47 protein-coding genes and 1 other RNA gene (2 of these 48 running past the window's edge) are annotated in these 57,671 nt (G+C 66.1%); 38 read left to right on the top strand and 10 right to left on the bottom strand.

The window, feature by feature from the left end:
• Positions 1 to 562: the 3' portion of a DUF2147 domain-containing protein gene (locus tag I6F36_RS28985; RefSeq protein WP_036028423.1), read on the top strand. 338 nt of this gene lie to the left of the window's left edge; 562 of the gene's 900 nt are visible here — the last part of the coding sequence; its start codon lies beyond the left edge, outside the window; it ends in the stop codon at positions 560 to 562.
• Between the two features lie 198 nt (positions 563 to 760).
• Here the strand turns inward: I6F36_RS28985 and I6F36_RS28980 are convergent, their stop codons facing one another.
• Positions 761 to 937 carry a hypothetical protein gene (locus I6F36_RS28980; RefSeq protein WP_157783985.1) on the bottom strand — a complete coding sequence of 59 codons (177 nt, stop codon included), beginning with the start codon at positions 935 to 937 and terminating at the stop codon, positions 761 to 763.
• A 95-nt stretch (positions 938 to 1,032) separates the two neighbouring features.
• Here I6F36_RS28980 and I6F36_RS28975 point away from each other — a divergent pair, with 95 nt between their 5' ends.
• Together I6F36_RS28975 and I6F36_RS28970 are read left to right on the top strand one after the other, a co-directional pair.
• On the top strand, positions 1,033 to 2,235 hold the full coding sequence (locus I6F36_RS28975; protein WP_036028419.1) for an extensin family protein: 1,203 nt from the start codon (positions 1,033 to 1,035) through the stop codon (positions 2,233 to 2,235).
• A 100-nt stretch (positions 2,236 to 2,335) separates the two neighbouring features.
• A complete protein-coding gene (locus I6F36_RS28970; protein WP_225172664.1) occupies positions 2,336 to 2,917 on the top strand; it encodes a histidine phosphatase family protein in 582 nt (193 codons plus the stop codon).
• Positions 2,918 to 2,935: 18 nt separating this feature from the next.
• On the opposite strand, the gene I6F36_RS28965 is transcribed toward I6F36_RS28970, so the two are convergent.
• Positions 2,936 to 3,277 carry a DUF6665 family protein gene (locus tag I6F36_RS28965; RefSeq protein WP_225139092.1) on the bottom strand — a complete coding sequence of 114 codons (342 nt, stop codon included), beginning with the start codon at positions 3,275 to 3,277 and terminating at the stop codon, positions 2,936 to 2,938.
• Between the two features lie 41 nt (positions 3,278 to 3,318).
• Positions 3,319 to 3,954, bottom strand: a complete 636-nt coding sequence (locus I6F36_RS28960; protein WP_057026938.1) for a TetR/AcrR family transcriptional regulator — start codon at positions 3,952 to 3,954, stop codon at positions 3,319 to 3,321.
• Between the two features lie 191 nt (positions 3,955 to 4,145).
• On the opposite strand from I6F36_RS28960, the gene I6F36_RS28955 reads away from it, so the two are divergent.
• The 4 genes from I6F36_RS28955 (at position 4,146) to I6F36_RS28940 (ending at position 10,741) form a co-directional block, all read left to right on the top strand.
• On the top strand, positions 4,146 to 5,459 hold the full coding sequence (locus I6F36_RS28955; protein ID WP_225172663.1) for an HlyD family secretion protein: 1,314 nt from the start codon (positions 4,146 to 4,148) through the stop codon (positions 5,457 to 5,459).
• A gap of 90 nt (positions 5,460 to 5,549) precedes the next feature.
• Positions 5,550 to 7,136: a DHA2 family efflux MFS transporter permease subunit gene (locus I6F36_RS28950; protein WP_225155362.1), complete on the top strand. Its 1,587-nt coding sequence runs from the start codon at positions 5,550 to 5,552 to the stop codon at positions 7,134 to 7,136.
• A 349-nt stretch (positions 7,137 to 7,485) separates the two neighbouring features.
• Positions 7,486 to 9,285, top strand: coding sequence for an ABC transporter ATP-binding protein (locus I6F36_RS28945; RefSeq protein WP_225172662.1), 1,800 nt, complete (start codon positions 7,486 to 7,488; stop codon positions 9,283 to 9,285).
• A 55-nt stretch (positions 9,286 to 9,340) separates the two neighbouring features.
• Entirely contained in the window at positions 9,341 to 10,741 is a 1,401-nt protein-coding gene (locus tag I6F36_RS28940) for an MATE family efflux transporter (RefSeq protein WP_225172661.1), read from the top strand.
• Positions 10,742 to 10,772: 31 nt separating this feature from the next.
• Here the strand turns inward: I6F36_RS28940 and I6F36_RS28935 are convergent, their stop codons facing one another.
• Together I6F36_RS28935 and I6F36_RS28930 are read right to left on the bottom strand one after the other, a co-directional pair.
• Complete coding sequence (locus tag I6F36_RS28935; protein ID WP_036038352.1) at positions 10,773 to 11,516, bottom strand: sulfite exporter TauE/SafE family protein; 744 nt, start codon at positions 11,514 to 11,516, stop codon at positions 10,773 to 10,775.
• Positions 11,517 to 11,879: 363 nt separating this feature from the next.
• On the bottom strand, positions 11,880 to 13,250 hold the full coding sequence (locus I6F36_RS28930) for a PLP-dependent aminotransferase family protein (RefSeq protein WP_225128338.1): 1,371 nt from the start codon (positions 13,248 to 13,250) through the stop codon (positions 11,880 to 11,882).
• Positions 13,251 to 13,299: 49 nt separating this feature from the next.
• On the opposite strand from I6F36_RS28930, the gene I6F36_RS28925 reads away from it, so the two are divergent.
• Positions 13,300 to 13,770, top strand: coding sequence for a DUF983 domain-containing protein (locus I6F36_RS28925; protein WP_225128389.1), 471 nt, complete (start codon positions 13,300 to 13,302; stop codon positions 13,768 to 13,770).
• A gap of 67 nt (positions 13,771 to 13,837) precedes the next feature.
• Entirely contained in the window at positions 13,838 to 14,551 is a 714-nt protein-coding gene (locus I6F36_RS28920) for an alpha/beta fold hydrolase (RefSeq protein WP_036028380.1), read from the top strand.
• A 202-nt stretch (positions 14,552 to 14,753) separates the two neighbouring features.
• Here I6F36_RS28920 and rnpB read toward each other — a convergent pair.
• Positions 14,754 to 15,184: RNase P RNA component class A (gene rnpB / locus I6F36_RS28915), an RNA gene on the bottom strand.
• Between the two features lie 149 nt (positions 15,185 to 15,333).
• Here rnpB and I6F36_RS28910 point away from each other — a divergent pair.
• Both I6F36_RS28910 and I6F36_RS28905 read left to right on the top strand, forming a co-directional pair.
• Entirely contained in the window at positions 15,334 to 15,687 is a 354-nt protein-coding gene (locus I6F36_RS28910) for a YciI family protein (protein WP_225128336.1), read from the top strand.
• Positions 15,688 to 15,826: 139 nt separating this feature from the next.
• On the top strand, positions 15,827 to 17,056 hold the full coding sequence (locus tag I6F36_RS28905; protein ID WP_225172660.1) for an RNA polymerase sigma factor: 1,230 nt from the start codon (positions 15,827 to 15,829) through the stop codon (positions 17,054 to 17,056).
• A 123-nt stretch (positions 17,057 to 17,179) separates the two neighbouring features.
• On the opposite strand, the gene I6F36_RS28900 is transcribed toward I6F36_RS28905, so the two are convergent.
• The gene (locus tag I6F36_RS28900) at positions 17,180 to 18,040 is read right to left on the bottom strand and encodes an N-acetylmuramoyl-L-alanine amidase (RefSeq protein ID WP_225128331.1); all 861 of its coding nucleotides are present in this window, start codon (positions 18,038 to 18,040) and stop codon (positions 17,180 to 17,182) included.
• Positions 18,041 to 18,479: 439 nt separating this feature from the next.
• On the opposite strand from I6F36_RS28900, the gene rsmH reads away from it, so the two are divergent.
• The 21 genes from rsmH to I6F36_RS28795 all read left to right on the top strand — a co-directional run bounded on the left by rsmH (position 18,480) and on the right by I6F36_RS28795 (position 46,419).
• A complete protein-coding gene (rsmH, locus tag I6F36_RS28895) occupies positions 18,480 to 19,469 on the top strand; it encodes a 16S rRNA (cytosine(1402)-N(4))-methyltransferase RsmH (RefSeq protein ID WP_225128329.1) in 990 nt (329 codons plus the stop codon).
• A 3-nt stretch (positions 19,470 to 19,472) separates the two neighbouring features.
• A complete protein-coding gene (locus I6F36_RS28890) occupies positions 19,473 to 19,865 on the top strand; it encodes a hypothetical protein (protein WP_036028375.1) in 393 nt (130 codons plus the stop codon).
• Complete coding sequence (locus I6F36_RS28885) at positions 19,862 to 21,628, top strand: penicillin-binding protein 2 (protein WP_225128327.1); 1,767 nt, start codon at positions 19,862 to 19,864, stop codon at positions 21,626 to 21,628. The genes I6F36_RS28890 and I6F36_RS28885 overlap by 4 nt, the downstream gene beginning before the upstream one ends.
• A gap of 86 nt (positions 21,629 to 21,714) precedes the next feature.
• Entirely contained in the window at positions 21,715 to 23,187 is a 1,473-nt protein-coding gene (locus I6F36_RS28880; protein ID WP_225172659.1) for a UDP-N-acetylmuramoyl-L-alanyl-D-glutamate--2,6-diaminopimelate ligase, read from the top strand.
• On the top strand, positions 23,184 to 24,566 hold the full coding sequence (gene murF / locus I6F36_RS28875) for a UDP-N-acetylmuramoyl-tripeptide--D-alanyl-D-alanine ligase (RefSeq protein ID WP_225139085.1): 1,383 nt from the start codon (positions 23,184 to 23,186) through the stop codon (positions 24,564 to 24,566). Before I6F36_RS28880 ends, murF begins: the two co-directional genes overlap by 4 nt.
• Positions 24,567 to 24,705: 139 nt before the next feature.
• Positions 24,706 to 25,809 (top strand): phospho-N-acetylmuramoyl-pentapeptide-transferase, encoded by a 1,104-nt coding sequence (gene mraY / locus I6F36_RS28870; RefSeq protein ID WP_036003524.1) that lies wholly within the window; start codon positions 24,706 to 24,708, stop codon positions 25,807 to 25,809.
• 7 nt (positions 25,810 to 25,816) lie between these two features.
• Entirely contained in the window at positions 25,817 to 27,217 is a 1,401-nt protein-coding gene (murD, locus tag I6F36_RS28865) for a UDP-N-acetylmuramoyl-L-alanine--D-glutamate ligase (protein ID WP_057026926.1), read from the top strand.
• Positions 27,218 to 27,247: 30 nt separating this feature from the next.
• Positions 27,248 to 27,541 carry a hypothetical protein gene (locus I6F36_RS28860; protein ID WP_036003531.1) on the top strand — a complete coding sequence of 98 codons (294 nt, stop codon included), beginning with the start codon at positions 27,248 to 27,250 and terminating at the stop codon, positions 27,539 to 27,541.
• Between the two features lie 101 nt (positions 27,542 to 27,642).
• Positions 27,643 to 28,794 carry a putative lipid II flippase FtsW gene (gene ftsW, locus I6F36_RS28855; protein WP_036003534.1) on the top strand — a complete coding sequence of 384 codons (1,152 nt, stop codon included), beginning with the start codon at positions 27,643 to 27,645 and terminating at the stop codon, positions 28,792 to 28,794.
• A gap of 113 nt (positions 28,795 to 28,907) precedes the next feature.
• Positions 28,908 to 30,011, top strand: a complete 1,104-nt coding sequence (gene murG / locus I6F36_RS28850; RefSeq protein ID WP_225172672.1) for an undecaprenyldiphospho-muramoylpentapeptide beta-N-acetylglucosaminyltransferase — start codon at positions 28,908 to 28,910, stop codon at positions 30,009 to 30,011.
• Positions 30,012 to 30,160: 149 nt separating this feature from the next.
• Positions 30,161 to 31,564, top strand: coding sequence for a UDP-N-acetylmuramate--L-alanine ligase (gene murC / locus I6F36_RS28845; RefSeq protein ID WP_225172658.1), 1,404 nt, complete (start codon positions 30,161 to 30,163; stop codon positions 31,562 to 31,564).
• Between the two features lie 4 nt (positions 31,565 to 31,568).
• Complete coding sequence (murB, locus tag I6F36_RS28840; RefSeq protein ID WP_225112586.1) at positions 31,569 to 32,486, top strand: UDP-N-acetylmuramate dehydrogenase; 918 nt, start codon at positions 31,569 to 31,571, stop codon at positions 32,484 to 32,486.
• 150 nt (positions 32,487 to 32,636) lie between these two features.
• On the top strand, positions 32,637 to 33,623 hold the full coding sequence (locus tag I6F36_RS28835) for a D-alanine--D-alanine ligase (RefSeq protein WP_225155735.1): 987 nt from the start codon (positions 32,637 to 32,639) through the stop codon (positions 33,621 to 33,623).
• A gap of 350 nt (positions 33,624 to 33,973) precedes the next feature.
• Positions 33,974 to 35,002 (top strand): cell division protein FtsQ/DivIB, encoded by a 1,029-nt coding sequence (locus I6F36_RS28830; protein WP_225172657.1) that lies wholly within the window; start codon positions 33,974 to 33,976, stop codon positions 35,000 to 35,002.
• Entirely contained in the window at positions 34,999 to 36,321 is a 1,323-nt protein-coding gene (ftsA, locus tag I6F36_RS28825) for a cell division protein FtsA (RefSeq protein ID WP_225172656.1), read from the top strand. Before I6F36_RS28830 ends, ftsA begins: the two co-directional genes overlap by 4 nt.
• Positions 36,322 to 36,408: 87 nt before the next feature.
• Positions 36,409 to 38,196: a cell division protein FtsZ gene (gene ftsZ / locus I6F36_RS28820; protein ID WP_074447532.1), complete on the top strand. Its 1,788-nt coding sequence runs from the start codon at positions 36,409 to 36,411 to the stop codon at positions 38,194 to 38,196.
• Positions 38,197 to 38,560: 364 nt separating this feature from the next.
• Positions 38,561 to 39,523: a UDP-3-O-acyl-N-acetylglucosamine deacetylase gene (lpxC, locus tag I6F36_RS28815; protein ID WP_109144668.1), complete on the top strand. Its 963-nt coding sequence runs from the start codon at positions 38,561 to 38,563 to the stop codon at positions 39,521 to 39,523.
• Positions 39,524 to 39,764: 241 nt separating this feature from the next.
• Positions 39,765 to 40,655, top strand: a complete 891-nt coding sequence (locus I6F36_RS28810; protein ID WP_036003576.1) for an outer membrane protein assembly factor BamD — start codon at positions 39,765 to 39,767, stop codon at positions 40,653 to 40,655.
• Between the two features lie 13 nt (positions 40,656 to 40,668).
• Entirely contained in the window at positions 40,669 to 42,342 is a 1,674-nt protein-coding gene (gene recN / locus I6F36_RS28805) for a DNA repair protein RecN (protein ID WP_036003579.1), read from the top strand.
• 164 nt (positions 42,343 to 42,506) lie between these two features.
• Complete coding sequence (ligA, locus tag I6F36_RS28800) at positions 42,507 to 44,660, top strand: NAD-dependent DNA ligase LigA (protein ID WP_225172655.1); 2,154 nt, start codon at positions 42,507 to 42,509, stop codon at positions 44,658 to 44,660.
• Between the two features lie 310 nt (positions 44,661 to 44,970).
• Positions 44,971 to 46,419 (top strand): cell wall hydrolase, encoded by a 1,449-nt coding sequence (locus tag I6F36_RS28795; protein ID WP_225172654.1) that lies wholly within the window; start codon positions 44,971 to 44,973, stop codon positions 46,417 to 46,419.
• Between the two features lie 91 nt (positions 46,420 to 46,510).
• On the opposite strand, the gene nadC is transcribed toward I6F36_RS28795, so the two are convergent.
• The 3 genes from nadC to nadA are packed head-to-tail and all read right to left on the bottom strand — an operon-like array spanning position 46,511 to position 50,122.
• Positions 46,511 to 47,389: a carboxylating nicotinate-nucleotide diphosphorylase gene (gene nadC / locus I6F36_RS28790; RefSeq protein ID WP_225172653.1), complete on the bottom strand. Its 879-nt coding sequence runs from the start codon at positions 47,387 to 47,389 to the stop codon at positions 46,511 to 46,513.
• Between the two features lie 10 nt (positions 47,390 to 47,399).
• On the bottom strand, positions 47,400 to 49,004 hold the full coding sequence (locus I6F36_RS28785) for an L-aspartate oxidase (RefSeq protein ID WP_225172652.1): 1,605 nt from the start codon (positions 49,002 to 49,004) through the stop codon (positions 47,400 to 47,402).
• An 11-nt stretch (positions 49,005 to 49,015) separates the two neighbouring features.
• Positions 49,016 to 50,122 carry a quinolinate synthase NadA gene (nadA, locus tag I6F36_RS28780; protein ID WP_225172651.1) on the bottom strand — a complete coding sequence of 369 codons (1,107 nt, stop codon included), beginning with the start codon at positions 50,120 to 50,122 and terminating at the stop codon, positions 49,016 to 49,018.
• A gap of 339 nt (positions 50,123 to 50,461) precedes the next feature.
• On the opposite strand from nadA, the gene I6F36_RS28775 reads away from it, so the two are divergent.
• The 6 genes from I6F36_RS28775 to I6F36_RS28750 form a co-directional block, all read left to right on the top strand.
• Positions 50,462 to 51,715 carry an MFS transporter gene (locus I6F36_RS28775; RefSeq protein ID WP_057026913.1) on the top strand — a complete coding sequence of 418 codons (1,254 nt, stop codon included), beginning with the start codon at positions 50,462 to 50,464 and terminating at the stop codon, positions 51,713 to 51,715.
• A 42-nt stretch (positions 51,716 to 51,757) separates the two neighbouring features.
• Positions 51,758 to 52,744 carry an MDR family oxidoreductase gene (locus I6F36_RS28770; RefSeq protein ID WP_225172650.1) on the top strand — a complete coding sequence of 329 codons (987 nt, stop codon included), beginning with the start codon at positions 51,758 to 51,760 and terminating at the stop codon, positions 52,742 to 52,744.
• 114 nt (positions 52,745 to 52,858) lie between these two features.
• On the top strand, positions 52,859 to 53,446 hold the full coding sequence (locus I6F36_RS28765; RefSeq protein WP_036028315.1) for a hypothetical protein: 588 nt from the start codon (positions 52,859 to 52,861) through the stop codon (positions 53,444 to 53,446).
• A gap of 162 nt (positions 53,447 to 53,608) precedes the next feature.
• Positions 53,609 to 53,854 (top strand): hypothetical protein, encoded by a 246-nt coding sequence (locus I6F36_RS28760; protein WP_036003604.1) that lies wholly within the window; start codon positions 53,609 to 53,611, stop codon positions 53,852 to 53,854.
• A gap of 200 nt (positions 53,855 to 54,054) precedes the next feature.
• Entirely contained in the window at positions 54,055 to 55,791 is a 1,737-nt protein-coding gene (locus I6F36_RS28755) for a methyl-accepting chemotaxis protein (RefSeq protein ID WP_109145903.1), read from the top strand.
• Positions 55,792 to 56,048: 257 nt separating this feature from the next.
• Positions 56,049 to 57,671 carry the 5' portion of a methyl-accepting chemotaxis protein gene (locus I6F36_RS28750; protein ID WP_225172649.1) on the top strand. It continues 66 nt past the right edge of the window, so only the first 1,623 of its 1,689 coding nucleotides appear in the window; its start codon is at positions 56,049 to 56,051; its stop codon lies off the right edge, out of view.

The raw sequence follows: 57,671 nt of genomic DNA, 5'->3' as shown, positions 1-57,671 counted from the left end.
GACGTCGCAGCCCGTTGCACCGCCGCCGGCGCCAAGCTTGGAGATTTCGAGAATGGAGGCGCTGAGCGACGGTCCGCCGCGGGTTGATCTGGAGCGCATCGATCAGCCGAAGACCGCCGCGCTCGAACCGCCGCGCATCGAGCCGCCGGTCATCGTCCCGGGCGCCGAGATCAATCAGACCGCAGCGGTGGCGCAGATCGGCGCTGACGAAGGCCATGCGCCGCTCGGCGAATGGGAGAGCGCCGGCGCCAAGGGCACGGTCCGCATAGAGCGCTGTGGAGCTACGCTGTGCGGCTACGCGCTCAGCGAAGCGACGAGCCGGGGCGAGAGCGTGCTCGTCAACATGAAGCCGAAGAAGCACAATGTCTGGACCGGCAGCATCTACAGCCGCTCCAGCGGCAACACCTACTACGCCACGATGACGCTGAAGAGCTCCGGCAAGCTGCACGTCGAAGCCTGCGCGCTCGGCCGCTTCTGGTGCTCCGGCAACGACTGGACGCGGGTCGAAGCGCCGCGGGAGGAGCTGATCACGACGTCACCTCAATGGAGCGCGCGGTCGTAGCTCGCGGCGATGCGCATTGTTGTGCCCTCGCCCCTTGTGGGAGAGGGCAGCTCCGCTGGTCGACACGAATTCACTTGGGTGAGGGGTTGTCTCCACAAGCACTGTGCCGCGAGGATAGAACCCCTCATCCGTCGCGCTTTCGCGCGCCACCTTCTCCCACAAGGGGAGAAGGGAAGAGAGTCACTGTGTGCTTTGAGTCTAAATCATCCCGAGCACGATGGCGCCGACGAAGGCCATGGCGAGGTAGGCGGTGATAACGCTCAGTCTGCCGGCGAACGTCATGAGGTCGCTCCCGCGGTCGCGCGCATTGCCGCGGCCGTCATGGTTAACAGAAAGTCTCTTTTCGAAAAAGTCAGGCTCGCTGTCGCTCGTCATCGGCAGCAACCGGTGCCGCCGCGCCCGGTAGGGTTAAAGAACACTGAAATCAACACGTTGAAGAGTCTTTAAGTAAATTCACCGAACGTGCGTTCATGACGCGCGGAGTTCGTTTGTATCTCGTCGGCTCCATCGTCCTTGTTTCGCTAGCGGGTTGCGGTCGCGGCTTCTTCCAGGCCGAACGCGAACCGTGGCGGGCCGAGGCAGAAGCCGCATGCCTGAAATCGGGCGCAGTCAAGGAAAGTGCGGACATCGTCCGCATCGACCCGATCTCCGGGCCTGGCAGCTGCGGCGCCGAGTTTCCGCTCAAGGTAGCCGCCATCGGCGAAGCCTCCGGCACCTATGGCTTTGCCGACGAGGCGCTGCGCCCGCCCGGCAGCATCGGCAACCAGCCGCGTTGGCCGGTGCAGCCGCAGTCGAATTATCCGCAGAGCCGGGGATATCCCGCATCGTCCTATCCGCAGCCCTCGAACTATCCCGAGAGCGCGGTGCGCCAGCCCACCGGCTACGGCACCTCGACCGGACCGATGTCGCTCAACGCCCCCGGCGTGGCCGCGCAGGAAGACGAGATCGACCTGCCGCCCGAGGGCACCGATGCCGCGGGGGCGGCGCGCTACATGAACACACCGAGCTATCCGGCTCGTCCGGCGCCTTACTCGCAGGCGCCGGCGCAGCAGCCGCTGCCGCGTCTTGGTCCTGCGCAGGGTAATCCCGTCACGAGCGTCGGTCCCGTCGCGATCAAGCCGACCGCGACGCTCGCCTGTCCGATCGTGTCCGAGCTCGACCGCTGGCTCGCCGACACGGTGCAGCCGTCGGCGATGCGCTGGTTCGGCGTGCGCGTCGCCGAGATCAAGCAGATCTCCGCCTATTCCTGCCGCGGCATGAACGGCAATTCGCGGGCCCATATTTCGGAGCACGCCTTCGGCAACGCCCTCGACATTTCCGCCTTCGTGCTCGCCGACGGCCGCCGCATCACCATCAAGGACGGCTGGCGCGGCATGCCGGAAGAGCAGGGCTTCCTGCGCGACGTGCAGGCTGGGGCCTGCGCGCATTTCACGACCGTGCTGGCGCCGGGCTCCAACGTCTTTCACTACGATCACATCCATGTCGATCTGATGCGCCGCGCCAGCCGCCGCCTGATCTGCCAGCCGGCCGCGGTGTCGGGCGAAGAGGTCGCCTCGCGCGCGCAATCGCGCAGGCCCTATGCGAGCGGGCGCGAGCCGTCGGTGACCGGTTCGCTCGGTGCTCGCAAGAGCACGATGCACAAGCGGGAAGACGACGAGTACATCGACGAATAGCCCGATTTGCCAGTAGCCCGGATGGAGCGAAGCGCAATCCGGGAAAAACTGTCCCCGCATTCCGCTTCGCTCCATGCGGGCTACGATCGCGTCAAAGGCAATGTCTATCGTCCGCTATCTCACCCACCCGCAGGTGCAAATCGATCCCGATGTGCCGGTGCCGCAATGGGGCCTGAGCCCGGTGGGTCGCGCGCGCACCGAAGCCTTGGCGAATGCAGGCTGGCTCGCAAGCACGACGCAGATCGTCTCCAGCGGCGAGCGGAAGGCGATCGAGACCGCCGAGATCGTTGCCGCTCGGCTCGGACTCATGATCGAGATCCGCGAGGCCATGCACGAGAACGACCGTTCGGCGACCGGCTTCCTGAAGCCGGCCGAGTTCGAAGCCGTCGCCGACCAGTTCTTCGCCGCGCCTCATCTCAGCGTGCGCGGCTGGGAGCGTGCCGCGGATGCACAGGCGCGGATCGTGCGCGAGGCTGAGGCGGTGCTGGCGCGACATCGTCCCGGCGACGTGTTGTTCGTCGGCCACGGCGCGGTCGGCACGCTGCTGTTCTGCCACATGGCGGGCCATGCGATCGCCCGCATCCACGATCAGCCCGCCGGCGGCGGCAACTGCTTTGCGTTCGCGCGGGAGGGGCGGCGCGTCCTGCACGGGTGGCGCGCAATGGAAGAAGTCGGGACTTGAGCTCAGCGGAGCCGGAGTTCATCCGGCGGTCGGCTTCCGCGGCGCGGGTGCCAATCCCATGCAGCGCTGCACTTCACCCGGGACGTTGTAGGTGCGCATGATGTGGCGGCTGTCGCGCAATCCGGACGCCTCGCGTTGCACCACGAACATCCAAAGCGCCTGGCCGGCTTCCAGCACCAGCTTGCGCCTGGCCGGTTGCATCGCTTCCGGCACATCGGTCGCTGCGTGGGCGGCGTCGAACTCGCGCAAGCGCGACAGGCTCTGTTCGAGGGCGCGGCCCATCCGTCCAAGCGCGGAAGCCTGTTCCTGGACGATCTCGTAGTGGAGGATGTCGACCGGCGGGCGAAGATCACGAGACATGGCCGCAATATAGCCGCCCGGCCCGCAGGCGCAACGCGCGGCTACTTCGCCTTATACGCCGCCAGGAACATCCGCGTTGCGCTCTCGACCACCGCACTCATGCGCTGTTCCGACGGCGCGGGCGCCGCCTGGAACACGAAGGGCAGGAACAGCGAGGCCTTGCTGAGCTCCATGAACTGCGAGGCGGCGAGATCGCAATCGTCGATCGCGAGATCGCCCGAGGCGACACGGGCCTTCAGATAAGCGGAGAGGCTTTTGATGCTCTTGTCCAGCACGCGCGCATAGTAACGGCGGCCGACATCAGGCATGCGCTCGGCGATCGCCATCACGGTGCGGATCGCGGATCCGCCACCGGGGCGGCAGACCAGGTGAAGATAGGCGAGGCCGAACTCCTTCAGCGTGGTCTCGGCCTCGCGCTCGGGATCGAAACTGAACACGACCTGGCCATGCTGGAGCGCCTCCTGTTCGACGATGGCTTCGAACAGCGCGAATTTGTCGGCGAAATAGACGTAGAGCGTGCCCTTGGAGACCTGCGCGGCGCGGGCGATCTCGCCCATGCTGGCGCCGTCGAAGCCAAGATCCATGAACACCTTGCGGGCACCGTCCAGAATCTGGCGGCGCTTGGAATTGTCCTCGTCCGGGACGACGTGCAATTGTTCGCCGGCAGCTACAACCATTGGTTTAGGGTCTCGGAAGCTTTTTGGTTCGGATCAGGGCCATGAAACGCCAACGAAGGATTCGCGGCAGTAAGGTCTGCAGGACATAATCTCTATATTGACCGAACCGTTCGGTCAATGGTATTTGAGATCCAGCGAGGAGATCGCCCGCAACAGAGGGCGCCCTCGGTTGCGTTTGTGGGGAGGCCTGGATGGCCGCATCGAGAGACCAGACGGCTCGCGTCCTTCGCCAGGAAGCGGTGGAGGGCCAGGCGGGCGGCGATCCTGGCTCCGAGGCATCCGCACTCCCTGCCGAGCAACTGCGCCCTCATGTCGCCGAGGAGGCGAAGCGTCCGGCCCGCGAGGCGCCGGAGAGTCCGGTGACCGACAAGCCGCCGGCACCCGGGGCGGAAGCGCCCGCCGCCGCTGCGCCCAAATCCGGCAAGCGCAAATTCGTCCTGACCGGCCTCGGCCTCGCGCTCGCGTTCGCCGTTGCGGGCTATGCCGGCTATTACACGCTGGTCGGCCGCTTCTACATCTCGACCGACGATGCCTATGTCCGCGCCAACAACACCATGCTCGGCGCGCGCGTTGCCGGCCATATCTCCGCGATCCTCGCCGGCGACAACACGCCCGTCCAGGCCGGCGACATCATCTTCCGCATCGACGACGGCGATTACAGGATCGCGGTCCAAGCCGCCGCGACCAAGATCGCGACCCAGCAGACCACCATCGATCGCATCGGCCGCCAGGTCGCCGCACTCGATAGCCAGGTCGCCCAGGCCAAGGCGCAGCTCGTCTCCGCGGAAGCGGGCCTCAAGCGCGCCGACCTCGATTACGAGCGCCAGCAGGCGCTGAGCAGCAAGGGCTTTGCCTCGCGCGCCACCTTCGAAAGCTCGGAGGCCGGACGCGACCAGGGCGCCGCCGCGGTCAAGGCTGCAAAGGCCGCCTTTGAGGTTGCCGTCAGCAATGTCGACGTCGCCAGGGCGCAGCAGGCCGAAGCGCAGGCCCAGCTTGCCGAGCTCAAGACCACGCTGGCCAAGGCCGAGCGCGACCTCGGCTTCACCGCGGTGCGCGCGCCGGTCAACGGCACGTTCTCGAACCGCCTGGTCAACACCGGCGACTTCGTCGCGGTTGGCCAGCGCCTCGGCAACATCGTGCCGCTGGACGAGGTCTATATCGACGCGAATTTCAAGGAGACGCAGCTCAAGCGCATCCGCCCGGGACAGCCGGTGACGATCAAGGTCGATGCCTATGGCATGCGCAAGTTTTCCGGCGTGGTCGACAGCATCGCGGCCGGCGCGGGTTCGGTATTCACGCTGCTGCCGCCTGACAACGCCACCGGCAATTTCACCAAGATCGTGCAGCGCGTGCCGGTCCGCATTCGCGTGCCCAAATCGGTGGCGAAGCAGAACCTGCTCCGCGCCGGCATGTCGGTCTACGCCACCGTCGACACCAACAAGGGCGCCGCCGACGCCGACAGCGAGGTCGACCTCGACCATCCCACCGCGGTTCATCCGCAGTAGGGACGATGACATGAGCCGCGCCGCTGCCCCGAATGCAGGTGCGCTCCCTCTCCCGCTTGCGGGAGAGGTGAGATGAGTCCGAGCTGACACATGGCCACCGCCACCACCGCTTCACCTGCCATGATGGCGGATCCCGCTTCGGAGCGCATTGCGCCGAAGCGGCTGTTCGCGTTCATCATCATGGTGTTCGGGATGTTCATGTCGATCCTGGACATCCAGATCGTCTCGGCCTCGTTGAACGAAATCCAGGCCGGACTGTCGGCGAGCTCCAGCGAGGTGTCCTGGGTTCAGACCGCCTATCTGATCGCCGAGGTGATCGCGATCCCGCTGTCGGGCTTCCTGTCGCGCGCCTTCGGCACGCGGCTGCTGTTCGCGATCTCGGCGGCAGGCTTCACGGCCGCAAGCCTGCTTTGCGGCTTCGCCACGACGATCGAGGAGATGATCCTCTGGCGTGCGCTGCAGGGCTTTCTCGGCGCCGGCATGATCCCGACCGTGTTCGCCTCGGCCTACACCGTCTTTCCGCGCACGAAATTCCACATCGTCGGCCCTATCATCGGGCTCGTCGCGACGCTGGCCCCGACCATCGGGCCGACGGTCGGCGGCTACATCACCGACCTGATGTCGTGGAACTGGCTGTTCTTCATCAACGTCGTGCCCGGCATCGGCATTACATTGGGTGTGCTGGCGCTGGTCGATTTCGACGAGCCGCATTTCGAATTGCTCGACCGCTTCGACTGGTGGGGCCTGCTGTTCATGGCGAGCTTCCTCGGCACGCTGGAATACGTGCTGGAGGAAGGATCCCAACATCAATGGATGCAGGACACGTCGGTCGCGATCTGCGCCTGGATCAGCGGTCTCTCGGCCATCGCCTTCTTCTGGCGCGTGTTCACGGCGGCCGAGCCGATCGTCAATCTGCGTACCTTCTCCGACCGCAATTTCGCCGTCGGATGCACGCTGCAATTCTGCATCGGCATCGGCCTCTACGGCCTGACCTACATCTACCCGCGCTATCTCGCCGAAGTGCGCGGCTACAGCGCGCTGATGATCGGCGAGACCATGTTCGTCTCCGGCATCACCATGTTCCTGGTCGCGCCGCTGGTCGGCCGGCTCATGGCGAAGGTCGACATGCGCTACATGATCGCATTCGGCCTCATCGTGTTCGCGATCGGCTCCTACCAGATGACCTTTATCACGCGCGAATACGATTTCTACGAGCTGCTGGTACCGCAGATCCTGCGCGGCATCGGCATGATGTTCGCGATGGTGCCGACCAACAACATCGCGCTCGGCACGCTCGCGCCCGAGAAGGTGAAGAACGCGAGCGGCCTGTTCAACCTGATGCGCAATCTCGGCGGCGCGGTCGGCCTCGCCGTCATCAACACCGTGCTCAACGAACGCACCGACCTGCACATCGTCCGCCTGCAGGAGCGGGTGACCTGGGGCAACGCGACCGCGACTGAAACCCTGACCATGTTGATGCAGAAGTTCCAGGGGCTCGGCGATTCCGCGCTGATGGCGATGAAGCAGCTCAGCCAGATCGTGCATCGTCAGGCCGTGGTGATGAGCTTCGGCGATGTCTTCCTCATGCTGGCGCTGTTCTATCTCGGTCTCAGCCTGCTGGTCGCGCTGCTGAACAAGCCGGCTTCCCCGTTCGGCGCGGCCGGCGACGCGCACTAATTTGCAACACTCGTGCGTGATCTCGCGCGAGCCCCGTTGCAATCGGCTGGCGACACATCTATAAAGCGCACCTCATTCATTCGAACCGGGGAGAGATTTGCATGATGTCGTCGCAATCGCAGATCGTACGCCCGCGCTCGATGATGACCTCGATCACGTTCTGGCTCGGTATGTACGCGGCCTGTTAGAGGCCTCTTCCGCCAGCTTCGATTGGGCCAAGGTTTTGGCCAAGCGTCCCGATCGCTTCGTTTCCCAAGTCAAAGTCAGTCTTACGTGACGCCGTCGCGGCCTTTGGGCCGACTCGCGTCCATCGATGGAGCCGGCCCGCGCGAAGCGGCCGGATGATGCCATGACCGCTCTGTCAAAGAAGCCCGCCGCCATTCGCGTGGTGCTGCCCTTCGTCTTCCGGCACTGGCTGAAGCAGCCGGTGCGCGGCCTCGTCGTGGCCGGCGGCCTGTTGGGCGCAACCGTCGCCGACCTGTTCATGCCGGTCTTCTCCGGACATCTGGTCGATGCGTTGACCCGCGGACCGTCCGATCCCGATGCGCGCCATGCCGCGCTGGTCGCGTTCGGCGCCATCGTGGCGCTGGGCGCGGCCTCGGTGGTGCTGCGGCTCGCAGGGTTGCAGGCGATCGTGCCGTTCACGCTCAAAACCATGTCGGACGTCGCACAAGAGGCATTCACCCGCGTGCAGCGCTTCTCGACCGACTGGCATGCGAACTCCTTTGCCGGCTCCACGGTGCGGAAGATCACTCGCGGCATGTGGGCGCTCGACCTGCTCAACGACACCATCCTGATGGCGCTGGCGCCCTCGCTGCTGGTGCTGGTGGGCTCGGTGATCCTGATCGGGATGCACTGGGCCTCGCTCGGCGTGGTGATCGCGATCGGGGCGATCTTCTACGTCACGATCACGGTGGTGCTCTCGACCCGCTACATCGCGCCGGCGGCCCGCGTCTCCAATGCCTGGGACACCAAGGTCGGCGGCACGTTGGCGGATGCGCTGACCTGCAATGCCGTGGTGAAATCCTTCGGCGCGGAGTCGCGCGAGGACACGCGGCTCGCCGGTGTCATCAACCGCTGGCGCGTGCGCGTGCGGCGGACCTGGTACCGCTATAATTACACGGCGATGTCGCAGCTCTCGCTGCTGCTGTGCCTGCGCGCGTCCGTGATCGGCGGATCGGTGCTGCTGTGGATGTCAGGTCACGCCTCGCCCGGCGACGTCACTTATGTGCTGACCAGCTACTACATCATCCACGCCTATTTGCGCGACGTCGGCATGCACATCAACAACCTCCAGCGCTCGGTCAACGACATGGACGAGCTGGTGGCGATCCATGACGAGCCGATCGGCATTGCCGATGCGGCCGACGCGCGGCCGATCGCGATCGAGGGCGGCGAGATCGTGTTCGACGACGTCACGTTCCACTATGGCGGCCATCGCGTGCCGCTGTACGACGGCTTGTCGGTCAGGATCCGCGCCGGCGAGCGGGTCGGCCTGGTCGGCCGCTCCGGCTCCGGCAAGACCACCTTCGTCAAGCTGGTGCAGCGGCTCTACGACGTCACCGGCGGCCGCGTGCTGATCGACGGGCAGGATATCGCGCTCGCCACGCAGCAATCGCTGCGCAGCCAGATCGCGATCGTGCAGCAGGAGCCGATCCTGTTTCACCGCACGCTCGCCGAGAACATCGCCTATGGCCGGCCCGGTGCCAGCCTTGACGCGATCGAGCAGGCGGCCCGCCTCGCCAACGCGCATGACTTCATCCTGCGCCTGCCGAAGGGCTACGGCACGCTGGTCGGCGAGCGCGGCGTCAAGCTGTCGGGTGGCGAGCGGCAGCGCGTCGCGCTGGCGCGCGCCTTCCTGGCGGATGCGCCGGTGCTGATCCTGGACGAGGCGACCTCGAGCCTCGATTCGGAATCGGAGGCGCTGATCCAGGAGGCGATGGAGCGACTGATGAAGGGGCGCACCTCGATCGTGATCGCGCACCGGCTGTCGACGGTGAGGAGCCTCGATCGCATCCTGGTGTTCGACCGCGGCGAGATCGTCGAGCAGGGCACGCATACGGTGCTCGCAGCCAAGCAAGGGGGCATCTATCGCGGCCTGTTCGAGCGTCAGGTGGTGGAGCTCGGACAGATCGCAGCAGCGGAGTGAGGCGCGCGGCGGCGGGGCGAAGTCCCGCCGTCACGGCGTCGAGGGATGGAATGAGATGAAAGACCTGACGCGCGGCTCCATCGCTAGCCACATCCTGAGCATGGCGCCGCCGATCATGGCCGGCATGATCTCGATCATGATCTGCCAGCTGGTCGATCTCTACTTTGTGTCGGGGCTGGGCGATGCCGCAGTGGCAGGCGTGGCCGCGGCGGGCAATGCCGGCTTTCTCGTCAACGGCCTGATACAGGTGCTCGGCGTTGGGACGGTGGCGCTGATTGCGCATGCGGTGGGACGCAAGGACCGGCGGGACGCCAATCTGATCTTCAATCAGGCGGTCGCGCTGTCGGTGCTGTTCGGCCTGCTGACCCTGGTCACGGGAGCGGTGCTGTCGCGTCTTTACATGCGTTCGATCGCCGCTGACCAGGCCACGATCGAGGCGGGGACCACTTATCTGGTGTGGTTCATGCCGGCGCTCGCGCTGGAATTCGTCATGCAAGTCATTGCCTCCGCGCTCAGCGCGACCGGCATCGTGCGCCCCGCCATGTTGGTGCGGGTCCTTGCCGTCATCATCAACATTGCACTGGCGCCGGTCCTGATCTCCGGCTGGGGCACCGGTTATCCGCTCGGTGTCGCCGGCGCCGGACTGGCGAGCACGATCGCGGTGGGCGCCGGCGTCCTGATGCTGCTGGCGTATTTTCGCAAGGTCGAGCGCTACGTTGCATTCAATCCGGTGCAGTGGCGTCCGCAACCACGCCACTTCAAGCGCATCCTCAATGTCGGTCTGCCGGCCGGCGGCGAGTTCGCAATGATGTTCATCTTCATGGCGGTAGTCTACTACGTGCTGCGCGACTTCGGCGCGGCGGCACAGGCAGGATTCGGTATCGGTCAGCGCGTCCTCGCCCTCATCCAGATGCCGGCGCTCGCGGTTGCACTGGCGGCCGGGCCGATCGCCGGCCAGAATTTCGGCGCTGGCGACGCCGCGCGCGTGCGAGAGACTTTCGTCAAATCGGTGCTGATCACCTCCATCGTGGCGGTCGGCTTCATGATCCTCGCGCAGCTGAAGCCGGAGCTGCTGCTGGCCGGATTCTCGAACGATCGGGCGACGATGGAGGTCGCCTTCCTGTTCCTGCGGATCATCTCGCTCAACATGGTGGCGCAGGGCCTCATCTTCACCTGCTCCAGCATGTTCCAGGGCCTCGGCAACACCAAGCCTGTGCTGCTGAGCTCGCTCACGCGCGTGTTCACCTATTCGGTGCCGGTGCTCTGGCTGTCGACGCGGCCCGGATTCCGCATCGAGCACGTCTGGTATCTTTCGATCGCGGCGACGACGCTGCAGGCCGGCTTGAGCTTGTGGCTGCTGCGCCGCGAGTTCGGCAAGCGCTTCGCGCCGCGGGACCAGGCCGCGGAGACGGTGGAAGCCAAGCCGGTCGCGCCTTCCGCCCGTGCTCCCGCGTAGCGAAAGTGACCTCCCGCGAGTTCGCGGCGCTTTAATGCGCGCCAAGGCTGTTCCAGACGAGCGTGAGGCCCGACAGAAACAAGAGGCCGAGCACGACATCGCCGAAATGCTTGTCGTTCAGCGCATGGTAGACGCGCGCGCCCGCCCATGCGCCGATCAGCGTGCCCGGAAACGCGACGGCCGCGAGCCAGACCACCTTGAGGGCGACGAGACCTGATGCCGTCTGCAACACCAGCGCGGTGGCGAGCACCGTGAAGTTAAAGAGTTGGAAGATGCCGCGCCGCTCGTGCTTGTTCCAGCCGCGGATGTTGGCCCACAGGATCGGCAGCGGGCCGGACAATCCGGCAAGTCCGCCCAGAATGCCGCCGGCAAAGCCGATCGCACCGTCTGCGATCCGGCCGCCGATCTTGATCGCGAGCGGCCTCTTGTTCAGATACAGTGCGCTCGAAAAGATCAGGATCAGCACGCCGACGCTCAGCCTGAACACCTCCGGGTCCGCGGAGGCGACCATCATGGTCCCGAGCGGCACGCCAATCAGTCCACCGATCAGGAACGGCCAGACCAGCGAGAGATCGAAATTCTTCCACATCGAGGGCAGCGTCGAGGTCTGCGCGATGACCGAGCAGATCAGCACCAGGGGCACCGCGAGCGAGGGCGGCAGCACGTAGAGCCAGATGCCGAGTGCCATCAGCGCCGTGCCGAAGCCGGCCAGTCCCGAGACGAAGCCGCCGGCGAGCGCGCCGAGCAGCAGCAGGACGTAGGTGAGCGTTTCCAACGGATTGTCCTTGTCGCAAGCGGCGCCCCCGAACGGTTGATCGCACGGCTCGCATAACATGCCTGCCGCCATCGAGGTCAATCCATGCCGCATGCAAGCGTGCTCTGCGGGCGCTTCACCGTCGGTGATCTAAAGTGCGATGAATATAGCTCGATTGCTACGAGGGAGGTGCGCTCCCTCTCCCGCTTGCGGGAGAGGGTTGGGAGAGGGTGTCTCCACAACGGGACAATCCCCAAGAGGAGAAAGCCCTCACCCGCGCCTTCGGCAAAGCCGAGGCTTCGCCTCGGCGTTCTTGGAGGACGGCCGCCGAAGGCGGCCTATGCTCTCTCGCAAGCGGGAGAGGTGAAGGAAACCATTTCCGCTTTAGACGATCTGCCTCGTATCGGCAGGCTTGTGCAGCGCGCCGACCAGGATACGCAGCGCTTCCGTCAATTCCGATCTGTTTCGGGCCGCGCCGAGCGAGACGCGTGCCGCATGCGGCGGTGCCCCGTCGACGGTGAAGGCATCGCCGGCGACGACCGCAAGCCCGTTCCGCAGCAGATGTGCCGCGACGTCGGGGCGTCCTTCCGGCAGCCGCAGCCAGAGATGATGCGCCGCGGGCCTGGCGAGGAACTGAAAGCCTTTCAGCGCGCGTTGCGCGAGCTGCTGGCGCCCGACCGCTTCGTTGCGGATGGCGCTGATGATGCGATCGGCGATGCCGTTTTCGATCCAATGCGTCACCAGCGCGACCATCAAGGGCGCCGGCATTTGCACGGTCGCCTGCAAGGAGGTGCGCATGTCCCGCTGGGCGCCGCTGTCGGGCGTCACCAGATAGGCAACACGCAGCGCCGGCGCGATGCATTTTGACAGCGTCGTTGCAAGATAAGTCCGCTCCGGAATGAGGTTCGCGATCGGCGAGGCCGAGCGGTCGAGCAGCCCGTAGGCATCGTCCTCGATCAGGATGGTGCCGGCATCGCGGATGATCTTCGCAATAGTGCCGCGCCGCTCGGCGGAAAGCGTCGCCGTGGTCGGATTGTGCAGCGTCGGAATGAGATAGACGGCTTTCGGCGTATGCACGCGGCACGCCTTTGCCAGCGCATCCGGCAGGATGCCGTCCTCATCCATGGGGACACCGACGAGCTTGACACCGAGCAGTGCCGCGGCGGCCTTGATGCCGGGGAAGGTGAGCGCTTCGGTCAGCACGGTGTCGCCGGGCCGCGCAAGATGGGCGAGCAGGTTGAAGAGGATCGTCTGAGCGCCGGGAAAGATCACCAGCCGGTCGGCCTGTGCATGCGGAACGCGGGTGCGCATCCAGCGCGCCGCGACCTCGCGCTCATGCGCGCTGCCGCCGGGCGGCTGGTAGTTGAGATACGCCGTCAGGCCCGATTGCGCGCGGAGGGCTTCGAGCCCGGCGATGATGCGCTCGTCGAGCTGCGCCTCCAGCGGGTGCGGCGGCACGTTCATCGACAGGTCGATCGCGACCGGGTGCGGCAGGTCAACCGCGCGCCGCGCGCTGGTCTCCGAGACGAACGAGCCCTGTCCGACCCTGGCTTCCATGATGCCGCGGCGCCGCGCCTCGGTGTAGGCGCGCGTCACCGTGGTGAGGTCGATGCCGAGGGCCTTTGCCAGGGCGCGCTGCGTCGGCAGCTGCTGACCACGCACCAGCCTGCCGGCGGCAATGTCGGCCTCCATGGCGTCGACGATGCGCTGGTAGCGCGGGCCCGAAAGCTCCGAGATTGCAGGGATCCATTCCATGCAATTTGGCCCCATAACCTTTGAATGTATGGATGCAAGATACTATTGTATGGATCATCGAAAAGGAAGAGGTGTGGTCATGTCTGTCTCTCCGGCGGCGGTCTCTCTGGCCAAGGCGATGTGGCGCGGTTTCAGCGGCAAATGCCCGAATTGCGGAGAAGGGCACATGTTCGGCCGCTTCCTGAAAGTGACGCAGGCTTGCGACCATTGCGGCGAGGAGCTCTTCCACCAGCGCGCAGACGACTTTCCTGCCTATCTCGTGATGGTCGTGGTGGGCCATCTCGTGGTGCCGGCAATCCTCGCGGTCGAGACCGCCTACGCGCCGCCGGAATGGCTGCAGCTCGCGGTGTGGCTGCCGGTGACGCTGTTCGCCTCACTCGCGCTGCTGCAACCGACCAAGGGCGCCATCGTCGGCCTGCAATGGCAACTCGGCATGCATGGTTTCGAGGCGGGCAAGCTGCGGCGCGAGGCGGGCGAGCTTGCGCCGGTGTTGGCCAAGGTAGACACGCGCGCCACCTGAGGCGGCGTTTACATTGCGCGGCCGGCCGCTACACTCCATCGTACCAAGCAAGAACGATGGAAACGCCATGGCCCCGCGCGCGAAGACCTTCCTGCTCTGTCATGGCGCATGGTCCGGCGGATGGGCCTGGAAGAAGATGCACCCGCTGATGGCGCAGGCCGGCCACCGCCTGGTGGCGCCGACCTATACGGGCCTCGGAGAGCGCGCGCATCTGGCCAATCCTTCGGTCGATCTCGACACCCATATCCAGGACATCCTCAACGTCATCGCGTTCGAGGATCTCAGCGACATCGTGCTGCTCGGGCACAGCTATGGCGGCATGGTTGCGACCGGCGTCGCCGACCGTGCGCGCGAGCGCGTAACGGAACTGATCTATCTCGACGCCTTCGTGCCGCGTGACGGCCAGTCGCTGTTCGACCTCAACGAGGGCGGGCGCGAGCCGATGCGCAAGGCAGTCAGCTCGGGCGACGGCTATCGCATCCCGCCGAACCCGCCGCCGCCGGACACCTCGCCGGCCGATCTCGACTGGCTCAATGCGCGCCGCGTCCCGATGCCGATCAAGTGCTTCGAGACGCGCCTGAGGCTCGAACATGGCGAGCCGGCGATGCCGCGCAGCTATATCTATTGCACGCGCCTTCCGCCCGGCGATGTGTTCGGGCAGTTTGCCAGGCGCACGAAGAGCGAGAAGGGCTGGCGCTATGTCGAGCTCGACGCCAGCCACGCGCCGAATGTGACGGCGCCCGAGGCGTTGATGGCGGTGTTGGACGAGATCGTCGCATAGGTCGCAGCCGTCATTCCGGGGCGTGCGCAGCACGAGCTACGATGCGCAATTGCGCATCTGAGAATCCATTTCTCCTCCGCGCCGGCCGCCTGATGGATTCCGGGCTCTCGCTTCGCGAGCCCCGGAATGACGGCGGTTGGCTGGCGAGGTGATCGGCCAAAATGGTGAGGGGTCCGATGCGTTGGCACCGAACCCCTCGTCGCACATCAGCCGGCCTGTAAGCCGGGTTCTGTAGGGCACCGTCCGCTTGCGCGAACGATACGTGACGGCCATTCCTCTGGGACCATGTTTGCACACGGCCTCGAGCAACCTACCCGGACGGCGGGCCTGACATCGCCCCGCGGCGTTATCGCTTTCGCGAACAGCCCGCTTAAGCCGTCCCTATTCGGTTTTGCTCCCGGTGGGGTTTGCCATGCCGGCTCCGTTGCCGGACCCGCGGTGCGCTCTTACCGCACCTTTTCACCCTTACCGCGCCGAAGCCCCGAAGGGCGAAGGCGGGCGGTTCATTCTCTGTGGCACTTTCCCTGGGGTCACCCCCGCCGGACGTTATCCGGCACCGCATGTCAAGGGAGCCCGGACTTTCCTCCCCGGCGGCCTTTCGGCACCTGCCGGAGCGGCCGTCCGGCCGACTGACTGATAACGCATGGGGCATTTATGACGGTTTCGTCAAGCCGATATCGCCGCGCACGGCTCGCCCGAAATATTTTATCCTGAAGATGTCGTTTGGCGCGCCGCCCGTTCGACTGGTTGTCGGCAACACAGCCGAACACAGGAGTGAAGCAATGCAATATCTGCTGATGATCTATCAGAACGAGGTCGAGTACGCGAAGATCGACGCGGCGACCAGCCAGAAGATCCTGGCCGACTATCAATCCTTCACGCAAGAGATCATCCAGAACGGCAATTTCAAGGCCGGCGACCGCTTGCAGCCGACCACGACCGCGACAACGGTGCGCGTGCGCGACGGAAAGACGCTGACGACCGATGGTCCGTTCGCGGAAACGCGCGAGCAACTCGGCGGCTATTACCTGATCGAAGCCAAGGATCTCAACGCCGCCATCGAGATCGCGGCGCGGATTCCGAGCGCACGCATCGGCTCGATCGAGGTGCGGCCGATCTGGGTCTATGAGAAGTGACGGCTCTCTCACCTTCGTCATTCCGGGATGCGCCGCAAGGCGCAGGCCCGGAATCCATATCCCCGAATCGTGGTTATGGATTCCGGGCTCGCGGCTTTGCCGCGCCCCGGAATGACGAGAGGGGGGGTGATCGCGTGACATGACCCCTGGCGAGATCGACAAAATCTTCCGCGACGAGGCGGGGCGGGCGCTAGCCACGCTGATCCGTCTCGTCCGCGATTTCGATCTCGCCGAGGACGCGCTGCAGGATGCGTTCGCGGTCGCGCTGGAACGCTGGGCGTGTGAGGTCCCCGACAATCCGCGCGCCTGGCTCGTCAACGTCGCCAAGCATAAGGCGATCGATCGCATCCGCCGTCAGGCTGTCTTCCGCGGCAAGCAGCAGGCGATGGTGCACGAGCTCGAGCTCAACGCGCTGGGCCCGGACGAGCCGACCGCAACGCTCGACGACGACATGCTGCGGCTGATCTTCACCTGCTGCCATCCCGCGTTCGCGCCCGAGGTCCAGGTCGCACTGACGCTGCGCACCGTGTGCGGACTGTCGACGGCGCAGGTGGCACGCGCCTTCCTCGTCGGCGAGGAGGCGATGGCGCAGCGGCTCGTCCGTGCCAAGCAGAAGATCAGGCTTGCCGGCATCCCCTATGAGGTGCCGGAACGCGAGATGCTGGCGCCGCGGCTCGATGGCGTGCTCGCCGTGGTCTATCTCGTCTTCACCGAAGGCTATGTCGCAACCGAGGGCGCGGACTTGATGCGGCCTGATCTGGCGAGCGAAGCCATCCGGCTTGGCCGCCTGCTGAACCGGCTGATGCCCGACCGCGCCGGCATCAAGGGCCTGCTGGCCCTGATGCTGCTGCACGACGCGCGCCGCGCCGGGCGACAGACGCCGGCCGGCGACATCGTCCTGCTCGAAGAGCAGGACCGCTCGCTGTGGCACCGCGCGCAGATCGACGAGGGGCTGCGGCTGGTGGAGCACGCGCTGCGCGTGCCGGGCCGGCCACAACCCTATGCGGTGCAGGCCGCGATCGCGGCGCTGCATGCGCGTGCGCCGAGCTTCGAGGAAACCGACTGGCCGCAGATTGCGGGGCTGTACGAGGTGCTGCTGCGCATCAATCCGTCGCCCGTGATCGAGCTCAATCACGCCGCGGCGCTGTCGATGGTCGATGGGCCGGCACGAGCGCTCGATCTCGTCGATGCGATCGCCGCGCGCGGCGGGCTTCGCGGCTATGAGCTGTTGCCCGCCGTGCGCGCGGATCTGTTGCGGCGGCTCGGCAGGACGGAGGAGGCGCGCGAGGCCTATCGTGCGGCGACGGTGGCGACGCAGCTCGAGCCGTTGCGAAGGCTCTATGCGCGAAGGATGAGGGAGATGGATTGAGTTTCCGTCATGGCCGGGCTTGTCCCGGCCATCCACGTTCGTCATGCGTGGAGGCAGGACGTGGATGCCCGGGACAAGCCCGGGCATGACGGAGCAAGAGGTCACATTCTCGGAAGACGTCTGCTATGTCGACGCCACCGGCGTTCCTTCCGCCGGCAGGCTCGACAGCAGCGCCTGTAAGGTCGACAGCGTCGAGTGATCGGCGACGCCGTCCAGCCGCGCCGGGCGGAAATGGCGCTGGAAGGCGGTGACGACTTCCATCGTCGCAGCGTCGTACTTGCCGTTCAGGGGCACGCCATAGCCGTATCTTGCCAGCGCCTGCTGCATGCTCAGCACCGCGTCGCTGATGGTGCCGAGCATGAGAGTCTCGCCGCGGACAATCGGCGCGGGCGTCACCCAGTGGCCGACGCCGGAATTGGCCAGCGAATGCCACGGAAATTTCTCGCCGGGATCCTTCTTGCGGGCGGGCGCGACGTCGGAATGGCCGAGCACCCGGTGCGCCGGCACCTTGCGGCGGAGCATGATGCCGCGGCACAGCGCGATCACGGCGGCAATCTGGCGCAGCGGAAACTCAGGATAGCCCCAGTCATGGCCGCGATTGATGATCTCGATGCCGATCGAACAGGAGTTGATGTCGTCCTCGCCGGCCCAGGAGGAGACGCCCGCGTGCCAGGCACGCTTGGCCTCAGGCACGCATTGCACGATGCGGCCGTCCTCCAGCACGACATAATGCGCCGACACTTCGGTGCCGGCGGTGCAGAGGCGCGCCAGCGCGCCTTCGACATCGGGCATACCGGTGTAGTGCAGCACGATCATGTCCGGCTGCCGTCCCTTGCTGCGCTCGCCATGGTTCGGGGAGGGGATGATGTCGGAGACGATCGAGGAATCGGGCTCGAAGGTGCGCAGGCCCGCCACGGTCTTGGGAACCGGGAGAACGCGGTGACGCTTCGAATCAGATCCAGGCGTGGACGAACCCGAGGGCATGAGCAGCTCAATGGACGGAGAGTGGGGCAAGCCCTTCTCTTTACTATTCCTTTACCCTCCATCGCGCGCAATTGCGCGGCGCGGTTAACGGATTCATTTTGGCAATGTGTGTGGATGACGCATCACTCCATCGTCACCTTTTCCACTTGTCACGAACCGAGCAACGCTTTCTTAACGCTAAGGGCCGTTACTGAGGGATGAAGAGCCGACCCGCGTCCGGAGGCGGCCAAAGCGTATTTTGGCTCGAAATCCCATGGCTGCCCGACAAATTCCGCTGGGAACACTGGGTTTGTGGCCCGGGACGATCGGGCTCGGTAACCATGCTGGACGAGGGCTTTGTCGTGGAACCGCCGCGACGCGCAATGATTCGAGGCGTTATGGGCTTGTTCGGCCTCGATTCCGCTTGGGTATCTCGGCCGGCGGCCGGCAGGCGTCGCGCATGAGTTCGGTTCCGCACATCCCCGTTCTTGGCCGTGAGGCCATCGCGCATCTCGCCCCGCGCGAGGGCGGCGTCTACGTCGATGCCACTTTTGGCGCCGGCGGCTATAGCCGCGCGATCCTGGACGTGCCGGGAACCCGATTGATTGCCATCGATCGCGACCGCACCGCGATTGCCGGCGGTGCCGAGCTGGTCGAACGCGCCGCGGGCCGGCTGACGCTGGTCGAGGACCGCTTCTCCAACCTCGCCGAAGTCTGCGCGGCGCAAGGCGTCGATGGCGTCGACGGCGTCGTAATGGATGTCGGCGTGTCCTCGATGCAGCTCGACCAGGCCGGCCGCGGCTTCTCCTTCCGCCTCGACGGTCCGCTCGACATGCGGATGGGACAGACAGGTCCGACCGCGGCCGAAATCGTCGCGCGCGCCTCGGAAGGCGATCTCGCCGACATCATCTATCTCTTCGGCGAGGAGCGGCATTCGCGTCGCATCGCCCGCGCCATCGTGGCGGACCGGCAGGAAACTCCGTTCACGACCACGCGCGCGCTCGCCGATCTCGTCGGCAGGGTGGTGCGATCGAAGCCCGGCGACATTCACCCGGCGACACGGACGTTCCAGGCGCTGCGCATCTTCGTCAACGAAGAGCTCGAGGAGCTCCAGACCGCGCTCGCTGCGGCCGAGCGCGTGCTCAAGCCCGGCGGCCGCCTCGTCGTCGTCTCGTTCCATTCGCTGGAAGACCGCATCGTCAAAAATTTCCTCTCCGAGCGTTCGAAGACCGGCGGTGGCTCGCGGCATCTGCCGGAAGTCGCGCAAATTGCGCCGAGCTTCCAGCTGCTGACGCGGCGACCGGTCGTCGCCGGCGAGGACGAAGTTGCGCACAATCCGCGCGCGCGCTCGGCAAAGCTGCGCGCGGCCGAGCGCAGCTCGGCGCCGGCGCATGAGACCAATGAGGCATCGTCCTGGCCGAAGCTCGCCGACGTGATGAGGGGCGGCTAGCGCATGCGCATCATTCACCTCCTCGTCATCGGGGCGCTGATCTTCGCAGCCGCTCATGTCTACCGGATCAAGATGGACTCCACGGCGCGTACCGAGAAGGTGCTGCGGCTGCGTGCGGAAATCCGCGAGCAGCGCGATGCGATCGCAGGGCTGCGGGCCGAATGGGCCAAGCTCGATGCGCCGCATCGGCTGCAGGGCCTGTCCGACCGGCATCTGCACCTCAAGCCGGTCAACGGCACGCAATATGATTCGCTGAAGAGCCTGCCGGAGCGTCCGCCCCGGATGTTCAGGCCGGGCGAGCCCGATCCGATCGGGGCCATGCTCAAGACCATCGAAGCCGCGAGCGACCCTGATGCGGTGACGGGCTCCGTGCCTCAGCGCGAGGACAAGCAATGAGCCCGGCAACGCCTGCAAAACCCGCCCAAAAGCTGGCCGAAAAGCCGACTGAGCCGTGGCGGCGGCGGCTGATCCGAAGCCTGCTCTACGGGCGCAACGTCGATCGCGCCGCGAAGGCGCGCGCGCGTGTCGGCCTCGCCATGCTCGCCTTCGCTTCGGTCTATGCCCTGATCGGCGGGCGGCTCGTGATGTTCGCGATCGGCGCCGACGCCCACAGCGCGCGCCGCGCCGCAGCGCAAGAGGTGGTTGCGACCGCGCGGCCCGACATCGTCGATCGCAACGGCGCCATCCTTGCGACCGACGTCAAGGCGGCGAGCCTGTTCGGCGAGCCGCGCCGCATCATCGACAAGGACGAGGCGATCGAGCTCCTCACCGCGACCATTCCCGACCTCGACGAGGCCGAGGTGCGCGAGCGCCTGAGGACACGCAAGGGCTTCGTCTGGCTCAAGCGCGAGGTCACGCCGGCGCAGCAGCAGGCCGTCCACAAGCTCGGCATTCCTGGTATCGGATTCCTGCGCGAGAACAAGCGCGTCTATCCGACCGGCAACGAGGTCGCTCACCTCATCGGTCTCGTCAATATCGACAACCAGGGCATCGCCGGCCTCGAGAAGTGGCTCGACAATCAAGGGCTCGCCGACCTCCACCGCGCCGGCTTTGCCACCGACCGGTTGCAGAAGCCGATCGAGCTCGCGGTCGATCTGCGGGTCGAGCATGCGCTGCGCGACGAGCTGTTGAAGGCCAAGGACAAGTTCCGCGCCAAGGCCGCCTCAGGCATCGTCTCCAACGTCAAGACCGGCGAGATCGTGGCGATGGTCTCGCTGCCGGACTTCGATCCCAACAATCCGAAGGAAGCGCACGACCCCGATCGCATCAACCGCCTCACCACCGGCGTCTACGAGATGGGCTCGACCTTCAAGGCGTTTACGCTGGCGATGGGGCTCGATTCCGGCAAGATCAATCTGAACTCGATGTGGGACGCGCGCGGAAACCTGCATTACGGCAAGTTCACGATCCACGACAGCCATCCGGTCGGGCGCTTCATCAACACCAAGGAAGTGTTCACCTATTCCTCCAACATCGGCGCGGCGCGGATTGCGCTCAACCAGGGGGTCGAGGCGCACAAGGCATTCCTCGCCAAGCTGGGCCAGACGACGCGGCTGCGCACCGAATTGCCGGAGAGCGCGGCGCCGCTGCTGCCGCGGCGCTGGAGCGAGCTGAACACGGTCACCGCCGCGTTCGGCCAGGGCCTGTCGGTGGCACCGCTGCAGGCGGTGATGGGCATCAACGCGCTGGTGAACGGCGGCTATCTGATTCCGCCGACGTTCCTGAAGCGCAGCGAATCCGAAGCCCAGGCGATGGCCAAGCGCGTCATCAAGCCGGAGACCAGCGACAAGATGCGGTTCCTGATGCGGCTCAATGCCGAAGTCGGTTCGGCGAGAAAGGCGGACGTCAAGGGCTATTACGTCGGCGGCAAGACCGGCACGTCCGAGAAGGTCGTCAACGGCCGCTACGCCAAGAAGCGCGTGCTCAATTCCTTCACCGCCATCCTGCCCTGCGATGATCCCAAATATCACGTCCTGATCATGCTGGACGAGCCGCAGGCACTGCCGGAAACGCATGGTTTCATCACCTCGGGCTGGAACGCGGTGCCGACCGGCGGCAAGGTGATCGAGCGGATCGCGCCGCTTCTGGGGGTCGAGCCGCGGTTCGAGCTGCCGCCTGCGGAGCGCCTTATTCTTGCAGCATCCAGGACAACCCAGTAATCAACCGGGTGGGCCATCGCCGCTGCTGAGTCGGGATTTTCCCCGGAGGATTCGGCTTTCCGGCACGGCATGTCGACTGGAACACCATGAAGCTGCGCGACCTCTTGGGTCAGGATGTCAAGGGCAATGATGCCGCGATCGAGCCCGCCGCTGCGGCGCTCGAGGTGAGCGGCGTTGCGCTCGACAGCCGCGTGGTCCAGCCGGGCAATCTCTTCTTCGCGCTCGCAGGCAGCAAGACCGACGGCGCCCGCTTCGTCGATGCCGCGATTGCGGCGGGCGCGGTGGCCGTCGTCGGCGACCACGCACCGGCCGCCTGCAAGGTGCCGTTCATCACGAGCGCCAATCCGCGCCGCGCGTTGGCGTTGGCCGCAGCGAGGTTTTTCCCGGCACAGCCCCCGACGATTGCTGCGGTGACCGGAACCAGCGGCAAGACCTCGGTCGCCGCGTTCACGCGCCAGATCTGGGAGCGGCTTGGGCACGCCTCCGCCAGCATCGGCACCATCGGTCTGGTATCGCAGAAGCGCACGGTCTATGGCTCGCTGACCACGCCGGATCCGGTCGCGCTGCACCGGCAGCTCGACGAGATCGCGCGCGAGGGCGTCACGCATCTCGCCTTCGAGGCGTCTTCGCACGGGCTCGACCAATATCGCCTCGACGGCGTGCGCGTCTCGGCCGGCGGCTTCACCAATCTCTCGCGCGACCACATGGATTACCATCCGACCGTTGCGCATTATCTCGCGGCCAAGCTCCGCCTGTTCCGCGAGTTGGTCCCGCCTGATGGCGCTGCGGTGATCTCGGCCGATCATGATTGCTCGGCGGAGGCGATCGATGCGGCAACATCGCGCGGCCTGCGCGTCATGGCGGTCGGCCGCAACGGCGATGGCGCCGGCGAGGGCATTCGCCTCACGGAGGCCGTAGTCGAAGGCTTCTCGCAAAAGCTTACGGTCGAACATCGCGGCAGGGCTTACGCGATCCGGCTGCCGCTGGTCGGCGAATTCCAGATCGAGAATGCGCTGGTGTCGGCCGGCCTCGCCATCGGCACGGGCAGCGATGCTGAAAACGTGTTTGCGAGCCTCGAACATCTCGAAGGCGCCAAGGGCCGGCTCGAGCGCGTCGGCGAGCGCAATGGCGCGCCGATCTTCGTCGATTATGCGCACAAGCCCGATGCGCTCGCGAAGGCGCTGCAGGCGCTGCGGCCTTATGCGAAGCGCAAGCTGGTCGTCGTATTCGGCGCCGGCGGCGACCGCGATGCCGGCAAGCGTCCGATCATGGGCGAGATCGCGGCGGCGAACGCCGACGCCGTCATCGTCACCGACGACAATCCGCGCAGCGAGAAGCCGGAAGCGATCCGCGCCGCGATTCTCGCCGCCGCCATGGGCGCCCGCGAGATCGGCGACCGCGCCGAGGCGATCCGCGCCGCGATCGAGGACTTGCAGGAGGGCGATGCGCTGCTCATCGCCGGCAAGGGCCACGAGACCGGGCAGATCGTCGGCGGCGAGGTGCTGCCTTTCAGTGATCACGAGGCGGTCGCCGCCGCATTAGCGTCGAGGGTTGCATGAGCGGGCCATTATGGACGGTTGCCGAGGTCGCGCGCGCGCTGGGCGTGGCCGGATCGTTCCCGGAGACGGCAATCGATCTCGTCACCCAGGACAGCCGGCTGGTGAAGCCGGGCAGCCTGTTCGTTGCGCTGAGCGGCACGCCGAGCGGCGGCTTCATCTCGGCTTTCGCCAGCGCGCGCGACGGCTGGGAGTTCGCCGACAAGGCGGAAGCCGCAGGCGCAGTGGCGATGATCGTGCCGCACGAGATCGCGGGCATCCGCATCCCCCAGATCGTGGTCAAGGACACGCTGATCGACGGCCTCTGGGGCCTCGCGCGCGCCGCACGCGCGCGCTTCAGCGGCCCGGTGATCGGGCTCACCGGCAGCGCCGGCAAGACCAGCACCAAGGAATTTCTCGCCGCCTATCCGAACGCCTATGCCAGCCCCTCGAGCTTCAACAATTTCTGGGGCGTGCCGCTGACGCTGTGCAATGCCAGGCGGGACGCCAGCCTCTGGGTCGTTGAGATGGGCATGAACCAGCAAGGCGAGATCGCCCGTCTCAGCGAGCTCACGCAGCCAACCGTCGCGCTCGTCGTCAACGTCCAGCCGGTGCATCTGGAAAAGCTCGGCTCGCTCGAAGCCATCCGGCGCGAGAAGGTATCGATCGCGCTCGGACTGCCCGAGAACGGCGTGCTGGTGCTGCCCGCCGGAATCAAGGCTTCCGAGTGGAAGGGCAAGGTCGTGCGCTTCGGCGGCGAGCATGCCGAGGTGCACGAGGTCGCGCACGCGCCGCACGGCGAGAGCTGGCAGGTCGTGGCCGCGATCGGCAGGAAGGAGATCGCCTTCAGCCTCACCCCCGGCGCGCCGCACCGGGTGCACAATGCGCTGGCCGCGCTCGCCGCCGTGCATGCCGCGCATCTCGACGTCGCGACGCTCGCGGTCAAGCTCGACCGCGTCGGCATCATGACCGGCCGCGGCGTCGAGCAGGCGGTCGGCGACATCACCGTGATCGACGACAGCTTCAACGGCAATCCGGCCAGCGTGGCCGCGGCGCTGCAGAGCCTGCAGGCGCGCAACATGAGCGGCGGCCGCCGCATCGCGATTCTCGGCGACATGCTCGAGCTCGGCGAGGATGCGCCGAGCTATCACACCGGCCTCGCCGGCCATCTCGACGGCATCGACGGCGTCTATTGCGTCGGGCCGCTGATGCGCCACCTGTTCGACACGCTACCACCAGGCAAGGCGCTTGGCTGGCACGACGATCCCGCCACGCTGAAGCCGGCCGAGGTCGCAAACCTGCTGAAGGCAGGCGACGTCGTGGTTGTCAAGGGCAGCAAGAAGATGTTCTGGGTCAACAAGTTTGTGCCGGGGCTGGTGGCCGCCTTGCAGGCAAAGGCGTAAACTGCTTGGAAGGCGCCGTTCCCGAATCCCACACTTTGCGGCGGAAGCCGCCCGTTTCCCGAAACGCGCGGCCCATGACGAAGACCAGCGAATGCGCGTGAAGCACCTGGACGTGCAAAGGCGCCATAGGACCGTCTGAATGTTTTACTGGCTGATCGAGCTTTCCAACACATTTCCGGGCTTCGGTGCCTTTCGCACCTTCCTGAACGTCTTCCGCTACATCACCTTCCGCACCGGTGGCGCCATCGTGACCGGCGCGCTGTTCGTGTTCCTGTTCGGCCCCTGGATCATCGATCATTTGCGCATCCGTCAGGGCAAGGGCCAGCCGATCCGCACCGACGGTCCGCAATCGCATCTTTCCAAGAAGGGCACGCCCACCATGGGCGGGCTGATGATCCTGTCCGGGCTCACGGTCGGCACCGTGCTGTGGGCCAATCCGCTCAACCCCTATGTCTGGATCGTGCTGGCGGTGACGCTCGGCTTCGGCTTCGTCGGCTTCTATGACGATTACCTCAAGGTGACCAAGCAGACCACGACCGGGTTCGGCGGCAAGCTGCGCCTCCTGATCGAAGCCGTGATTGCGCTGGTCGCCTGCTATGCGCTGGTGCGGCTCAACCGCGATCCCGCCTCCACCGCGCTGACGATTCCCTTCCTGAAGGATACCGTGCTGCATTTTGGCTGGTTCTTCGTCGTCTTCGGCGCCTTCGTCATCGTCGGCGCCGGCAATGCGGTGAACCTCACCGACGGCCTCGACGGCCTCGCCATCGTGCCGGTGATGATCGCCACCGCGAGCTTCGCGATGATCGCCTATCTCACCGGCAACTTGGTGTTCGCCGACTACCTCCAGATCAAATATGTCGCAGGCACCGGCGAGCTCGCGGTGCTCTGCGGCGCGTTGCTCGGCGCCGGCCTCGGCTTCCTCTGGTTCAACGCGCCGCCGGCCTCGATCTTCATGGGCGACACCGGCTCGCTCGCGCTCGGCGGCATGCTCGGCGCGATCGCGGTCGCGGTGAAGCACGAGATCGTGCTCGCGGTGATCGGCGGATTGTTCGTGCTCGAGGCGGTTTCGGTCATCGTGCAGGTCGTGTCCTTCAAGCTCACGGGCAAGCGCGTGTTCGCGATGGCGCCGATCCACCATCACTTCGAGCAGAAGGGCTGGACCGAGCCGCAGATCGTGATCCGATTCTGGATCATCTCGGTGATGCTGGCGCTCGCCGGCCTCTCGACGCTGAAGCTGCGGTGACCGATCGATGATCCCCGTCACGTCCTTCGCCGGCAAGACGGTCGCGGTGTTCGGCCTCGGCGGCTCGGGGCTCACCTCCTGCCATGCGTTGAAGGCCGGCGGCGCCGACGTGATAGCCGCCGACGACAATGCCGAGAACGTCGCCAAGGCCGCGCAGGCCGGCTTCATCACCGCGGACTTGCGCAACGTCTCCTGGGCGAAGTTCGCCGCGTTGGTGCTCGCGCCCGGCGTGCCGCTCACCCATCCGGTGCCGCACTGGAGCGTCTTGAAGGCGCGCGAGGCAGGGGTGGAGGTGATCGGCGACATCGAGCTGTTCTGCCGTGAGCGGCGCCGCCATGCGCCGGACGCGCCGTTCGTCGCCATCACCGGCACCAACGGCAAGTCGACCACGACGGCGCTGATTGCGCATCTGACCAAGGTCGCCGGCTACGACACCCAGATGGGCGGCAATATCGGCACCGCGATCCTGTCGCTGGAGCCGCCGCGCATGGGCCGCGTCCACGTCATCGAGATGTCGTCCTACCAGATCGACCTTACGCCCTCGCTCGATCCCTCCGTCGGCATCCTGCTCAACGTCAGTGAGGACCATATCGATCGCCACGGCACGATCGAGCATTACGCCGCGGTGAAGGAGCGCCTCGTGGCCGGCGTGCAAGGCGGCGGCACCTCGATCGTCGGCGTCGATGACGGCTATTGCCGCGATATTGCCGACCGGCTCGACCGCGCCGGCAAGAACGTCGTGCGCATCTCGGTCAAGAATCCGCTCGCGTCGGGCATTTACGTCGAGCACGGCACCATCGTGCGCGCCGCGGGCGGCGCCCGCAGCGAGGTCGCCGCGCTCGGTGGCATCGGCTCGCTGCGCGGCCAGCACAACGCGCAAAACGCGGCCTGCGCGGCTGCTGCCGCGCTCGCGATGGGCATCAGCCAGGACGTGCTGCAGAACGGCCTGCGCAGCTTTCCGGGGCTGGCGCATCGCATGGAGCAGGTCGGGCGCCGCGGCAACGTGTTGTTCGTCAACGATTCCAAGGGCACCAACGCGGACGCCACCGCCCATGCGCTGTCGTCCTTCGCCGACATCTTCTGGATTGCCGGCGGCAAGCCGAAGGCCGGCGGCATTACGAGCCTGACCGGGTTCTTCCCGCGCATCCGCAAAGCCTATCTGATCGGCGAAGCCGCGCAGGAGTTTTCGGGCACGCTGGGCACACAGGTCGGGCACGAGATCAGCCAGACCCTGGACGTTGCGGTCGAACACGCGGCCCGCGATGCGGAAGCCTCTGGCCTCACCGATGCCGTCGTGCTGCTGTCGCCCGCCTGCGCCTCCTTCGACCAGTACCGCAACTTCGAGATCCGCGGCACCAAGTTCCGCGAGCTGGTGCAAGCGCTGCCGGGTGTGGAGCCGGTGGTGTGAGGACACCGACACCAACGATTGAATGACATAATGACTCTGGTAGGCGCCTGGCTTGTAGACGAGACCGATGAACTGGCGCTAGCCCGCCTGGGAAATGTCCTGCTCGAGTTCGATGAGAGCGGTGGGCTGCGCTACACAATTCGTGAGCACGACAAGCGACAAATCATCAATCTTCGATATCGGGTGGAGGGCTCGACGATTGTCACCGACCAGCCCTCAGCTCCACAAGTTGAACGAACCCAGTTCTCATTCGCCGAGGATGGCGTTCTCACTCTGGCGTTTGGCGGCATACCCTATCGATTCGTCAGGGCTCCCGGTTCGTAGCCCGGCACCAACGCTTCGCTCAAAAGTTACCCGTCCCTTTAACCTCCCGGTAACCAACCTCGGCGACCAATGAACGGACCTCTGTCCGAAAGCGGCCGCCCATGCTCTCCCGTGAAGAACGCACCCCCTTTTCCGAGTGGTGGTGGACCGTCGACAAGCCGCTGATGGGCGCCATCCTGGGGCTGATGCTGACCGGGGTGATCCTGTCGCTGGCGGCGAGCCCGCCGGTTGCGACCCGCATCGGGCTCGATGCCTTCCATTTCTTCAGCCGCCACGTGCTGTTCCTGGTGCCGTCCTGCATCGTGCTGCTCGGGGTGTCCTTCCTGTCGCCGCGCGCGATCCGCCGCTCGGCGCTGATCATCTTCGCCGCGAGCATCGTCCTGATCGTGCTCACGCTCGCCTTCGGCCCGGAGGTGAAGGGCTCGCGCCGCTGGATCACGCTGCTCGGCGTCAACATCCAGGCCTCCGAGATCGCAAAGCCGTCCTTCGTCGTGATCGCGGCCTGGCTGTTCGCGGAATCGACGAGGCGCCCGGAGATGCCGGCGACCTCGATGGCGGTGGTGCTGCTGCTGATGCTGGTCGCGCTATTGGTGATGGAGCCGGATTTCGGCCAGACCATGCTGGTCCTGATGGTGTGGGGCTCGCTGTTCTTCATCGCGGGCATGCGGATGATCTGGGTGTTCGGCCTCGCAGGTCTCGGCGCGGCCGGCCTGTTCAGCGCCTATCTGTTCGTTCCGCACGTCGCGGGGCGCATCAAGCGCTTCATGAACCCGGCCTCCGGCGACACCTTCCAGGTCGATACCGCCATGGAGGCTTTCTACAACGGCGGCTGGTTCGGGCTCGGACCGGGCGAGGGCATCGCCAAGCGCAGCCTGCCGGACAGCCACACCGACTTCGTCTTCGCGGTCGCGGGCGAAGAGTTCGGCATCATCCTGTGCCTTGCGATGCTGGCGCTGTTCGCCTTCGTCGTCATGCGCACGCTGTCGCGCGCCTATGCCAACGAGGACATGTTCTCGCGCTTTGCGGCCTCCGGGCTCGCGATCCTGTTCGGCGTGCAGGCGGCGATCAACATGTCGGTGAACCTGCAGCTCATCCCCGCCAAGGGCATGACGCTGCCCTTCATCTCCTATGGCGGCTCCTCAATGGTCTCGCTCGCCTATGGCATTGGCATGATGCTGGCGCTGACGCGGCTGCGCCCGCGCACCGAGGTCGAGGCGAGCGGCCACGCCGAGGCGATGCGCAGTTACGCGTGAGCCGTCATTTGCGAGGAGCGAAGCGACGAAGCAATCCAGGCTGTCTCCGCGGAGGTGGTCTGGATTACTTCGCTTCGCTCGCAATGACGAGAAAGACCCTGTAAAACTCCCTCATTATGGACACGTCCCCCCTGATTCTTCTCGCCGCGGGCGGCACCGGCGGCCATCTGTTCCCGGCCGAGGCGCTCGGCGTCGAATTGATCCGGCGCGGCTATCGCGTCCGCCTCGTCACCGACGAGCGCGCGCTGCGCTATAGCGGGCTATTCAGCAAGGACATGATCGACGTCGTCAGAAGCGAGACCGCGCGCGGCCGCAATCCGCTTCAGCTGGCCTATGCCGGCCTCACGCTTGCCGCCGGCACGCTGTCGGCCTACGCGCTGATCAAGCGGTTGAAGCCCGTCGCCGTCGTCGGCTTCGGCGGCTATCCGACGCTGCCGCCGCTGGTCGCGGCGAAATTCGCCGGCGTTCCCGGCATCATCCACGACGCCAATGCGGTGCTCGGCCGCGCCAACCGGTTCCTGTCGAGCCGCGTGCGCGCCATCGCGACGTCCTTGCCCGGTGTGCTCGATCGCGATCCGGCGCTGGCAGGCAAGACCACGACCGTCGGCACGCCGATGCGTCCGGCGATCCTCGCGGCCGCCGCGGTGAAGTATGCCGCGCCCGAGCCTAACGGTCCGCTGCGTCTGCTCGTCGTCGGCGGAAGCCAGGGCGCGCGCATCATGGCCGACATCGTGCCTAGCGCGATCGAGCGGCTCGAGCCTGCGCTGTGGAGCCGTCTCGTCCTCACCCAGCAGGTGCGCGAAGAGGACATGAGCCGCGTGCGCGCCGTCTACGACAAGCTCAAGATCAAGGCCGAGCTCGCGCCGTTCTTCACGGATCTGCCGGCGCGGCTTGCCTCCAATCATCTCGTGGTATCGCGCTCCGGTGCGGGGACCGTGGCCGAGCTCGCCGCGATCGGCCGGCCCTCCATCCTGGTGCCGTTGCCGGGCTCGATCGACCAGGACCAGTTCGCCAATGCCGGCGTGCTGGCCAAGGTCGACGGCGCGATCCGCATCCCGCAGACCGAGTTCAGCTCCGACCGGCTGGCATCCGAAATTTCTGGCTTCGCCGCCGAGCCGGCACGGCTTGCCGCCATGGCGGCGGCCGCGAAGGGGGCGGGGCGGCTCGATGCGGCCGAGCGGCTGGCGGATCTCGTGGTCAAGGTCGCGGGAATCTGACGCCTGTTCCGGCCCGAATGGCCAAAAAAGTCACTTGTCATGCCCCGCGAAAGCGGGGCATCCAGTATCCGACGCAGTTGATTTGAATCTCTGGCGTCGCGGAGTACTGGATCGTCCGCCTTCGCGGACGATGACCCCAAGGAAACCAAATGAGACTGCCGCGCGAGATCGGACCCATCCACTTCGTCGGGATCGGCGGGATCGGCATGAGCGGCATCGCCGAGGTGCTGGTCAATCTCGGCTATGCCGTGCAGGGCTCGGACGCCTCCGACAATTACAATCTCGACCGTCTGCGCAAGAAGGGCGCGAAAGTCTCGGTCGGCCACAAGGCCGAGAATATCGACGGCGCCGAGGTTGTGGTCGTGTCTTCCGCGATCAAGCGCGACAATCCGGAACTGATGGCCGCGCGCGAGAAACGCATTCCCGTGGTGCGCCGCGCCGAGATGCTGGCCGAGCTGATGCGGCTGAAGAGCTGCGTCGCCATCGCCGGCACGCACGGCAAGACCACCACGACGACGATGGTCGCAACGCTGCTCGACGCCGGCGGCCTCGACCCGACCGTCATCAACGGCGGCATCATCAACGCCTACGGCTCCAACGCGCGGCTTGGCGCCGGCGACTGGATGGTGGTCGAGGCCGACGAGAGCGACGGCACGTTCCTGAAGCTGCCGACCGATGTCGCGATCGTCACCAATGTCGACCCCGAGCATCTCGATCACTTCAAGACCTTCGAGGCGGTGCAGGACGCGTTTCGTCACTTCGTCGAGAACCTGCCGTTCTACGGCTTTGCCGTGATGTGCATCGATCATCCCGTGGTGCAGAGCCTCGTCGGCAAGATCGAGGACCGTCGCATCATCACCTATGGCGAGAATCCGCAGGCCGATGCGCGGCTGGTCGATCTCACCGCCGGCGGTGGCGGCTCGAAATTCAAGGTCGTGATCCGTGACCGCAAGACCGGCACCACGCATGAGATCGCCGATCTCGCGCTGCCGATGCCGGGCCGGCACAATGCTTCCAACGCGACGGCGGCGATCGCGGTCGCGCACGAGCTCGGCGTGTCTGACGAGGCGAGCCGCAAGGCGCTGGCGGGCTTCGGCGGCGTCAAGCGGCGCTTCACCAAGACCGGCGAGTGGAACGGCGTCACCGTGATCGATGATTACGGCCATCACCCCGTGGAGATCGCAGCCGTGCTGAAGGCCGCGCGCGATTCTTACACCGGCAAGGTGATCGCGGTGGTGCAGCCGCATCGCTACACCCGCCTGCAATCGCTGTTCGAGGAGTTCTGCACCTGCTTCAACGATGCCGATGCGGTCGTCGTCGCCGACGTCTATGCTGCCGGCGAGGCGCCGATCGAAGGCATCGACCGCGACCATTTCGTCGCCGGCCTGCGCGCCCACGGCCATCGCGAGGTGATCCCGCTGCCCAATGCCGGCGAACTAGCCAAAATCGTTCATGGCATCGCCAAGAGCGGCGATCTCGTTGTGTGTCTCGGCGCCGGCAACATCACGCAATGGGCGTATGCGCTGCCGGACCAGTTGAAGGCGCTGGGGTAGCGCGGTGGGATTTCCCGACATCACCCCTTCACTCAAAGCCGCGATGCCCGAGCTTCGCGGGCGGCTGTTGGCGAACCAGTCGCTGGCCGAGCTCACCTGGTTTCGCGTCGGCGGTCCCGCGCAGGTGCTGTTCACGCCGGCGGACGAGGACGATCTCGCTTACTTCCTGGCGCATCTCGCCTCCGCCATTCCCGTCTACGTCATCGGGGTCGGCTCCAATCTGATCGTGCGCGACGGCGGCATTGCCGGCGTCGTCATTCGTCTCGCGCCGCGCGCCTTCGGCGAGGCGACTGCGAGCGGCGACATCGTCACGGCCGGCACGGCTGCGCTCGACAAGCGCGTGGCCGAAGTTGCGGCCTCCGCCAATATCAGTGGGCTCGAATTCTATTTCGGCATTCCCGGCACGATCGGTGGTGCGTTGCGCATGAATGCCGGCGCCAATGGCGACGAGACCAAGGACGTGCTGATCGAGGCGAGGGGCATCGGGCGCGACGGCACCAAGCACGTCTTCTCCAACGCCGAGATGAAGTTCGTCTACCGCTCCAGCGGCGTCGATCCCTCCATCATCTTCACCTCCGCGCGCTTTCGCGGCGAGATCAGGGATGCGGAGGCGATCCGCGCGCGCATGGCGGAGGTGCAGAGCCATCGCGAGACCGCGCAGCCGATCCGCGAGAAAACCGGCGGCTCGACTTTCAAGAATCCGCCCGGCCATTCCGCCTGGAAGCTGATTGACGCCGCCGGCTGCCGCGGCCTGCGCGTCGGCGGCGCGCAGGTCTCGGAGATGCATTGCAACTTCCTGATCAACACGGGCGAGGCCACCGCGCACGACATCGAGACGCTGGGCGAGACGGTACGTGCACGCGTGAAGGCGAATTCCGGAATCGAGCTACACTGGGAAATCAAGCGGATCGGGGTTTCATGATCACCGTCATTCCGGGGCTCGCGAAGCGAGAGCCCGGAATCCATAGGGCGGCGGAGTTCGTGGATGAATGGATTCTCAGGTGCGCAATTGCGCACCGTAGTTCGCGACTACGTCGCGCCCCGGAATGACGGAACGAGAGAGACTATGACCATGCGCATCACCATCCTCTTCGGCGGCTCCAACCGCGAGCGTCTCGTCTCGGTTGCCACAGCCCAGGCGCTGCATCAGGCGCTGCCCGAGGCTGACCTCTGGTGGTGGGACGTCGAGGACAAGGTGCACGTCGTGCAGTCGAAGCAGCTGCTCGAGCATGCCCGCCCGTTCGAGGACGAATTCAAGCCGGGCACGCGCGGCGTCCCGCTCGCGCAGGCGCTCGACCGGGCCAAGGCTGAGGATCGCGTGCTGGTGCTCGGCCTGCACGGCGGGCGGGCCGAGAACGGCGAATTGCAGGTGATGTGCGAGGCGCGCGGCGTGCCCTTCACCGGCTCGGGCTCGGCGTCGTCGCATCTGGCCTTCGACAAGATCGCAGCCAAGCGCTTCGCCGCGCTCGGCGGCGTGACGCCGCCGGAAAATCTTGCGCTCGATGATATCGACGAGGCTTTCGCCGAGTATGGAAGGCTGATCGCAAAGCCCGCGCGCGACGGGTCGAGCTACGGCCTGATCTTCGTCAATGCCAAGCAGGACCTCGTCGCTGTCCGCAACGCAGCGAAGCATGAAGAGTACGTCATCGAACCCTACATCGTCGGCGTGGAGGCGACCTGCGGTGTGCTGGAGCGCACCGACGGCTCGATCATCTCGCTGCCGCCGATCGAGATCATTCCGGGCGAGGGCAATTTCGACTACGCGGCGAAATATCTTCTGAAATCGACCCAGGAGATCTGCCCCGGCCGCTTCGCACCCGAGATCACCGCCGCGCTTAAGGAGCAGGCGATGCTGGCCCATTGCGCAATGTCCTGCACCGGCTACTCCCGCTCTGACTTCATCGTCTCGGACAAGGGCCTCGTCTATCTCGAAACCAACACGCTGCCCGGGCTGACCAAGTCCTCGCTCTACCCCAAGGCGCTGAAAGCCGAAGGCATCGAGTTCGTCGACTTCCTGCGCGGCCTGGTCGAGCTCGCCTGCCAGCGCGTGCGGAAATAGTCAGGACTGGTTAACGGCCGGACCGGCGAAACGGGCCGGTTTGGTGGCCAAAACCGGTAAAATGCCGGACATGGCGGCGCAAATGCCAGATATCGCGAGGCAAAATGCGCAGGTCGTTAACGAATTTTACCTTTTGTTTACCAGGACGTCCGAAGGTTAACGCTGGCGGCGCATATGGCGCTTTGGCTGCCGGCGCGTGAGCTGTCGCGGGTGATGTCACCTCCAGCGAACGCTTTGAAGGGGAGAGGTTTTCTTCTGCTGAAGACCAGCACCCGGCCCGGCAAGTCCGAGACGTCATGTTCGCCAGGATCCGCGCGATGTCGCGGGCAAACTGTTGACGAGCTCGTGCAATGGATGGTGCAGGACGCCTCACCCGATCGCTTTTCGGATCGCTGAGGCCCCAAGCTGACCTGAAGGCGGCCGCTATCGGAGCGGTCGTGCTTCTGCGCGAGTGGGCGCAGGTCAAGCGCGAAGAGGCGCGCGCTGCCGCCAGGGACAAGGCCAAAGCCAAAGCCCAGGCCAAGGCCGTCGTCGAGCGCGAGCCGCCGCCGCGCCTGGTCGCGCTGGTCGAGCGCTATCTGCCGCGCCGGGTCGGCCTCAGCATGACCGTGCTGCTGTTGATCGGCAGCTGCGGCTTCGGCATCGTCAAGGGCGGCCACCTCCAGGATTTCGTCACCGCGGTCAGCGATGCCCGCAATGCGCTGGCCAATTCCGCCGGCTTCCGCATCACCTCCGTCGTCATCAACGGCCGCAAGCAGCTGACCCAGGACGAGATCCTCGCGATCGGCGGCGTCAGCGGCCGCTCCTCGCTGCTGTTCCTCGATGCCGAGGCGGTGCGCGACAAGCTCAAGGCCAATCCCTGGATCGCGGATGCGACCGTGCTGAAGCTCTATCCGGGCCAGCTCATGATCGAGCTCACCGAGCGCAAGGCGTTCGCGCTGTGGCAGGAGGCCGGCCGGCTCTCCGTCATCGCCGACGACGGCGCCGTGCTCGAGCCCTATGTCTCGCGCCGCTTCCTGTCGCTGCCGCTCGTGGTCGGCAAGGGCGCCGAGACCCAGGCCCGCGATTTCCTGGCGCTGCTGGCGCGCTACCCGCAGGTCCATTCGGTGACCAAGGCTGCGATCTACGTCGGCGAGCGGCGCTGGAACCTGCGGCTCAAGGACGGTCTCGACATTCGCCTGCCCGAGCAGGACGTCGGCAACGCGCTTGCGATGCTGTCGAAGCTCGACAAGGAGGACAGGCTGTTCTCGCGCGATATCGTCGCCGTCGACATGCGCCTGCCGGACCGGCTGGTGGTGCAGCTCTCCGAGGACGCCGCCAAGGCGCGCGAGGAGCTGTTCAAGGACAAGAAGAAAAAGAAGGCCGGGGATTCCGCATGACCGGTCTCGATCGCACCCAGACGCCGAAGACGCGCCCGATGCCGCACAAGCGCGGCGGCATCGTCGCCTGCCTCGACATCGGCACCAGCAAGATCGCCTGCATGATCGCGCGGCTGAAGCCCTCGCCGCCGAGCGATGCGCTGCGCGGCCGCACCCATGCGGTGGAATTGATCGGCTACAGCCAGATCCAGGCGCGCGGCATGAAGGCCGGCGCGGTGATCGATCTCGGCGAATGCGAGCAGGCGGTGCGCCAGGCCGTCGGGCTTGCGGAGAAGATGGCCAAGGTGCGGGTCGAGTCCGTGCTGTTGTCGGTCTCCGGCGGCCGGCTCGCCGGCCAGCTGGTCGAGGCTGCCGCCGACATTCGTGGCGGCGCCGTGACGCCGGCCGATGTCAGCCGCGTCACCTCCACCGGCATGCGCCACGCCACCGGCGAAGGCCGCACCGTGCTGCACGCCCTGCCGGTCGGCTACACGCTCGACGGTGTCAAAGGCATCCGCGATCCCCGCGGCATGGTCGCGCACCAATTCGGCGTCGACATGAACGTCGTCACCTGCGACGCCACCGTGGCGCGGAACCTGATGCTGGCGGTGGAGCGCTGCCACATCAATGTCGAAGCCATGGCAGCGAGCCCCTATGTGGCCGGACTCTCGGTGCTGACCGACGACGAGGCCGATCTCGGCGCCGCTGTCGTCGAGATGGGCGCCGGCACCACCACGATTGCCGTTTATTCGGGCGGCCGCTTTGTGCACGCGGCGGGTTTTGCGGTCGGCGGGCAACACATCACGATGGATCTTGCGCGCGGACTCTCGGCGACCATTGCCGATGCCGAGCGAATCAAGACCTTATACGGCACCGTCATCACCGGCGGATCGGACTCGCGTGAGCTGATGTCTGTGCCGACAGCCGGTGACGAGCAGGATCTGCCGCAGATCGTCTCCCGCGCCACCATCGCGAACATCGTCAAGCACCGTGCCGAGGAAGTCTTCGAAATGGTTCGGGACAAGCTGAAGGATTCGCCCTTCGCCGCAGAGCCGAACGGCCGCGTCGTGCTCTCGGGCGGGGCCTCCCAGCTGACCGGCCTCGTCGATCTTGGCACCCGGATTCTCAGCCGGCCCGTGCGGGTCGGTCGTCCGCTCGGTTTCGGCCGGCTTCCCAACGAGGCGAAGAACGCCGCGTTCGCGGTGCCGGCCGGACTTCTGGTCTACCCGCAATATGTTCACCTCGAACATGTCGAACCGCGGCATACGCGGCAGCAGATCAAGACAGGGACCGGCGGATATTTCGGAAAGGTCGGACGATGGCTACGCGAGGGCTTCTGATGACCGCTTTCCGCAATCTTCGATTTTCACCAACTCCCGCGGCCACCGGCCGGGGCGAACCCACGCGCGCGTGATCGAGAGGCAACCATGACCATCAGCATCAATGTTCCTGATATTCACGAACTGAAGCCCCGGATCACCGTGTTCGGCGTCGGTGGCGCCGGCGGCAACGCCGTCAACAACATGATCACGGCGGGCCTGCAGGGCGTCGACTTCGTGGTCGCCAACACCGACGCGCAGGCGCTGACGATGTCAAAAGCGCAGCGCATCGTGCAGATGGGCACGGCCGTCACGCAAGGCCTCGGCGCCGGCTCGCAGCCGAACGTCGGCGCCGCGGCAGCGGAAGAGGTGATCGACGAGCTGCGCGACCATCTCTCGGGCGCCAACATGGTGTTCGTCACCGCAGGCATGGGCGGCGGCACCGGCACGGGTGCAGCTCCCGTCATCGCCAAGACCGCGCGCGACATGGGCATCCTCACCGTCGGCGTGGTGACCAAGCCGTTCCACTTCGAGGGCCAGCGCCGCATGCGCACGGCCGAAGCCGGCATCTCCGAGCTGCACAAGGTCGTGGATACGCTCCTGATCATCCCGAACCAGAACCTGTTCCGGGTCGCCAACGAGAAGACCACCTTCGCCGACGCCTTCGCGATGGCCGACCAGGTGCTCTATTCGGGCGTCGCCTGCATCACCGACCTGATGGTCAAGGAAGGCCTGATCAACCTCGACTTCGCCGACGTCCGCGCCGTCATGCGCGAGATGGGCAAGGCGATGATGGGCACCGGCGAAGCCTCCGGCGACAAGCGCGCGCTGACCGCCGCGGAAGCCGCGATCGCCAACCCGCTGATCGACGACTCGTCGATGAAGGGCGCCAAGGGCCTCCTCATCTCCATCACCGGCGGCAAGGACCTCACTTTGTTCGAGGTCGACGAAGCCGCGACCCGCATCCGCGAGGAAGTCGACCAGGACGCCAACATCATCGTCGGCGCCACCTTCGACGAAGCGCTCGACGGTCTGATCCGCGTCTCGGTGGTCGCCACCGGTATCGAGCAGGCCGCGATCGCCCGCAACAGCCAGGCCACCTCCGCGCCCGTCGCCAACCCGGCACCGCAGATGCAGCAGGCTGCCGCCCCGGCCGCCGCCGCCGAGAGCCGTCTCGCCGACCTGACCGCCCGGCTGCGTGCCGACAATCAGCGTCTGGCCGAGCGCGCTCAGAAGCTGGAAGCCCAGACCCCGGCCGCCGCGCCGGCTCCGGCTGCCGCCGCGCCCCGTCCGAACGTCGAGCGTGCTGCGCTCGCCGCGATCGCCGCTGCCGTTTCCGAGGTGCCGCAGCCGCCCGCGCCACAGACTTATGGCGACGTCACCGTGCGCCCGATCGCGCAGAAGCCGACCCTGTTCCCGGAGGCCGACATGGCCCCGGTCGCGGTGCAGGAGCCGATGACGCCTGATACCTTCATCCCGCCGCAGGCCGAGCGTCCGGCCCGCGCGCCGCGCATGCCGCGAATCGAGGAGCTGCCGATGCCGGCGCAAGCCGAGATTCGGCAGGCCCGCGGCGAGGCTGAGGAGGAGACCCCGCAGAAGACCCGCCTGTCGCTGCTGCAGCGCCTCGCCAATGTCGGCCTCGGCCGTCGCGACGAGGAAAGCGAGCCACCGGTCGCGGCCCGCACCGCCGGTCCCGCCATGCCGCCGCTGCCCGAGCGCAGGCCGCAGAAGACCGTGGCGCAGCAGATCGCGTCCAACGAGCCGGTATCGGAGTATGCCCGCCGTCCCGCGCCGCAGGGTCTGGACGTCCATGGCCGCCCCGCGCCTGTTGCGCCGGCGCCACAGGGTGACGACCATCTTGATATCCCGGCCTTCCTGCGGCGGCAGGCCACCTGAGGATTGTTACAATAAGGCAGACGAAAAAAGGTCCCGGCGAGGAGCTCGCCGGGACCTTTCCTTTTGTCCCGGGCATGTCCGGATTGAGCAGTCAAACAACTGATTTTAAATGATTAATTACGGCTTCGGTGGTTCAGTAGAACTGCCGATAGCGGTCCCGAAACCCGGCGCAATTTGGTTAAGCCTTGGCGCGAATACGGCAGGTTTGGGGTAACAATCGGTAAAAAAGCGTGAGTTGGCGCTGTTTGAGGCTGCAACTATGGTTTGCCGTGACTTGGGGATACGGAGATTCGGTAGCGTCGGCTCTGGCCGGCCAAGCAGGTCTCGTATAAGTCGCAGTGGGTCTTAGTGGGGCGGGTTCCTGATGAAATTTAGCCGGCAAACAACGCTTCGTGCGCAAGCCTCTGTGGCAGGCGTGGGCGTTCATTCCGGTCTTCCCGTCACTCTCACGCTTGGGCCTGCGCCTGTCGACGCGGGTTTTATTTTTGTCCGGACCGGACTTGAGGGAAGTGACCGCGAAGTTCAGGCCACCGCCGAGCAAGTGATTGCGACTGACTTTGCCACGGTCCTCGGCGACCGCAACGGTCCGCTGGTGTCCACTGCCGAGCATGTGCTTGCTGCACTGCGGGGAATGGGTGTCGACAACGCCACCATCGAGATCGACGGTCCCGAAGTCCCGATCATGGACGGCAGCGCCGCCGCCTTCATCGCGGCAATCGACCAGGCCGGCATCGTCACCCAGCCGGCGCAGCGCCGTTTCATCCAGGTTCTGAAGCCGATCTCGGTCAAGATCGGCGACTCCTTCGGCGAGGTCAGGCCCCACACCAACGGGTTCCGCGTCGAGGTCGAGATCGATTTCACCAATCCCGTCATCGGCCAGCAGGCTTACGCCTTCGACCTCAATCCGGAAGGTTTCCGCCGTGAAGTCGGCCGGGCCCGGACCTTCGGCCTGATGTGCGACGTCGCGCGGCTCTGGAGCGCCGGCTATGCCCTCGGCGCCTCCTTCGACAACACTGTCGTGTTCGACGACGAGCGGCTGCTCAACACCGAGGGCCTGCGCTACGCCGATGAATGCGCCCGTCACAAGGTGCTGGACGTGATCGGCGACCTTTCGCTGGCCGGCCTGCCGCTGCTTGGCGCCTACCGCTCCGTGCGTGGCGGTCATAAGCTCAACCACGCCGTCTTGACGGCGCTGCTCGCCGACCGGACCGCCTGGCGGGTGGTCGAGGGCGAGGCTGCCCGCCGCACCACGCGTGCCGTGGGCGAGGTCGGTCGTGGCATCGTCGGCGGCCGGGTCGCTGCGGCCTTCGGACCGGATGTGTCCTGACGCGGCCTGTCGCCTTCGGAACGTGGTTGGCGGCCCCGGGAAACTCCTGGTAACCATGATCGGCTAGCATTACGGCAGGTTCGCCTTAATCCGGGCGAAATGCCTCCCTATCCGGTTCGTTAACGATCGTTTTCGGATACATCGGCGTGGTCGCGTGGCAGGCACCACGGTTACATTTCGCGCCCATGAGGGGTTCGTGGGCTGGCGGACACCGCATCACAGGGCGTCAGGGCTTAAACTCATGTCGGCACAGCGTATGACGCGCGGATTTTTCTCGGTCTCGTCGCGAGCCCGCGGGCTGATTCAGGCCGTCACCTTCATCGTTCTTGCGCTGCCGCTCGCCGGATGCGGCACGGGCGCGCTCTGGGACAAGTTCACCGCCAAGGATGACACCTTCGTCGAGGAGCCCGCCGACAAGATCTACAATGAGGGCCTGTACCTCATGAACGAGAAGAAGGACATGAAGGCGGCGAACAAGAAGTTCGAAGAGGTCGACCGCCAGCATCCTTATTCCGACTGGGCCCGCAAGTCGCTGCTGATGTCGGCCTATGCGTCCTATCAGGGCGGCGATTATGACGGTTGCATCGGTGCCGCCACCCGCTACGTCACGCTGCATCCCGGCAGCCCGGATGCGGCCTATGCGCAATACCTGATCGCCGCCTCCCATTACGACCAGATCCCGGACATCAGCCGCGACCAGACCCGCACCGAAAAGGCGATCGCCGCACTGGAAGAGGTGGTGCGCAAATATCCGAACTCGGAATATGCGACCTCGGCCAAGGCCAAGATCGAGGGCGCGCGCGACCAGCTCGCCGGCAAGGAAATGAATGTCGGCCGCTACTACGCCCAGAAGCGCGACTACACGGCCGCCATCAATCGTTACAAGACCGTCGTGACGCAGTACCAGACCACTCGCCATGTCGAGGAGGCGCTGTTCCGGCTCACCGAGGCCTATATGGCGATCGGCATCGTTGGCGAAGCGCAGACCGCGGCGGCGGTGCTTGGGCACAATTTTCCTGACAGCCGCTGGTACAAGGACGCCTATAATCTTGTAAAATCCGGCGGTCTCGAGCCGAGCGAGAATCAGGGGTCCTGGATCAGCCGGACCTTCAAGAAGATGGGTCTCGGCTAGGAAATTTGGTTCCATGCTGGCGCGTCTGTCGATCCGTGACATCGTCCTGATCGAACGGCTCGATATCGAATTCGCCTCCGGCCTCGCGGTTTTGACCGGCGAGACCGGTGCGGGCAAATCCATCCTGCTCGATGCCTTTGCGCTGGCGCTCGGCGGCCGCGGCGACGCCGGCCTCGTGCGTCACGGCGCGGAGCAGGGGCAGGTCACGGCCGTGTTCGATGTCCCGAAGAATCACCCTGCGACGAAGATACTGGCCGAGAATGGCCTCGACGACACCGGCGAGATGATTCTCCGGCGCGTGCAGCTCGCCGACGGCCGCACCCGCGCCTTCATCAACGACCAATCGATCAGCGTGCAGACGCTGAAGGCGGTCGGCACCGCCCTGGTCGAGATCCACGGCCAGCACGACGAGCGCGCGCTGGTCGATGCCGCCACCCACCGCCGCCTGCTCGACGCTTTTGCCGGCCTGGAGAAGGACGTCGCGGCCGTCGAAGCGCTCTGGGATGCGCGCCGCACCGCCAACACCGCGCTGGAGGAGCATCGCGCCGCCATGGAGCGCGCGGCGCGCGAGGCCGATTATCTGCGCCACGCCTCCGACGAGCTGAAGCAGCTCGCGCCCAAGGACGGCGAGGAAACCGCATTGGCCTCCCGCCGCACCACCATGATGCAGGGCGAGAAGATCGCCTCCGACCTGCGCGAGGCGCAGGAGGCGGTCGGCGGCAATCATTCGCCGGTTGCCGCGCTCTCGGCGGCGGTGCGCCGGCTGGAGCGCCGCGGCGTCAACTCGCCGGCGCTGGTCGAGCCCGCGGTAAAGGCAATCGACGCGGCGATCAACGCGCTGGAGGAGGCCGATCAGCATCTCCAGGCGGCGCTGGCCGCAACTGATTTCGATCCGGCCGAGCTCGAGCGCATCGAGGAACGGCTTTTTGCTTTGCGTGCGGCGTCTCGCAAATATTCGACCCCGGTTGACGGCCTCGCCGCGCTGGCCGCCAAATACGCCGCCGACGTCGTCCTGATCGATGCCGGCGCCTCGCGCTTGAAGAAGCTGGAGCAGGCCGCGATCGAGGCGGACAGCCGCTATGCGGCGGCCGCCAAGAAGCTGTCGCTGGCGCGGCAGAAGTCGGCCGAGAAGCTCAACAAGGCGGTCAATGCCGAGCTTGCCCCGCTCAAGCTCGAACGCGCGAGGTTCATGACCCAGGTCGAGACCGACGAGGCTGCGCCCGGGCCGCAAGGTTTCGATCGCGTCGAGTTCTGGGTGCAGACCAATCCGGGCACCAGACCGGGGCCCTTGATGAAGGTCGCTTCCGGCGGCGAGCTGTCGCGCTTCCTGCTCGCGCTCAAGGTCGTGCTGTCCGACCGCGGCTCGGCGCCGACGCTCGTCTTCGACGAGATCGACACCGGCGTCGGCGGCGCGGTCGCGGACGCCATCGGCGGGCGCCTGGCGCGGCTTGCCGGCAAGGTCCAGGTCATGGCCGTGACCCACGCCCCGCAGGTCGCCGCCCGCGCCGACCAGCACCTGCTCATCTCCAAGGACGCCCTCGACAAGGGCAAGCGCGTCGCCACCCGCGTCAATGCGCTCGCCGCCGACCACCGCCGCGAGGAGATCGCCCGCATGCTCGCCGGCGCCGAGATCACGGCCGAGGCGAGGGCTGCGGCGGAACGGCTGCTCAAGGCGGCGACGGCTTAGGCTTGTGTCCCGGACGCGCGTAGCGCGAGCCGGGACCCAGAATGCCTGCCGCGACATGGGCCCCGGCTCTGCAGCGCACCGCTGAAGGAGCGCTGCGCTGCGTCCGGGGCACGAGATTTCCACAAGCCTTTACCCTCCCGCCCGCTCCGTCGTATCCAAGCGCCATGGCCAGAGCAGCAAAATCCAAAGCAACACCGCTACGCGACGTCGTCGAGCTCACCAAGGCGCAGGCCAAGGTCGAGCATAAGCGGCTCGCCCTCGAGATCGAGGGGCACAACGAGCGCTACTATCAGGAGGACGCGCCCACCGTCACCGACGCCGAATATGACGCGCTGCGCCAGCGCCTCAACGCGATCGAGGCGCGTTTTCCCGAGTTCGTCACCGCGGACTCGCCCTCGCAGAAGGTCGGCGCCGCGCCGTCAGGACGCTTCAAGAAAGTCCCGCATGCCGTGCCCATGCTGTCGCTGGACAACGCCTTTGCGGAGGAGGACGTGCGCGACTTCGTCGGCCGCATCGTGCGCTTCCTGAAGCTCGACGACGACAAGATCGGCTTCTCCGCCGAGCCGAAGATCGACGGCCTCTCGATGTCGCTGCGCTATGAGGGCGGCGAGCTCGTCACCGCCGCGACGCGCGGCGACGGTGCGGTTGGCGAGGACGTCACCGCCAACATCCGCACGCTCGAAGACGTGCCGCAGAAGCTGAAGGGCCGCAACATCCCCGACATCTGCGAGGTGCGCGGCGAAGTCTACATGACTAAGAAGGCGTTCCTGGCGCTCAACGAACGGCAGAAGGCGGCAGGCGACACCATCTTCGCCAACCCGCGCAATTCGGCCGCCGGCTCGCTCCGCCAGAAGGACCCGACCATCACCGCCTCCCGTCCGCTCGGGTTCTTCGCCTATGCCTGGGGGCAGATGAGCGCGATGCCGGAAGACACGCAGAGCGGCATGATCGGCTGGTTCGAGCGCTGCGGTTTCAAGACCAATCCGCTCACCAAGCTCTGTCACTCGGTCGAGGAACTGCTCGCCTTTCATCATGCGATCGAGGAGCAGCGCGCGCGGCTCGACTACGACATCGACGGCGTCGTCTACAAGATCGACCGCATCGACTGGCAGGAGCGGCTCGGCTTCGTCTCGCGCACGCCGCGCTGGGGTATCGCGCACAAATTCCCGGCCGAGCGCGCCATGACGGTGCTGCGGGACATCGAGATCCAGGTCGGCCGCACCGGCTCGTTCACGCCGGTCGGCAAGCTCGAGCCGGTCGGCGTTGGCGGCGTCATCGTGCAGAACGTCACGCTGCACAACGAGGACTACATCAGGGGCATCGGCAACAAGGGCGAGGTGCTGCGCGAGGGGCGCGACATCAGGATCGGTGACACCGTGGTGATTCAGCGCGCCGGCGACGTCATCCCGCAGGTGGTCGACGTCGTCCTCGACAAGCGGCCGAAGAGCGCCAGGGAATTCCACTTCCCGAAGAAGTGCCCGTGTCCGCTGCACACCGACGTCGTGCGCGAGGAGACGGCGACGGGCGAGGAGGGCTCGCGCGCCCGCTGCACCGGCGAGTTCGCCTGTCCCTACCAGAAGATCGAGCATCTCAAGCTGTTCGTGTCGCGGCGGGCCTTCGACATCGACGGCCTCGGCGAGAAGCAGCTCCAGTACTTCTTCGACGAGGGCTGGGTGAAGGAGCCCGCCGACATCTTCACGCTGGAGAAGCGCAACGCGAAACTCAAGCTCGAGGAGATCGAAGGCTACGGCGCGACCTCCGTGCGCAACCTGTTCGGCGCCATCGAGAGCCGGCGTAAGATCGCGCTGGAGCGCTTCATCTTCGCGCTCGGCATGCGCCATGTCGGCGAGACCACGGCGCTGGCGCTGGCGCGCGGCTACGGCTCGTGGGACGCCTTCCATGATGCCTGCCTCAAGGTTGCCAAGGGCGACGAGGAGGCGATCGCGGACATGGACGCGCTCGACCAGATCGGCGACACCGTGATCAAGAGCATCGCCGATTATTTCGGCGAGAGTCACAATCGCGGCATTGTCGAACGCCTGACCAAGGAGGTCGAGATCGTCGACGCCGAGAAGCCGAAGAGCAATTCGGCCGTCGCCGGCAAGACCGTGGTGTTCACGGGCTCGCTGGAGAAGATGACACGGGATGAAGCCAAGGCGACGGCCGAGCGGCTCGGGGCCAAGGTGTCGGGCTCGGTTTCGAAAAAGACCGATCTCGTCGTCGCGGGCCCCGGCGCCGGCTCGAAGCTCGCGGACGCCAACAAGCACGGCGTCAAGGTGCTGACCGAAGACGAGTGGTTGAAGCTGATCGCCGAGTGAGGGGCGCGTTGGCCCCTCGCAACCGTCGTCATCGCACAGGCGCTCCCCCAACAGCTTCCCGTGATGGTACGCGGGGGCGCAAGAGTTCCTTCACCATTCGCGTTGACCCGATGTTTACCGCTTCACGTGAGGCCGCATTTACCAATGCGCGACGTCGCCCCGTGAAAACACCTGCATTCGCTTGAGTGTGCCGCCTGCGCAACGCCGATTAACGCCCCGGCAACCTAAATTAGATACTCACAATAAAGATCGAATTGCACGGATGTACTGAGTTCGATCGAACCAGCGTAAGCGTAGCGTGAGCGTATCGATGTCTGTGTTGCGTAACCATCCGAAGGGCGCGCGGTTCGCGTCCTTCGGCATCGGTCTCTGCATCTTCGCATTGATGCCGAGAGAGACCGGCTATCAGGACATTGCCTCGTTGCTGGCGCGCCAACCCGGCGTCGCCGAGCGGTGGCAGAAGCAGGTGTTCTCCGCTGCGTCCTCGATCCAGCTTGCCACCTACAGTTTTTCCCGCCCCATCGGCACCTCGGTTCCGCAGAGCGCGATGGTTCGGCTCGCGAGCCTCGACGGCGGCGACGTCACCGGCGCGATCCGCCGCAATCCGGCGCTTCAGGCACCGCCGCGCTACCACGCATCCGACTTTCCCAAGGTCGATCGCGCCCTGAAGGGCGATCGCCTCGCAATCGTCCCGCCGACTCAGTCGCCTGAGACGGCCGCGCCGGCTGCAGCACCGGCCAAGGAAGATCCCGCGACCTCGAACAGCTCGGTGTTCGGCGCCAAGACCGCCGCATTGCCGCCGGCGATGTCGCCGGAATCCGCGGCCCCGCTCGATCCCGAGCTGCAGGAGGCGATGCGCGCGCCGCCGCTGCCGCAATATTCCAATCCGCCGCAGGCGAGCGAGGCTGCGCGCGCGTTCGCGGTGCAGCCGCTAGAAGCGCTGAAGCGCGCCACGGCGCCGGCTGTTCCCGCGCGCGATCCTTTCAGCGTCAAGACATCGAGCCTGTTCTTCGGCAGCTCCTCGCTGGGCGGCAATCTCGAGACCATCGAGAGCTGGCAGCCCGGCGCCGAGCCGCTGATCGTGATGCCCGACCCCGACATGAAGGTGACGGCCTCGCTGACCCCGCCGACGGCGGAGATCGCCAAGGACATCGAGAGCGGCGAGAGCGTCGCGCCGAAGGGCGAGGTCAACGCCGACAACCAGCGCGGCAAGTCGCCGGCGGAGCGACTCGCGCTCGACGACAAGTCGCGCGCCAAGTCCGAGAAGTGTCTTGCCGAAGCCGTCTATTTCGAGGCCCGCGGCGAAGCCGTGCGCGGCCAGATTGCGGTGGCGCAAGTGGTGATGAACCGCGTCTTCTCCGGCAAATATCCTGACACCGTATGCGGCGCGGTCTACCAGAACAAGCACCGTCACCTGGCCTGTCAGTTCACCTTCGCCTGCGACAACAATGCCGACGTGATCCGCGAACCCGAAATGTGGGAGCGCGCCAAGAAGATCTCCAAGGCGATGCTCGACGGACAGATCTGGCTGCCCGAGGTCGGCAAGTCCACGCATTACCATGCCTATTGGGTCCGCCCGTCCTGGGTCGCCGAGATGAAGAAGCTGTACAAGACCGGCGTGCACACCTTCTATCGGCCGCGCAATTGGGGCGACGGCAGCGAGTTGCCGAGCTGGGGCACGCCCGCGCAAACCGCCGCGCTCTCCGCCGCGCTCGCGCAGGAAGCCAAGAGCTCCGCGGAGATGGCCGAGCGGCGGTAGTTTTCTTACCTCGCCCCGCTTGCGGGCATGTGCGAAGAGAGGCCCCTCACCCCAACCCTCTCCCCGCAAGCGGGAGAGGGAGAAGAATTCGTCACGCCTCGATGTCCAGCGCACAGTCGAAATTCGGCGCAGAATGCGTCAGGGCGCCGGCCGACGCATAGTCGACGCCGGTGGCCGCGATGGCGGCGATCGAGTCCAGCGTGACGCCGCCGGACGCCTCCAGCGCGAGGCGGCCCGCGTTGAGCCTCACCGCCTCGCGCAGCGTCGCAAGGTCCATATTATCGAGCAGCACCGCATCGGCCATCCCGCTCTCGAGCACCTCGCGCAGCTGCGCCAGCGTGTCGACCTCGATCTCGATCTTGACGAGATGGCCGGCATGGGCGCGGGCGCGCTCCAGCACCGGGCGGATGCCGCCGGCCACCGCAATGTGGTTGTCCTTGATCAGGATCGCATCGTCGAGCCCGAAGCGGTGGTTGAAGCCGCCGCCGCAGCGCACCCCGTATTTCTCCAGCGCCCGCAATCCCGGCGTGGTCTTGCGCGTGCAGCAGATGCGCATCCTGGTGCCTTCGGTGCGGGCGACATAGTCCGCGGTGAGCGTGGCGATGCCCGACAGCCGGCCGACGAAGTTCAGCGCGGTGCGCTCCGCCGTGAGAATGGCGCGCGCCGGGCCCGAGATCGTCAGCACGTGCTGGCCGCGCGCAACCCGCGCGGCATCGCGGACATGTGCGCGCACCTCGATCTCGGGCGAAAGCTTCTGCAAGGTCGCGAGCGCCAGCGGCAATCCGGCGATCACGCCGGACTGGCGCGCGACCAGGATGGCTTGCGCGCGCGTCGCCTCCGGGATCGTCGCCAGCGAGGTGATGTCGCCGGCGCGGCCGAGATCCTCGTCGAGCGCGCGCTCAACGGCCGCCTCGATCGCCAGCGGCGAGAGGAAGGCATCGGGATAGAGCAGTGAGGTCGGGGTGATCATGGGGCCTCCTTCAGGCGATCATGGATTGCGCAAGGCGTGGCCGCGGGCGCTCGTCGAGGCTCTCCGCGACCTCGCGCGCCGCGGCGAGCGTGGTCATCGTTCTCTGCGCCAGCGCTGGGTTCTCGGCCGGATGATCGGAACGGCAATGCGCACCGCGGCTTTCGCGCCGCGTCCAGGCCGCAGCGGCGACGAGCAGGGCCGAAATCGCCATGTTGCCGAGGACGCTGCGTCCGGCCTCGCGCTCGAGCCTGACGAAATGGCGCACGGCTTGCGCAAGCCCATCACCGTCGCGGATCACGCCGACATGCGCGCTCATCATTGCGCGCAGCCGCTTCACCTCCGCAGCATCCGGCGTGCCGGCGCGTGGTGTCACCAAAGACTCGGGAAGGCGTGCCGGCGGGGGCACAGTGCGGCCGGCGATGTCGTCGGCAATGCGGGCGGCATAGACGACGGCTTCGAGCAGGGAATTCGAGGCAAGCCGGTTGGCGCCATGCGCGCCCGTGGAGGAGACTTCTCCGGCGGCCCAGAGACCGTCGATCGAGCTGCGACCGCGCGCGTCCACCGCGATGCCGCCCATGTGGTAATGCGCGGCCGTCGCGATCGGAATCGGCTGCGCCGCGGGATCGATGCCGGCAGCGATGCAGCTCGCATGCACGGTCGGAAAACTCGTCGGGAAACGCGCGCCCAGCGCCTGTCGCGCATCGAGGAAGGCGCCGCGCCCGGCCGCGATCTCGGCGAACACGCCGCGCGCCACGATATCGCGCGGCGCGAGCTCCGCGAGCGGGTGGCGGGCGCTCATGAAGCGCTCGCCGTTGCCATTGATCAGCGTTGCACCTTCGCCGCGCAGGGCTTCGGTGGCGAGCGGTGCCGGGTCGCGGCCGACCATGATGGCGGTCGGGTGGAACTGCACGAATTCAGGATCGGCAATCACGGCGCCGGCGCGGGCGGCGATCGCAAGGCCCGAGCCGCTCGCTTCCGACGGGTTGGTGGTGACGGCGTAGAGATGGCCGAGCCCACCGGTCGCAAGCACGACCGCGCGCGAGGCGAGCACGAGCGGCCGTGCCGCGGGATTGCCGGCCTCGCGCAATTGAAGCCCGGTGACCGCGCCGTCCTCGGTCAGCAGTGCTTCGGCGACGAAGCCTTCCATCAGGCGGATCGAGGGCGTGCGGCGCACAGCCTCGCTCAAGGCCGCGATGATTGCGGCGCCGGCGCCATCGCCGCGCACATGCACGATGCGACTCGCGGAATGCGCAGCTTCGCGTCCGACCACAAGCCTGCCGTCGAGATCGCGGTCGAACGGCACGCCATAGGCGAGAAGATCGTGGATGCGCGGCGCAGCCTCCCGCGCAATGCCGAGCGCAACGGCTTCGTCGACGAGGCCGCCGCCGACCGCGACGGTGTCGGCAGCGTGTGCCTCCGGCGTATCACCTTCGGCGACGGCCGCCGCGATGCCGCCTTGCGCCCATGCCGAGGACGCACCGTGCCCGAGCGGGGCCGCAGAGATCAAGGTCACTGGCCGCGGCGCGAGCTTGAGCGCGCAGAACAGTCCGGCAAGGCCGCCGCCGACGATGACGACGTTGTCGGTGCTGGCGAGGTCGTGGATGTCGTGTTGCATGTTGCTCGCCCTCAATTTCTCAGATTCATCATGCGCTCGACCGAGTGCCGCGCGCGTTCCGCGAGCGCGGGGTCGATCGTCACCTCCTCGCGAAGCGTCAGCAGGCTTTCCAGGACGTTGGCGAGCGTGATGCGCTTCATGTGCGGGCAGAGATTGCAGGGGCGAAGCATCTCCACGTCGGGCAGCTCGGCCCGGACATTGTCGGCCATCGAGCATTCCGTGATCATGACGAGCCGCCGCGGCCGCTTCGCGCGTACCCAGTTGATCATGTGCGCGGTCGAACCGGTGAAGTCGGCTTCCGCCAGCACGTCCGGCGGGCATTCCGGATGCGCGATGATCTGCACCGACGGATCGGCCTCGCGAAAGCTCCGCAGCTCTTCGCCCGTGAAGCGCTCATGCACCTCACAGGCGCCTTTCCAGGCGATGATCTTCACGTCGGTCTTCGACGCCACGTAAGTGGCGAGGTATCGGTCGGGCAGGAAGATCACGGTCGGGGCGTTCAGGCTCTCGACCACCTGCACCGCGTTCGAGGACGTGCAGCAGATGTCGACCTCGGCCTTCACCTCCGCCGAGGTGTTGACATAGGCAACAACAGGCACGCCGGGGAATTTCTCCCGCAGCAGCCGCACGTCCGCACCGGTGATGCTGGCGGCGAGCGAGCAGCCCGCGCGCGAATCCGGGATCAAGACGGTCTTGTCCGGATTGAGCAGCTTCGAGGTCTCCGCCATGAAGTGCACGCCGCATTGGACGATGATGTCGGCCTTCACCTTGGTGGCTTCGACCGCGAGCTGGAGCGAGTCGCCGCCGATATCGGCGACGCAGTGGAAGATCTCCGGGGTCTGGTAGTTGTGGGCGAGGATGACCGCGCCCCGCGCGCGCTTGAGCTCGTTGATCGCGTGAATCGTCGGGGCCATCAGCGGCCATTCGATCGGCGGGATCACGTGCCTGACGCGGTCATAGAGCGGCGCGGTGGCGCCTTCGACCGCCGGCGACCATTCCAGGGACGGCATCGGCCATGTCGGTCCCGGAGGCACCGGGACGGGGTGCGGGGAGACGGTGGGTTGCCCTTGCGGCCGGTTGGCAAAGTCGTCGCGACCGTAAATTCCAGTGATCGGCATTGAAGCCTCCCAAGTGCTGCCATTAGGTGTGGCGGTTATGCTCAGTTTGAGAATATAGTGGGCCCGAGAAAACCGGCCGAGCAGGCCGGACAGAAGCCATATATACTCAATATGAGTAAATCAGGCATAGCACGCACGCGCGAGTATCGCTAGGGCCTGCCGCACACATTCCCGTCACCGCGCACCTGTCAGGCGAGGTCGGATTGAAACGCAATGCTCCCGCGTCAGCTCTTCGTTGAATGCAATCGTTTTTGCCTTGGGATTTTCATGCATATGCATTAAACGGGCTGTCCCGCGGCTGCTGATTTGCGGCTCCGCCAAGGACAGACGAGGACAACCATGTCGACACAGATCGGCGAGCTCGCACCGGCCTCGCGCTCCTCCAACTGGCGTACCCCGGCCGTCATCATCCTCTGCGGTTGTGCCATCGGCATGCTCGGCTTCGGTCCGCGCTCGGCGCTCGGCTTCTTCGTGCAGCCGATGAGTCACGAATTCAGCTGGGGCCGTGACGTGTTCGGCCTCGCCATCGCCGTGCAGAATCTGTTGTGGGGACTGGGCCAGCCGTTCGCCGGTGCGGTCGCGGATCGCTTCGGCCTGTTCCGGGTGATGTGCGTCGGCGCGCTGCTCTATGCCGGCGGGCTGCTGTTGATGCGCTATTCCTCGACGCCGCTGTCGCTCAACATCGGCGCCGGGGTGATGATCGGCTTTGGCCTCGCCGGCTGTTCGTTCAATCTGGTTCTGTCGGCCTTCACCAAGCTCTTGCCCGCGGAGAAGCGCGGCATCGCGCTCGGCGCCGGCACGGCGGCGGGTTCGTTCGGACAGTTCCTGTTCGCGCCGATCGGCGTCGCCTTGATCGACAATTTCGGCTGGCAGCAGGCGCTCTCCGTGTTCGGTTTCCTGATGCTGCTGATCATCCCGCTCTCGCTGGCACTCTCGACGCCGCCGGTGACAAGCGTGAACAGCGCAACGCCCGCGGATGACCAGACCATCACCAAGGCGCTTGCCGAAGCTTTCGGTCATCGCTCCTACGTGCTCCTGGTGCTGGGCTTCTTCACCTGCGGCTTTCAGCTCGCCTTCATCACCGTGCATCTGCCGGCGTTCCTGGTCGATCGTGGTATCACCGCACAAACCGGCGGCTGGGTGATCGCGGCGATCGGCCTGTTCAACATCATCGGATCGCTCAGCGTGGGGTATCTCCAGAACTACCTTCCCAAGCGCTACATCCTCTCGGCCATCTACTTCACGCGCGCGCTGGCGATCCTCGCTTTCATCTCGTTCCCGATCACGCCGTTCTCGGCGATCGCGTTCGGTGCAATCTCCGGCCTGACCTGGCTGTCGACGGTGCCGCCGACCTCGGCGCTGGTGGCGCTGATGTTCGGAACGCGCTGGCTCGCGACGCTCTACGGCTTTGCCTTCGTCAGCCATCAGGTAGGTGGCTTCCTCGGCGTCTGGCTCGGGGGCATCGTGTTCGAAAAGTTCGGGTCCTACACGCCGATCTGGTGGCTCTCGATCCTGTTCGGCGTGCTCTCGGCGCTGATCAATCTTCCAATCGTCGAGAAACCGGTCCAGCGGGTGGTTGCGCAGCCGGCCTGATCAGCTAAACATCCCCGACAAACAAAGTCAGGGAGTTCAGTCGTGGCCACATTCAAGGCTGTCAGGATCGACAAGGCGGACAAGGGCACCACCGCGCAGCTCGCGCAGTTCGACGAAACCGAGCTGATGGAGGGCGACGTCACCGTCCGTGTCGAATGGTCGACGCTGAACTACAAGGACGGCCTTGCGCTCACCGGCAAGGCGCCGGTGGTGCGCCGCTTCCCGATGATCGCCGGCATCGATTTCGCCGGCACGGTCGAAGCCTCCTCGCATCCACAGTGGAAGGCGGGCGACAAGGTCGTTTGCACCGGCTGGGGCATGGGCGAGACCCATCTCGGCGCCTATGCCGAGAAGGCGCGGGTGAAGGGCGACTGGCTGGTCGCTCTTCCGCAAGGGCTATCGGCGCGCGATGCCATGGCGATCGGCACCGCCGGCTTCACCGCGATGCTCTCGGTGCTGGCGCTGGAGAAGCACGGCATCTCGCCGAAGAGCGGCCCGGTCGTGGTGACGGGCGCTGCCGGCGGCGTCGGCTCGGTCGCGATCGCCGTGCTCTCGAAGCTCGGCTACCACGTCATCGCTTCGACCGGCCGGGCCTCCGAGGCCGACTACCTGAAGCAGCTGGGGGCTGCCGAGATCATCGATCGCAATGAATTGTCGGCCCCGGCAAAACCCCTCGCCAAGGAGCGCTGGGCCGGCGGCGTCGACAGCGTCGGCTCGACCACCCTCGCCAACCTGCTTTCGATGACGAAATATGGCGGCGCGATCGCGGCCTGCGGCCTGGCCGCCGGCATGGACCTGCCGTCCTCGGTGGCGCCGTTTATTTTGCGCGGAGTGTGCCTTCTCGGCATCGATTCCGTGATGTGCCCGATCGAGCCCCGGAAGGCCGCCTGGCAGCGCTTGGCCTCCGACCTGGACCGAACAAAACTCTCTGAAATTACTGAGGAAATTTTGCTCGACGAGGTTCAGGGCTGGGGCGCGAAAATCCTCGCCGGCCAGGTTCGCGGCCGCGTCGTGGTAAAAATTGTCTGACGGCGTTCAGACTTTACCAACCAAGCTGCTTCAATCTCGCCATGGTTCGTATGGTAAGCAGCGGGTAAAGAGATAAAGGCATCGCCCGCTGCGGGGGTTGGTTCGGAGTTGAGCATGCTTGCGCGTATTGTGTTGGGGGCTGTCACGGCGGCAGCGACGTTTGCGCCGGCCATCGCTGGAAGCATGAACGCCGACGAGGCGCGCCGCTTCGTGGCCGGCAAGGTGTTCGCCTTCACCTGTTTCGACGGCACCCGCGGTGCAGGCCGCATCCTCGACGATCTCGGCGCCGCCGGTGCGGTGCAATTCTCGGGCTCGGGCCCGGTCAAGCACCTCCGACTTCCCGGCAATACGCTCCAGATCCGCGGCCAGAACGTCTGCGCCTCGATCAAGGGCATTCCGTTCGAGCCCTGTTTCAACCTCGAAAAGACCGACGATCGCAGCTTCCGCGGCTCGGTGTCGGGCATGGGCTTCGCCTATTGCGACTTCCGTCACCAGGGCGGCAACCAAATGCTGATGGCGCGCGCTGCGGCGCGGCCGCGCTCGCTGCACAAGCCGGAGCACACCGGCACGGTCGCCGCCTCGACCACCGAGGTAGCCGCGCGCGTCGAGACGCCGCGTGTCGAGGGCAGCCGGCTCGAGCCGGTGAAGTCCGAGCCGGCGAAGAACGAGGGACCGCTGGAGCTGCGCCGCTCCACGCAGTGAGTTCGTCTGCGCGAGACAACCCGCGCCATTGATCGTCGAAGGCATCATCGAACATCAAGCCGCCTGCGCCGTAGTCATACGGACGGCGGCTTTCATGCCTTGGTAGCTGTTCGGGCCGCAGTTTGCGCGCGCCGGGGGGCGGTCCCACGCAAGGGTTCAACCATGTCGCTCTATTTCTTCCGCATCAGCACCGGCCGTTATTCCGGCGCCGCCGACCTGCCGTACGAGTTCGAGGATCGCGCAGCCGCCTGGACCGAGATGACCGAGGTGTGCGCCAATCTGCTCAGCGGCATCGCGCGCGGCCTGAAGCCGAACGCCGAGTGGTGCATGGAGCTGCTCGATGAGGACAAGCAGCCGGTCTTTCGAATCAGCCTCGTCGGCGAGGCCATCGGATGTAAAGCGTCCTAGCTCCGACTTGAAGCTGCAATTTACAACTATGACGGGATCGTTTCCTTTCGCGCTCAATCATTTAGCGTGCAAAGTCAGTATTTCTGCGAGGGATTTCGTTAACCAAATCGGAATGTGAGAAGCTCATTTTTTGGGCAATGGCGCAGTCAGGGGAAGCCGACAATGACTCGGCTGCGCGTTCCTTCGGGGGAAGCATGCCCATGTTGAGCCTAGTTCAGAATCTGAGGATCGGGACCAAGCTGGCGATTGCGTCGGCGCTCGGTGTGCTCCTGGTTGGGGCCATGATTGCAAGCCAGATGCTCGGCAATGCGGGAATTCGCGAGAGCAGCCAGAGCGCGCTTGCGCAGCAGCAGATCGCGCGCGACGCAGTCAAGGCCGAGGCTGCGGTTCGCGGCATGCAGCTCGCGGTACGAGACCTTCGTCTTGCCAATAGCCCGGCTGACATTCAGAAGGCCGTCCAGAATCTGGGCGACCGGCAAAAATCGACGAATGCGCTGGTCGATGAAATGCTGAAGCTTTCTCACGAGGCGGAGAACCGCGCTCGGATGGAGAAACTGAGATCGCTGGCTGCGAATTACGAAAAGGCCGCGCAGCAGATCGCCGGCGTGCGCGGCGAAGCCCTGGCCGCCAGCGGTGCAGACGGAGCGGCCCGCGCTGCGAAGCTCAATGAAGACGTCGTTCGCATCGCACGCGAGGTGACCCTGCCGATTGCCGGCGAGCTCGACGTGCTGATCGGCCAGATCGCCGACTACGCAAGGCACAAATCCGAGGAGAAGAATTCCGCGGCCGCGGCCCAAATGAGATCGAGCGAGCAGCTTGCGATCCTGGTCGGCACACTCGCCATGCTCGTCCTCGTCGGCTCCTGGCTGATGTCGTTCCTGACTATCGCGCGGCCGATCCGTGCGCTCACGGTCGCCATGGACAAGCTCGCCGGCGGCGATTTCTCCGTGGTTCTGCCCGGTCTCGGCCGCAAGGACGAAGTCGGCGGCGTCGCGGCGGCCGTTGAAAAGTTCAAGGTCGTCTCGGAGCAGAAGGCGCGCGAGGACGCCGAAGCCAAGATCAGGCAGGACCAGATTGCGTCCGCGCAGCGCAAGGCCGAGATGCACAAGCTGGCTGACAGCTTCGAAGCCGCGATCGGTGAGATCGTCGATACCGTGTCCTCGGCCGCGACCGAGCTGGAAGCTTCCGCCTCGACGCTGACCGCGACCGCGGCGCGCGGCCAGGAGCTCACGACCATGGTTGCTGCCGCTTCCGAGGAAGCGTCCACCAACGTGCAGTCGGTCGCGTCGGCGACCGAAGAGCTGTCGTCGTCGATCACCGAGATCAGCCGGCAGGTGCAGGAATCCGCCCGCGTCGCCGGCGATGCGGTGAACCAGGCTCGCACCACGACCGATCGCGTCGGGGAGCTCTCCGCTGCTGCGGCGCGGATCGGCGACGTGGTCGAGCTGATCAACACCATCGCCGGCCAGACCAATCTCCTGGCGCTCAATGCAACCATCGAGGCCGCGCGCGCCGGCGAGGCAGGCCGCGGCTTTGCCGTCGTCGCTTCGGAGGTCAAGGCGCTTGCCGAGCAGACGGCGAAGGCGACCGGCGAGATCGGCCAGCAGATCGCCAGCATCCAGACCGCCACCGAGCATTCGGTCGGCGCGATCAAGGACATCAGCCACACCATCGAGAAGCTGTCGGAGATCTCCTCGACCATCGCAGCCGCGGTGGAAGAGCAGGGGGCCGCAACGCAGGAGATCTCCCGCAACGTGCAGCAGGCGGCGACGGGCACCCATCAGGTGTCGTCCAACATCACCGACGTGCAGCGCGGCGCGAGCGAGACCGGTTCGGCATCCTCGCAGGTGTTGGGCGCCGCGCAATCGCTGTCCGGCGACAGCAACCGGCTGAAGCTCGAAGTCGGAAAGTTCCTCGATACCGTGCGCGCGGCCTGACACGTGCCTTTTCGCGAGCGTCCGCATCGTAACGGCCGGTGCGGCTGCAACAGAGAGTTGCAGAGAAACCACGATCGCTGCGCACGAGCCGTATTTTTACGTAGCCTCCTGTTAACGCCTGTTTGCGATTATGGGCGCAATCCTTCGGGAAAAGAACCAGCCAGCATTGTTGAACTGACCTTCGCCCGGGTCGTCCGTCGTGACGTCTGCGGCGCAGGTGATGTGCGCGTTGCCGGGTAATCATCGGGATTGTCGTGATGTCGAAGTTGTCGATCGTCTTCAAGCTGCTGACCGTGCTGTCGGTCCTCGTGCTCTCGCTCGCCGGCGTCGGCGTGACGGCGATCGGCACGATGCAGAACATCAACGCCCATACGGTCGAGATCGCGCAGGGCTGGTTGCCGAGCGTGCGTGCGCTCGGCTCGATGCGTGCTGACATCAACGAGCTCCGCGTCGCACTGCGTCTGCACCTGATGCAGGATACTGCCGAAGGCAAGGAGGCCGCCGAGAAGCGCCTGGCAGGCTTGCGCGAACGGATCGAGAAGACCCGCAAGATCTACGAGCCGCTGATCACGCGCGCAGAGGAGCGCTCGCTCTACGAGCAATGGACCAAGGCCTGGGCCGAGTACCTGAACGGCGTGCAGGATGTAATGGCGCTGTCGCGTAAGAGCGTCGGCCGCTTCCCGACCGATGCCAACGAGATGTTGCAGACCAAGGTCGCGAAGATGGCTCAGGCCGCCGATCCGCTGCTCCAGAAGGGCATCGAAATGAACAATCAGGGCGCCGAGCTGGAGACGAAGCAGGCCGCCGACAGCTACGCTACGATCTTCCGTGTGCTGGTCGGGATCATCGTGGCCTCCGTCGTGATCGCGATCGCGGCCGCCTACTATCTCGTGCGCGACGTCTCGCGCGGCATCGCTTCGATCATCCGCCCGATGCAGTCACTCGGCGAAGGCGACCTTGCGGTGGAGGTGCCGCATCGCGGCGAGAAGACCGAGATCGGCTCGATGGCGGATGCGCTCCAGATCTTCAAGGAGGCGCTGATCGCAAAGAAGGCGGCCGACGCTGCGGCGGCGCGCGACGCCGAGGCCAAGATCGAGCGCGGCCGACGTGTCGATGCCATCACCCGCAATTTCGAGGTCATGATCGGGGAGGTCGTCGAGACCGTGTCGTCGGCCTCGACCGAGCTCGAGGCCTCCGCGGCGACGCTGAGCGGCACCGCGCAGCGCGGCCAGGAACTCGCAACCGTCGTTGCGGCGGCGTCGGAAGAAGCTTCCACCAACGTCCAGGCGGTGGCCTCGGCCTCCGAGGAGCTGTCGTCCTCCATCACCGAGATCAGCCGCCGCGTGCAGGATTCGGCGCGGATGGCGGCGGAAGCGGTCCAGCAGGCGGCGCGGACCAACGAGCGCGTCAACGCGCTGTCGCAGGCGGCGGCCCGCATCGGCGACGTCGTCGAGCTCATCAACACCATCGCGGGCCAGACCAACCTGCTGGCGCTGAACGCGACCATCGAGGCGGCGCGCGCTGGCGAAGCCGGCCGCGGCTTTGCCGTCGTCGCCTCCGAGGTCAAGGCCCTGGCCGAGCAGACCGCGAAAGCGACCGGCGAAATCGGGGCGCAGGTCTCGGGCATCCAGGCGGCGACGCAAGAATCCGTCAACGCCATCCAGGAGATCGGCGGCACCATCGAGCGGCTGTCCGAGGTGTCGGCCGCGATCGCCGCCGCCGTCGAGGAGCAGGGCGCGGCCACGCAGGAGATTTCGCGCAACGTTCAGCAGGCCTCGCTCGGCACGCAGGAAGTGTCGTCCAACATCACCAACGTGCAGCGCGGTGCGATCGAGACCGGCTCGGCCTCGAGTGAAGTGCTGTCGGCGGCGAAGTCGCTG

This window comes from Bradyrhizobium sp. BRP19, assembly GCF_020194195.1.
GTDB lineage: Bacteria > Pseudomonadota > Alphaproteobacteria > Rhizobiales > Xanthobacteraceae > Bradyrhizobium > Bradyrhizobium yuanmingense.
This window is presented reverse-complemented; position numbering and strand designations above follow the sequence as displayed.

Excerpts from the sequence above, each read along its gene's own strand:
- I6F36_RS28980 (WP_157783985.1), bottom strand. The coding sequence starts at position 937 with ATGACGAGCGACAGCGAGCCTGACTTTTTCGAAAAGAGACTTTCTGTT.
- I6F36_RS28975 (WP_036028419.1), top strand. The coding sequence starts at position 1,033 with ATGACGCGCGGAGTTCGTTTGTATCTCGTCGGCTCCATCGTCCTTGTT.
- I6F36_RS28970 (WP_225172664.1), top strand. The coding sequence starts at position 2,336 with ATGTCTATCGTCCGCTATCTCACCCACCCGCAGGTGCAAATCGATCCC.
- I6F36_RS28965 (WP_225139092.1), bottom strand. The coding sequence starts at position 3,277 with ATGTCTCGTGATCTTCGCCCGCCGGTCGACATCCTCCACTACGAGATC.
- I6F36_RS28960 (WP_057026938.1), bottom strand. The coding sequence starts at position 3,954 with ATGGTTGTAGCTGCCGGCGAACAATTGCACGTCGTCCCGGACGAGGAC.
- I6F36_RS28955 (WP_225172663.1), top strand. The coding sequence starts at position 4,146 with ATGGCCGCATCGAGAGACCAGACGGCTCGCGTCCTTCGCCAGGAAGCG.
- I6F36_RS28950 (WP_225155362.1), top strand. The coding sequence starts at position 5,550 with ATGGCCACCGCCACCACCGCTTCACCTGCCATGATGGCGGATCCCGCT.
- I6F36_RS28945 (WP_225172662.1), top strand. The coding sequence starts at position 7,486 with ATGACCGCTCTGTCAAAGAAGCCCGCCGCCATTCGCGTGGTGCTGCCC.
- I6F36_RS28940 (WP_225172661.1), top strand. The coding sequence starts at position 9,341 with ATGAAAGACCTGACGCGCGGCTCCATCGCTAGCCACATCCTGAGCATG.
- I6F36_RS28930 (WP_225128338.1), bottom strand. The coding sequence starts at position 13,250 with ATGGAATGGATCCCTGCAATCTCGGAGCTTTCGGGCCCGCGCTACCAG.
- I6F36_RS28925 (WP_225128389.1), top strand. The coding sequence starts at position 13,300 with ATGGATCATCGAAAAGGAAGAGGTGTGGTCATGTCTGTCTCTCCGGCG.
- I6F36_RS28920 (WP_036028380.1), top strand. The coding sequence starts at position 13,838 with ATGGCCCCGCGCGCGAAGACCTTCCTGCTCTGTCATGGCGCATGGTCC.
- I6F36_RS28910 (WP_225128336.1), top strand. The coding sequence starts at position 15,334 with ATGCAATATCTGCTGATGATCTATCAGAACGAGGTCGAGTACGCGAAG.
- I6F36_RS28905 (WP_225172660.1), top strand. The coding sequence starts at position 15,827 with ATGACCCCTGGCGAGATCGACAAAATCTTCCGCGACGAGGCGGGGCGG.
- I6F36_RS28900 (WP_225128331.1), bottom strand. The coding sequence starts at position 18,040 with ATGCCCTCGGGTTCGTCCACGCCTGGATCTGATTCGAAGCGTCACCGC.
- rsmH (WP_225128329.1), top strand. The coding sequence starts at position 18,480 with ATGAGTTCGGTTCCGCACATCCCCGTTCTTGGCCGTGAGGCCATCGCG.
- I6F36_RS28890 (WP_036028375.1), top strand. The coding sequence starts at position 19,473 with ATGCGCATCATTCACCTCCTCGTCATCGGGGCGCTGATCTTCGCAGCC.
- I6F36_RS28885 (WP_225128327.1), top strand. The coding sequence starts at position 19,862 with ATGAGCCCGGCAACGCCTGCAAAACCCGCCCAAAAGCTGGCCGAAAAG.
- I6F36_RS28880 (WP_225172659.1), top strand. The coding sequence starts at position 21,715 with ATGAAGCTGCGCGACCTCTTGGGTCAGGATGTCAAGGGCAATGATGCC.
- murF (WP_225139085.1), top strand. The coding sequence starts at position 23,184 with ATGAGCGGGCCATTATGGACGGTTGCCGAGGTCGCGCGCGCGCTGGGC.
- mraY (WP_036003524.1), top strand. The coding sequence starts at position 24,706 with ATGTTTTACTGGCTGATCGAGCTTTCCAACACATTTCCGGGCTTCGGT.
- murD (WP_057026926.1), top strand. The coding sequence starts at position 25,817 with ATGATCCCCGTCACGTCCTTCGCCGGCAAGACGGTCGCGGTGTTCGGC.
- I6F36_RS28860 (WP_036003531.1), top strand. The coding sequence starts at position 27,248 with ATGACTCTGGTAGGCGCCTGGCTTGTAGACGAGACCGATGAACTGGCG.
- ftsW (WP_036003534.1), top strand. The coding sequence starts at position 27,643 with ATGCTCTCCCGTGAAGAACGCACCCCCTTTTCCGAGTGGTGGTGGACC.
- murC (WP_225172658.1), top strand. The coding sequence starts at position 30,161 with ATGAGACTGCCGCGCGAGATCGGACCCATCCACTTCGTCGGGATCGGC.
- I6F36_RS28835 (WP_225155735.1), top strand. The coding sequence starts at position 32,637 with ATGCGCATCACCATCCTCTTCGGCGGCTCCAACCGCGAGCGTCTCGTC.
- I6F36_RS28830 (WP_225172657.1), top strand. The coding sequence starts at position 33,974 with ATGGATGGTGCAGGACGCCTCACCCGATCGCTTTTCGGATCGCTGAGG.
- ftsA (WP_225172656.1), top strand. The coding sequence starts at position 34,999 with ATGACCGGTCTCGATCGCACCCAGACGCCGAAGACGCGCCCGATGCCG.
- ftsZ (WP_074447532.1), top strand. The coding sequence starts at position 36,409 with ATGACCATCAGCATCAATGTTCCTGATATTCACGAACTGAAGCCCCGG.
- lpxC (WP_109144668.1), top strand. The coding sequence starts at position 38,561 with ATGAAATTTAGCCGGCAAACAACGCTTCGTGCGCAAGCCTCTGTGGCA.
- I6F36_RS28810 (WP_036003576.1), top strand. The coding sequence starts at position 39,765 with ATGTCGGCACAGCGTATGACGCGCGGATTTTTCTCGGTCTCGTCGCGA.
- recN (WP_036003579.1), top strand. The coding sequence starts at position 40,669 with ATGCTGGCGCGTCTGTCGATCCGTGACATCGTCCTGATCGAACGGCTC.
- ligA (WP_225172655.1), top strand. The coding sequence starts at position 42,507 with ATGGCCAGAGCAGCAAAATCCAAAGCAACACCGCTACGCGACGTCGTC.
- I6F36_RS28795 (WP_225172654.1), top strand. The coding sequence starts at position 44,971 with ATGTCTGTGTTGCGTAACCATCCGAAGGGCGCGCGGTTCGCGTCCTTC.
- nadC (WP_225172653.1), bottom strand. The coding sequence starts at position 47,389 with ATGATCACCCCGACCTCACTGCTCTATCCCGATGCCTTCCTCTCGCCG.
- I6F36_RS28785 (WP_225172652.1), bottom strand. The coding sequence starts at position 49,004 with ATGCAACACGACATCCACGACCTCGCCAGCACCGACAACGTCGTCATC.
- nadA (WP_225172651.1), bottom strand. The coding sequence starts at position 50,122 with ATGCCGATCACTGGAATTTACGGTCGCGACGACTTTGCCAACCGGCCG.
- I6F36_RS28775 (WP_057026913.1), top strand. The coding sequence starts at position 50,462 with ATGTCGACACAGATCGGCGAGCTCGCACCGGCCTCGCGCTCCTCCAAC.
- I6F36_RS28765 (WP_036028315.1), top strand. The coding sequence starts at position 52,859 with ATGCTTGCGCGTATTGTGTTGGGGGCTGTCACGGCGGCAGCGACGTTT.
- I6F36_RS28760 (WP_036003604.1), top strand. The coding sequence starts at position 53,609 with ATGTCGCTCTATTTCTTCCGCATCAGCACCGGCCGTTATTCCGGCGCC.
- I6F36_RS28755 (WP_109145903.1), top strand. The coding sequence starts at position 54,055 with ATGTTGAGCCTAGTTCAGAATCTGAGGATCGGGACCAAGCTGGCGATT.